Here is a 57,671-nt window from a genome sequence, read left to right as displayed (position 1 = left end):
TGATCTTGACGAGGGTGGATTTGCCGGCGCCATTGGCGCCCATCAGCACGGTGACTTCGCCGGAATGCAGCTCGAGCGAGATGCCGCCAAGCACCTCGTTTCGGCCAAAGGATTTCCTCAGTCCCTCTACGCGGAACACGGCATTGCCGACCATGCGTTCCTCCCTGACCACGACGCTATGGTCAATATCGGCAATTGTCAACACGATTGACAATTGCCAAATCGCTTCCTAGCTTGGCCACGCCGCCATGCCTCCGTTATATCGGGAGCGCATATGCGGGAGGATGACGATGACGCAGAAATTGCCGTTCGAAGCACTGTCGGTCGAGACGCTTGCAACGCGCCTCGGCGCCAACGAGGCGCTGTGCGCCAAGATCGGCAAGGACACGGCACACTGGAAAGTCCGCGAAGTCGGCGACGGCAATCTCAACCTGGTGTTCATCGTCGAGGGCGCCAGCGGTGCCGCCGTGGTCAAGCAGGCGCTGCCCTATGTCCGCCTGGTCGGCGACAGCTGGCCGCTGCCGCTGAAGCGTTCCTTCTTCGAGTATCACGCGCTGACCCGCCAGGAGGCCCGTGCGCCGGGCTCGGTGCCGACGATCTATTATTTCGATGAAGGCCAGGCGCTGATCATCATGGAGTATCTGGCGCCGCCACACATCATTCTCAGGCGCGCCCTGATTGACGGGCGCCAGCTCCCGAACATCGCCCGGGATATCGGCCTGTTCATGGCCCGCACGCTGTTTCGCGGTTCCGACCTGTCGATGGTGACCAGGAACCGCAAGGCCGATCTGGCGCTGTTCGCCGACAATGTCGACCTCTGCGACATCACCGAAAACCTGGTGTTTTCCGATCCCTATTTCGACGCCAAAATGAACCGGCATACATCGCCGCAGCTCGACGGCCTCGTTGCCGAACTGCGTGCCGATCGCGACCTCAAGGTCGAGGCGCAGCGGCTCAAGCACATTTTTGCCGCCAATGCCGAAACGCTGCTGCATGGCGATCTGCATTCCGGCTCTATCATGGTCACCGACCAGGAGACCCGGATGATCGATCCGGAGTTCGCGTTCTATGGCCCGATGGCGTTCGATGTCGGCATGCTGCTCGCCAATTTCTGGATGTCGTTCTTCTCGCAACGCGGCCATGAGCAGACGGGCAAGCGCGATACCATGCGCGCCTATCTGCTCGGGGTGACAAACGAGACATGGTCGGTGTTCCGTGCCGAGTTCTCGCATCTGTGGCGCAGCGAGCGCACCGGCATGCTCTACCAGAAGAGCCTGTTCGAGGATCAGGGCGACATACTCGCCGCCGAACAGGCGCTCGATCATGTGCTGCACCAGATATGGACCGACCTGCTCGGCTTTGCCGGCATCGAGGTGCACAGGCGCATCCTCGGCCTCGCCCACAATGCCGATTTCGAGACCATCGCCGACGAGGATTTGCGCGCCTCCTGCGAGGCCAAGGCGCTTAAATTCGGCCGTCACATCGCCGTCAACCGGCGCCAGATACACAGCATCGACGAGGTCAACACTCTGGCCACGCTGATCGAACGGGAGAGCAGCATTTGAACGTCGGCGACCGCCACTATCGCACCATCTGGCTGAGCGACGACGGGCGTTCGGTTGACATCATCGACCAGCGCTGGCTGCCGCATGATTTCCGTGTCGAGACGATCGGCACGGTCACCGGCATCGCCACCGCCATCCGCGACATGTGGGTGCGTGGCGCGCCGCTGATCGGCGTCACCGCCGCCTATGGCGTCGCCATGCAGATGGCTGACGATCCGTCCGACGAAGCGCTCGATGCCGTGTGGGAGACGCTGCACGAGACGCGACCGACGGCGATCAATCTGCGCTGGGCGCTGGACGAAATGCGGCGCTTCCTCAAGCCGCTCGCACCGCAGGAACGTGCCGCGGCCGCCTATCGGCGCGCCGGTGAGATCGCCGACGAGGATGTCGGGCTGAACCGCGCCATCGGCGAGAATGGTCTCGCCATCATCAAGGCGATCGCCGCGCGCAAGCAGCCGGGCGAGACGGTCAATATCCTCACCCACTGCAATGCCGGTTGGCTCGCCACCGTCGACTATGGCACCGCGACCGCGCCGATCTATCTGGCGACCGAGGCCGGCATTCCGGTCCATGTCTATGTCGACGAAACGCGGCCGCGCAACCAGGGCGCCCAGCTGACCGCCTGGGAGATGGCCGGGCACGGCGTGCCGCACACACTGATCGTCGACAATGCCGGCGGCCATCTGATGCAGCGCGGCGCGATCGACATGGTCATCGTCGGCACCGACCGGACCACAGCCGATGGCGATGTCTGCAACAAGATCGGCACCTATCTCAAGGCGCTCGCCGCCGCCGACAATGACGTGCCGTTCTATGTCGCGCTGCCCTCGCCGACCATTGACTGGACGGTGCATGACGGGCTGGCCGAAATCCCGATCGAGCAGCGCTCGGCCGACGAGGTCTCGCTGGTCTGGGGCAAGACCGCCGGCGGCGAGATCGCCCAGGTGCGCATCTCGCCCGAAGCGACGCCGGCGGCGAACCCGGCCTTCGACGTGACTCCGGCTCGGCTGGTGACCGGACTGATCACCGAGCGCGGCATCGCCAAGGCCTCACGTGAGGGCCTGAAGGCGATGTTCCCCGAACGCGGATAGCGTCTGCACGCCGAGCTCGCGAGCGCCAAGTTCGTGAGTTTCAGGCAGCGCTGCTCTTTGCGGTCTCCAGCACGTTGACGAAATGCAGTGAGCTCTGCAGGGCGCGACGAATGGTTGCGATATCGACAGGTGTGTTTCGCCGTTGGGGATCGCGGCGCTGCGGGCGCTCCAGTCGCAAGGGCAGTTCAATGCTAACCGGCAGCGTCGGCGGAAGGACTGCCCAATACGCTCCGTAATCGACCGAGCCGTCGCCAACGGCACAGAATGCCCACCCTGCATCGGTGCTGATGACGTCTTTCAGATGAGCATGACCAACCGCATCGAGGGCCGCCGCGATATCCTGCGCCGGCTGCGTCGTCTCATCGCTATAGGTGAAGACGTTTCCGGCGTCGTGGTTCAGGCAGACATGCCGCGATCCGATTTCACGGATGAGGCTTGCCCCCAATCGAGCGTTGCCAAGCAAATCGCCTTTGCCCTGCCCAGGGTTCTCGAGCGCGAGCACGATGCCGGCCTGTTCCAGCCTCGGCAGGACGGCATCGATCGTTCTGCGGATGTCAGCCCGATTTGTCATCGGGCCGGCATTGGTCATCAGGAACTTTGCGCCAAGCCCGGCTGCAAAGGTCACTCGTCGAGACAATGCATCCAGCGCATCCGGGCCTGACAGGTCGAGATGACCCGATACGGCATTGATCCCAAGCCCGGCATTGTCCGCTGTCTGACGCAGCTTCGAAGCCTTACCGTCGGCAAACATGCTTTCATCGAAATCGACATAGCCGCGAATGAAGGCCGGCTCGACATGGCCGCCGCCAGCCGCCGCGATCTCCTCGATGGCCAGTTCCATGGAATAGCCGTCGAAGAGCGCGGTCGATACCGAGATGATCCGTGGCGACGACAATGGCGCTCAGGCTCCCTTGCCGTAGACGATCAGTTCGGAGGCTTCCTTCACCTTGGCCGGCGACAGCGCCTCGCGCCAATCGTCGCGGACGACGACACCCTTGGCGAACCGCATGAGACGCAACGCCGCATCGGATGGCACTTTCGGGGAGAAGCCGAACCACATGGCGATCTCGACATTGAGGTGGCCAATCAGAAAGTCGAGGGCGGCCTTTCTGGGAATGCCGTATTTGCGTTCGCATTCCTCCACAGCCTCGACCATGGTGTCGACGAAGGGCATGGCAATCATCTCGGACAGGCCCGGCTCGAGGATCGCCAGCTGTTCGACCGTGACACGGTGGCTGTCGATGATCGGCGACCACATCGCCTTGCACACCTCTTCGCCAAGCGCGTAGTGCTCTTCCGGGCCCTGCATCAGGGCGCAGACGATCGACTGCCGGGCGATGCCGCCATGATAGTCGCGGCGCGCCGCCCACTCCGTCTCGTCGCCGAACAAAGGCGGATGGCAGGGATGGCCGACAAAATAGGTCAGATCCGGGCGATCCCTGGGCAGGTCGCCGGCATAAGGCGCGGCGGCATCGAGAATGAGAAGCATCGCGCCGCTGGCGAGCATCGGCGAGATCTGCCGTGCGACCTGGCCGATGATGTTGTCCGGCAAGGCCATGACCACGACCTTGGCGCCGGGCACGCCCTCTTCCATGGAAACGGCGCTGATGCCGGCCTCCGACAGTCGCTTGCGGCCGGCGTCGCCGATTTCCACGGCACGGACATCGTAACCCGCTTCGATCAGCTTGCGCGCAACGCGGAAGCCCATCTTGCCGCCAGCTCCCAGCAACGCCACGGATGTTGTCATTCGTTCTCTCCCAATTGCCTTGATTGCGCGCCTGTGGCGCCGATTTTGGCCGAAAGCTTGCGGCGCGGCCTCGATCTCCGGATGTCTGGCGGTCATTCACAGGGACGGCCGCCGCAGCGTCGAAGCCATCTGCAGGCCCACCGAGATTCCGCCGATCAATGCAGCGTCCAGGCTGGACGGACATTCACGAAGACGAGCCTTAGCACCAAAATGATATCATGTCATCACATGAGTTTTAGCACTCAAAAAATTTTGGCTGATCTGGATACTCAGCCGGCCTCGCCGCCGATCAGTTTCGAATAGAGCTCATTGGCGCGGCCAATATGCTCGGCCATAGCAAGGCTCGCGCCTTCCGGATCCCCGCTGGCGATCGCCTTGTAGATGCGTTCGTGCTCCTCGACTGTCAGGCGTTCAGCACCTTTCACCGCCACAAGGTCGCGCTTGAAGCGGGACAGCCATTCGAGCATTCCCTTCGCCACCGCCGCTATCATCGAATTGCCGCTCATTTCCGCGATGACCGCGTGGAATTCCATGTCGGCGGCGACAAATCGCGCCTGGTCACCCCGGGCATCCCGCAGCTGACGTAGGGTCTCGGCAAGTCGCTCCAGGCTCTTGGCGGTAGCGCGCCGTGTGGCTATTCGTACCAGGCCGGTTTCCAGCAACAGCCTGACTTCCTTGAGTTCTTCGAGGCCACGGGAGTTTGTCGCCAGCATCATGACCATCGCCGCGGAGACCTGATCGACGATCACCTCGGGCGTCGGGTTGATGACGCGCGCACGTTCTCCATGGGAAATCTTGATAAGTCCCATCTGCTGCAGCGTCAGCATGGCTTCACGGATCGACGGCCGCCCCACGCCGATCATCGTCATCAGTTCCTTTTCCGATGGCAATTGCGAGCCGGGGGGAAATTCGGATGTCGAGATCGCGGCCATCAGCCGGTCCAGCACTTCCACATACAGTTTCTTCTTCTGGACCGGTTCCATCCATCCCTCCGCCATTCGCTCCTGGGCATATCGACCTCAAGTCGCAGCGACAGGCAAGGCCCCATGGCTGATTGACATTACATATATGATGACATAATTTCTGCTGGCGATCGATGCCGATAGGCGACGCGACCGGCAAACGGGTTTGCCGGCGCGACCCGGCCCGACTGGCCAAGGCAAGAAAGACGAAACGATCGGCCGCGTTTCGCTCTCGTCAATGCATCAAGTGAGTTCCGGTACCGGCTTGCCTATTTGGTATGCTGGTATAACATGTAGATGGTATGGTGTCTTTCGCGGGACACCGCAACGGGATGGCATGCAAACCGACCATGCTGGTCGGTATTTTTGGGAGGAAGTATCATGAAGTTTGCAATCGTGGCGGCGCTTGCCAGCGCCGCGCTGGGGAGTGTCTTTGTGCTGCCGGCAGCGGCGTCATCGGATGCACCGGTGATCGCGCTGACCAACGCCTATTATGGCAACACCTGGCGGCACCAGATGGTGGAGGCTTTCGAAGCCTCGGCCAAGGAAGCAAAGGCGGCTGGGCAGATCTCCGACTACATCGTCATGAACGGCGATGGCTCGGTGGCGCAGCAGAACAGCCAGATCGCCGAACTGATCCTGAAGAAGGTCGACGTGCTCGCTGTCGACGCCGCCTCGGAAACCGCGGTCAACGGCATCATCGAAAAAGCCTGCAAGGCCGGTATCATCGTCGTTTCCTTCGATTCCGTCGCTTCGGCGCCTTGCAACTACCAGCTCAATTTCGACTTCAAGGGTTACAAGGCAACCCAGGCCGAAGCCGTGTTCAAGATGATCGGCGGCAAGGGCAATGTCATCCAGGTGCGCGGCGTCAAGGGCTCGGCCCCGGACAACGACATGTTCAACGCGCAGCAGTCGGTGCTGGCGAAATATCCCGACATCAAGGTTGTCGCCACCGTCTATGGCCAGGCGACCGCCTCGGTCGCGCAGGCGGCCATCGCCAACGTCCTGCCCTCGCTGCCGCATGTCGATGCGGTGCTCGGCCAGGGCGGCAGCGATGATGTCGGCATCGCCCAGGCCTTTGTCCAGTATGGTGGCGACTATGCCGGCAAGATGCCGATCATCGAAGGCGGCGGCGGTACCGATTTCGTCAAATGGTGGGCCGAAGAGAACGCCAAGAACGGCTACCAGACGGTTTCAATGAACACGACGCCTGGCATTGGCGGCGCTGCTTTCTGGCTCGGTCTGTCCTTGCTCAAGGGCGCCAAGGCGCCGAAGATGATGATCATGCCTGTGGCAACCGTCGATGCCAGCAATCTCAAGGAGTACGCCAAGCTGCCGGGCGGCCAGATCATCAGCCCCAGCTATTCGCTCGATTGGGTCAAGCAGAACCTGCTGAGCAAGTAACGCGACCAGCACAATGGATCGGACGCCGGATGGCGCCCGATCCTTGGCCGTGAAGAAACGGAGGACGAATGTCCCAACTTGCCGTTGCCGATCAGAAGGGTGCAGCCGTCATGGCACCCGTCGCTCGGCAAGAAATTGTCTCGCTTTCACAGATCACCAAGAGTTTCGGGCCGACGCTGGCGAATGCCGAGATCGACCTCGCGGTTTCGGCCGGCGAGATCATCGGCCTCGTCGGCGGCAACGGCGCCGGCAAGTCGACGCTGATGCGCATTCTCTGCGGCACGATGTGGCCGACACTGGGCTCGATCTCCTTCGCCGGCCAGGCACTTGATTTCACCGACTACAACACGGCGGAAGCGCAACGGCGCGGCATCCGCATGGTGCATCAGGAACTGTCGCTGTGCGCCAACCTGTCGGTGGCCGAGAACTTCTTTCTGGAGACGCCGCAAGACGCGGCCAGCCGGCCGGGCTGGCGGAGACTTTACAGGGGCCGTGCCCGCTCAGCGCTGGACGCGGTCTTCCCCGGCAACGGCATCGATGTGGATGCCGATGTCGGCCAGCTCTCCATCGCCGAACGGCAGATGGTCGAGATTGCGCGCGCCGCCGCGACACCCGGCGTCAGGCTCATCGTTCTCGACGAGCCGACCTCCTCGCTCGATCTCGATCGTTCCAGGCAGTTGCGGGCCTTTATCCGCGAGCGGGCCAAGGCAGGCCTCGCCTTCATCTTCATCAGCCACAAGCTGCAGGAGATCATCGACATCGCCGCCCAGGTGGTCGTGCTGCGCAACGGGCGGACCGCCTGGCGCGGCGACGTGGCGGACACGTCGATCGGCAAGCTGGTGCAACTGATGGGCGGCGACGCCAATCCGGTCCACCAGCATGGCGCTACCGCCGTCGGTACCGGGGCAGCGCTGGTGCGTCTGTCCGGAGCCCTGACATCCGAACTCGGCCGTGACATCGAGATCGCGCGTGGTGAAATCGTCGGACTGGCGGGGCTTGAGGGTAGCGGCCAGAAGGACCTGCTGCATGCCATCTTCAAGCCCGGAAAGGATGCCGCCGTCACCCGGACCGGCGAAGCCGGCTTCATTGCCGGCGACCGCCAGAAGGAAGGCGTGTTCCCGCTGTGGAGCGTGCTGGGCAACATCTCCATCGGCAGCCTCGCACGCCGCCCGGCGCTGGGCCTGGTCTCGGACCGGGTCAACCGTGAAACCGCGGCCGATGCCGCCGGCCGGCTGCGGCTCGACGAAAACCGCTTCGGCTCCAACATTCTCGAGCTGAGCGGCGGCAATCAGCAGAAGGCGCTGGTTGCCCGCGCGCTGGTTGCCGATACGCCGATCATCCTGCTCGATGATCCGACGCGCGGCGTCGACATCGCCACCAAGCAGGATTTCTACCGGCTCTGCAACGACATCGCGCGCAGCGGACGGACCCTTGTCTGGCACACGACCGAGGACGCCGAACTGCTAGCCTGCGATCGCGTGCTGGTCTTCGCCGGCGGGCGGATCGTCAAGGAGCTGACCGGCGCGGCGATCACCGAAGCGGCGATCGTCGGGGCATCCTTCGTCCAGCAGGCGGACAAGGACGCCGACGCCGCGCACGGCAAGGCCAGCGCGGCCGGGCTTGCCCGCAGACTGGTGAACGCGGCTCCCTTCATCGGCCTCGCCGCCGTGCTGGCGGTGATGATCTCGGCCAACCCGGCAGTCGCCTCGTTCTTCGGGCTCGACCTGCTTTTGATGCCAGCGCTGTCGCTGGTGCTGGTGACGGCGGCGCAGATGTTTATCGTCGGCGGCAGCGAAATCGATCTCGGCGTCGGCGCTTTCGCCGGCTTGGTCAGCGTGCTCAGCGCCACGCTGCTCTACGATCAGCCATGGCTCGGCGCGCTGGCCCTGGCAGCGGCGGTCGTTGCCTATGCCGGTCTTGGCGGGTTGATCCAGGCGCGCAAGATCCCGGCCATCGTCGTCACGCTCGGCGCCTCCTTCATCTGGATGGGATTGGGCTATGCGCTGCAGCCGACGCCGGGCGGCGCCAGTCCTGAATGGCTGACGGCGCTGTTCGGCTGGTCGCTCGACTTTCTGCCGACATCGATCATCCTCATCGCCGCGGTCGCCCTGGTGGTGTTGGTGATCGACCGGCTGCCGCTTGGCGTGGTGCTGCGCGGCTTCGGCAACAATCCGACGGCAATGATCCGTTCGGGCTGGTCGCCGACCCGCTACGCGCTGGTGCGCTATTTCATCGCCGGGCTGTTCGCGGCGGCCGCCGGCCTGTCGCTGACGGCGATCAACACGGCGAGCGACATCAATTCCGGCAATTCGTTCACGCTGCTCAGCGTCGCCGCCGTGGTGATGGGCGGCTGCTCGCTGCTCGGCGGCATCGTCTCCCCGGTCGGCGCCATCGCCGGCGCGGTGACGCTGTCGCTGATCGGCGCGCTGCTCGGCACGCTCAATGTAAGCAGCGACTACAACGCCGCGACGCAAGGGCTGATCCTGATCGCGCTGCTGACGCTGCGTGGCCTGACTGCTGACCGCGGGAGCGAACAATGAACGCGCTGTCCGCCTTCACTTTCTGGGCGCAGAGGAACCGCTGGATCTGGGCGGCGATCGGGGTGCTGCTGCTCTGGCTCGTACTCTCCGTGGTCACCAACCGGTTCAGCCTCTCCAGCCTGTCGGGCATCATCCTCTCGGCCTCGTTCCTGACCGTCGTCGGCATCGGCCAGATGTTCGTCGTCACCACCGGGCGCGGCAATATCGACCTCTCCGTCGCTTCGGTGATCACGCTCAGCGCCTTCGTCGCGTTGCTCACCATCAAGGGCCAGGATGCCAACCTCGCCATTGGTGTCGCCGCTGCCGTTGTGCTCGGCCTCGCGGTCGGCCTGCTCAATTCGCTGCTCGTCGTCGGCCTCGGCATTCCGGCGATCATCGCGACGCTCGCCACCGGCTATGTGCTGGCAACTGCGACGTTGCTATCGAACAAGGCAATTTCCGGCTTTGCCGTCAGCCCGGCGCTGAAAGGCCTGGCGACCGGCCGCATCTCGGGTGTTCCGATCATGGCCATCATCGCCATTCTCGGCGTGGCGATCGCCTCCTTCGTGCTGCGCTACACCGTGTTCGGCCAGCTGCTGTCGGCGGTCGGCCAGAACCGGACCGCTGCCCGGCTCGCCGCCATCAACAACGGCCGGGTGATCGCGGCGGCCTTCATCATCTCGTCGGTGCTGGCCTCGCTCGACGGCCTGCTGCTCGGCGCTTACATCGGCGGCGCCTTCCTCGAAATGGGTCAGCCCTATCTGCTGCAGTCGATCGCCGCGGTGGTGCTCGGCGGCACATTGATCTTCGGCGGCTCGGCGACGGCGCTGGGCACGCTGTTCGCCAGCATCCTGCTCATCCTGATCGTCACCACCATGCAGATCATCGGACTGCCTCCCGGCGCCCAGGACATCGTCCAGGGCATCGTCGTCATCTTCGTCCTGGCGCTGGCGGGCAGACAGGCATTGGCGCGGCGCGCCACTGTCGATCCCACGGACGCCGCGACAGCGAAGACGGAGCCAGGCGCTGCCGCGCCCCTGCCGAAGTGACGAACACAAAACCAATGAATCCTCTTGCCAAATTCTGGTAGAGTGATCATACCAGTATATAAGATGACGATCGCGAGACGATCGCCTATGGATCAAGGAGCAAGGTCAGATGACAACGATTGCGCTGTTCGGTGCGGGCGGCAAAATGGGCTATCGCCTGTCGACCAATTTTCGCGGATCGGACTACACGATCCGCCATGTCGAGATCAGCGAAGCGGGCAAGGAGCGGCTGAAGACCGGTCTGGGCTTCGATGCGGTCGGCGTCGATGAGGCGCTCAAGGGCGCCGAGGTGGTAATCCTGGCGGTGCCGGACACGCATATCGGCAAGGTCGCCGCCAGCATCGAAAGCAAGCTTGCCGCAGGCACGATGGTGATCGTACTCGATGCCGCGGCCCCTTTCGCCGGGCACCTGCCTGATCGTGCCGACCTGACCTATTTCGTCACCCATCCCTGCCATCCGCCGATCTTCAACGACGAGACCGACATGGCCGCCAAGAAGGACTTCTTCGGCGGCGTCAAGGCCAAGCAGCATTTCGTCAGCGCGCTGATGCAAGGGCCGGAGGCGGACTACGCCAAGGGCGAGAAGATCGCCCAGATCATCTGGGCGCCGGTGATGCGCTCGCACCGCGTCACGGTCGAACATATGGCTCTGCTCGAGCCCGGCCTTTCGGAGACGGTGTGCGCTTCGCTGCTCGTCGTCATGAAGGAAGCCCTCGACGAGGTCGTGGCGCGCGGCGTCGACCGGCAGGCCGCACTCGATTTCCTGCTCGGCCACATGAACGTGCTCGGCGCCGTCATCTTCGGCGAGACCAAGGGCGTGTTCTCCGATGCCTGCAACAAGGCCATCGAATTCGGCAAGCCGGTGCTGATGCGCGACGACTGGAAGCGCGTCTTCGAGCCGGAAGAAATCGCAGCCAGCATCCAGCGCATTACCTGAGGGGCTCCGTCTTCCCCTTCTCCCCTTGCGGGAGAAGGTGGATCGGCGCGCAGCGCCGAGACGGTTGAGGGGTGTTCCAGCGGAGTGAGGCGTTGGTTTTCCCTTGAGCACCCCTCATTCGTCGCCTTCGGCGACACCTTCTCCACAAGGGAGAAGGAAGAAACACCGGACGCTGAGATACTGATCATCTTAATTAGTGGTTGACTCATTATACCAGTTGGCTAAGCTACTCCTGCACCGGATTGAAGCCGGGACGAGCGGAGGATGGCGGGGAACGGGAGCGAAAATCGGTTCGGTTGGAAAGTCGGGAAGCGGCTTTCCCTGACCGAGCGCGCGCTGCCCGCACTGCCTGATGAATTCAAATGCAGACAATGGCCTCGGTTGGTCGGGGCGATGTCTTTTCAACGGGAGGACTTCATGAAACTCACTCGCAGAATGACGCTTGCGGCTTTCGCCAGCGTGCTGGCACTTGGCACGGCGGCGCCGGCCTTCGCGGCCGACCTGATCGCCATCATCACCCCCTCGCACGACAATCCGTTCTTCAAGGCGGAAGCCGTCGGCGCCGAGGCGAAGGCCAAGGAACTCGGCTACGAGGCACTGGTGCTGGTGCATGATGACGACGCCAACAAGCAGTCCGAACTGATCGACACCGCGATCGGCCGCGGCGCCAAGGCGATCATCCTCGACAATGCCGGCGCCGACGCCACCGTCGCCGCCGTGCAAAAGGCCAAGGACGCCGGCATCCCCTCCTTCCTGATCGACCGCGAGATCAACGCCACCGGCGTCGCCGTGGCGCAGATCGTCTCCAACAACTACCAGGGCGCCCAGCTCGGCGCGCAGGAATTCGTCAAGCTGATGGGCGAGAAGGGCAATTTCGTCGAGCTGGTCGGCAAGGAATCCGACACCAATGCCGGCATCCGCTCCAAGGGCTATCATGATGTCATCAACGACTATCCAGACCTGAAGATGGTGGCGCAGCAGTCGGCCAACTGGAGCCAGACCGAGGCCTATTCCAAGATGGAATCGATCCTGCAGGCCAATCCCGACATCAAGGGCGTGATCTCCGGCAACGACACGATGGCGATGGGCGCCTATGCGGCGCTCGCCGCGGCGAACCGCAAGGATGTCATCGTCGTCGGCTTCGACGGCTCCAACGATGTGCGTGACTCCATCACCTCGGGCGGCATCAAAGCGACGGTGCTGCAGCCGGCCTATGCCCAGGCGCAGATGGCGGTCGAACAGGCCAACGACTTCATCAAGAACAAGAAGTCGCCCGAGAAGGAAAAGCAGCTGATGGACTGCGTGCTCGTCAATGGCGACAACGCGGCCAAGCTGGAAACCTTCGCGCTGAAGAACTGAACCGGCGCAATGCAATCCGCGAGGGGCGAACCTAGGGTTCGTCCCTCGTCTCCATTTCCCTGGGATGCTTGACCGCGATGCCGAAGAAGTTGACCTGGCTGACCCTTGTCGCGCTCGCCGGCCTTAGCCTCGGCGCCTGCAAGATTCTGCCGACGCCCTCCGCGCAAGACGGCGCCAATGCGTCCGGCTTCAATCCGGACAAGATGGTCGAGGATATCTGGGTGGCGAAAGTCATTCCGTATTTGAAAGAGAAGGCCGGGCCGTTCGCCGAGGTCCATGCGCTGGCGAAGACCGATCAGGCGGCAGCCGGCGCCAAATACGGCAACCCCAAGAAGCAGGCGAATTCGCCGTGGACCTTCGCGGTCCGCGTCGAAGGCAAGATCATCGCCGCCAACACGCAGTCGCGCGCGGCAACGATCGATATAGACGTCGACGGCGACGGCAAGGCGGATGCGCGGGTGCAGATCGGGCCGGCGATACGCGGAACCGCGCTCCGCGACAGCCTCGACTTCGTCCAGTTCAACGACTTCACCAACCAGATCGACTTCGCCCAGTTCGGCAAGGCGTTCAATGCCTATGCCGACAAGACCGTGCTGTCCAAGCTGCCGCGCGAGGCGCTGGAGGGCCGCACCGCCAAGGTGCTCGGTGCCTACACGATCGAAGGCGGCCAGGACCTGCCGCTGGTGACCCCGGCGGAGGCCGAGATCGGGCCGAAGCCATGAGCACGGCGACCGGTCACGACATCATCCTGAAGCTGGAAGACGTCTCGAAAGTCTATGCCGGCACCGTCGCGGTCAAGCAGGCCAATTTCGAGGTGCGCAAGGGCGCGGTCAATGTGCTGGTCGGCGAAAACGGCGCCGGCAAATCGACGCTGATGAAGATCATCGCCGGCGTCGAGCAGCCGACGGCCGGCCGCATCCTGCTCGACGGCAACGAGGTTTCCTTTTCCTCGTCCGGCGACGCGGTGAATCGCGGCATCGGCATGGTGTTCCAGGAGTTGAACCTGTTCGGCAACATGACGGTTGCCGAGAACATTTTTGCCACGCGCGAGATCACCAACCGGTTTCGCAAGATCGACCGCAAGGAACAGGAACGGCGGGCCGGTGAATTCCTCGATCGGCTCGAAGCCGGTATCCGACCGGACATGCTGGTCGAGGATCTGCGCATCGGCCAGCAGCAACTGGTCGAGATCGCCAAGGCCGTCTCGCTCGACGCGCGAATCCTGATCATGGACGAGCCGACCTCGGCGCTAAGTGCCGCTGAAGTCGAGATCCTGTTCAAGGTGATCGCCGACCTCAAGGCGCGTGGCGTCGCGATCGTCTACATCTCGCACCGGCTCGAGGAATTGATCCGCATCGGCGACTACATCACCGTGCTGCGCGATGGCCGCATCACCGGCCAGGAGGAGGTGAAAAACGTCGACACGCAATGGATCGTGCGGCAGATGATCGGCTCGGACGCCAAGGATTTCGCCAAGGCCGACGGCCATGTGCCGGGCGAAGAGATCTTCCGCGCCGAGGACATCTGCCTGCCACGCGCCACCGGCGGATTGGCGGTCGACCACGTCTCGCTGTCGCTGCGCGCCGGCGAGATTTTGGGCATCTACGGCCTGATGGGCGCCGGGCGCAGCGAGCTGTTCGACTGCATCATGGGCCGCCACGGCCATGCCAGTGGCAAGATCTTGATCGAGGGAAACCACATCAGGGAACGCGACACGACGCGGCGCATCCGGCGCGGTCTGGCGCTGATCCCGGAAGACCGCCAGCGCGAGGGCCTGGTGTCGATCCTCTCGGTCGCCAGCAACCTGACATTGGCCAGCCTTTCGCGCTTCGTGCGCCTGTTCCACATAAGAGGCAGTGCCGAGCGGCAGGCCGTGGTGCAGATGGTGCGGGAGCTGTCGATCAAGGTCGCCGACCCGGCGCAGGAAGTCTCGTCGCTTTCCGGCGGCAACCAGCAGAAGGTGGTGATCGGCAAGGCGCTGCTCACCGGACCGAAGGTGCTTTTGATGGACGAGCCGAGTCGCGGCATCGATGTCGGCGCCAAGGCCGACGTCTTCCGCACCATGCGCAAGCTGTCGCGCGATGGGCTGGGCATCCTCTTCGCCACGTCCGACCTCGACGAGGTGATGGCCCTATCCGACCGGATCGCGGTGATGAGCAATGGCAAACTGACTGGGATGTTCGACCGCGCCGAGGCGACCGAAGCCGCGATCGTCGCCGCGTCGGCGCTCGGCCACGGACCTGCCCATCTTGCCCCCGCATATGGAAAGCAAAGCTGATGACTGACATTCCGGCCAGGGCGGCTCACGCATCGGCCTCCAGCGGCTCCGCGTTGCTGACGCTGATGAAGCTCAGGACCTTCATCGCACTGATCGCCGTGCTGGTGTTCTTCTCCATCGCCGCGCCGAATTTCCTGTCGGCCGCCAATCTGATCCTGATGGCCAAGCATGTGGCGCTCAACGCCTTCCTCGCCATGGGCATGACCTTCGTCATCATCACCGGCGGCATCGACCTTTCGGTCGGCTCGATCGTCGGCCTGTGCGGCATGGTGGCCGGCTATCTCGTGCTCAACGGCATCGATCTGCAGATCGGCTACACCATCTACTTCAACGTGGTCGAGATCGCCTTGATCACGCTTCTGGTCGGTATTTTGATCGGCGCCGTCAACGGATTGCTCATCACCAGGCTCAACGTCGCGCCCTTCATCGCCACGCTCGGCGTGCTCTATGTGGCGCGCGGCATGGCGCTGCTGTCGTCGGACGGCCGCACCTTCCCCAATCTGGTCGGCAAGCCGGAACTCGGCACCACCGGCTTCGGCTTCCTCGGCGCCGGCCGGCTCGCCGGCTTGCCGGTCTCGATCTGGATCCTGATCGTGGTGGCGCTGGGGGCTGCCTATCTCGCCCGGTACACACCGCTTGGCCGCCACATCTTCGCTGTCGGGGGCAATGAGCGCGCGGCACGGATTTCCGGCGTGCGCGTCAACATGGTCAAAATGTTCGTCTACATGTTCTCCGGCTTCTGCGCGGCGATCGTCGGCCTGATCATCTCGTCGGAGCTGATGGCCTCGCATCCGGCGACGGGCGAAAGCTTCGAACTGAACGCCATTGCAGCGGCGGTGCTTGGCGGCACCTCGATGTCGGGCGGCCGCGGCACGATCGGCGGCACCATCGTCGGCGCCTTCGTCATCGGCATCCTGTCGGACGGGCTGGTGATGATGGGCGTCAGCTCCTTCTGGCAGATGGTGATCAAGGGCCTCGTCATCATCGTCGCCGTCGTCGTCGACCAGGCGCAGCGCCGGCTGCAGCAGCGTGTTACCCTGATGCAGATGGCGAAGGCTGGTTGATCATGGCGAGTTTGAGCGGAGCGCTGATCGGCTGCGGCTTCTTCGCCGTCAACCAGATGCATGCCTGGCGCGACATCGAGGGCGCCTCCATCGTCGCCATCTGCGACCGCGATCCCGAACGGTTGCGGATCGTCGGCGACCAGTTCGGCATTTCCAAGCGCTACACCGACGCAGCGGCCCTGTTCGCGGCCGAGACGCTCGACTTCGTCGACATCGCCACCACCGTCGGCAGCCACCGGCCACTGGTCGAGATGGCGGCCGCCCACCGCATCCCGGTGATCTGCCAGAAGCCGTTCGCACCGACGCTCGCCGATGCCAAGGCGATGGTCGCGGCCTGCGCCACGGCCAGCGTGCCGCTGATGGTGCATGAGAATTTCCGCTGGCAGTCGCCGATCCAGGCGGTGCGCGCCGTGCTCGACAGCGGCGAGATCGGCACGCCGTTCTTTGGGCGTATCTCCTTCCGCTCGGCCTATGACGTGTTTTCCGGCCAGCCCTACCTGGCGACGGGAAAACGCTTCATCATCGAGGATCTCGGCATCCATATCCTCGACATCGCCCGTTTTCTCCTCGGCGACGTCTCGAGCCTCACCGCCCGCACCGCACGCGTCAACCCGGCCATCGCCGGCGAGGATGTCGCCACCATGCTGATGGATCACAAGAGCGGCGCCACTTCAGTGGTCGATTGCAGCTATGCGACCAGGCTTGCCGTCGAGCCGTTTCCCGAAACGCTGATGGAGATCGACGGCAGCGACGGCACCGTGCGGCTGGCGCAGGGATACCAGCTCACCGTCACCGGCAAGAGCGGCACGACGGTCACCGACATCTCACCGCCGCTGCTGCCCTGGGCTTCGCGGCCATGGCACAACATCCAGGAGAGCGTGCAGGCGATCCAGCGGCACTGGGTCGACTGCCTTGCATCAGGCAAGGAGCCGGCAACCTCGGGCGCCGACAACCTCAAGACATTCGCGCTGGTCGAGGCAGCCTATGCCGGTGCCGCAAGCCGGCAACCGGTGCAGATCGACGACCTGCTGAAATGACCGCGGATCGCTTCCTCCTCTGCGGCACACGTGCGGTGGAAGCCGAACCGATCCGGCTCAGCGCCGGGCCACTCAGCGCCGATTTCGTCAACGGCAATCTGCGTACCATCCGCCATGGCGGCACGGAGGTGCTGCGCGCCATCGCCTATATCGTGCGCGACCGCGACTGGGGCACGTACGAGCCAACGCTGGCGGATTTGACCATCGACCAAAGTACCGATGCTTTCTCCGCCAGCTATACAGCAAGCTGCACCGGGCCGGGCGGAAGCCGGCTCGTCTTCCGCGCCACCATCAAGGGTTCGGCGGACGGACAGCTGGCGTTCGACGTCAGCGCGCTGCCCGATAGCGATTTCGAGACCAACCGTTGCGGCTTCTGCATCCTACATCCGATCACCGGCCTTGCCGGCAGCCCGGTGACGGTGGAGCACACCGACGGCAGCGTGGTGGACACGAAACTGCCAGACCTGATCGACCCCTGGCAGCCTTTCAAGGATTTGCGTGCCATCACGCATGAGGTGCGTCCGGGCGTCAGCGCCGAATGCCGGATGGAAGGTGACGTTTTCGAGATGGAGGACCAGCGCAACTGGTCCGACGCCTCCTACAAGACCTATGTGCGGCCGCTGGCGCTGCCATGGCCCTATGTGCTGCGGGCCGGCGAAACCAACCGCCAGACGATCAGCCTGCGCATTGCCAGCGACGGCAAGACGCCGGCTGCAGCCGAGGCGTCCGGCGCGGTCCGCGTGACGCTTGGCAAGCCCGGTCCGGCGCTGCCGGATGTCGGCGTGATCATCTATCCCGGCGAAGTCGAGACGGCGCTGGCGAACCTCGCCACCTTGTCGGCGCTCGGTCCGCAACAACTGCTGTTGCACTACGATCCTACACGCGGTCACGGGCTCGACGCCTTGCGCTCTTTCGCCCTGCTCGCCGACGCCTATCCCGCTCGGACAACGCTCGAATGTGTGGTCGCCTGCAGCGGCGATCTCGATGCCGAACTCGCAGAGGTCGCCGACATGGTGCGCCGGGCAGGGTTGCGGCTCGATGCCGTCGCCGTGTCGCCCTCGGTCGACCGGCAATCGACACCGCCGGGCAGTGCCTGGCCGCCCTGCCCGCCGCTCGAAGATGTCTATGCCGCGGCGCGGCGCGCCTTTCCCGATATCCGTCTCGGCGGCGGCATGTTCAGCTATTTCACCGAGCTCAACCGCAAGCGCGTCCCGGCTGGGCTGCTCGACTTTGTTACCCACTGCACCTGTCCGATCGTGCATGCCGCCGACGATCTCAGCGTCATGCAGTCGCTGGAGGCGTTGCCGTTCATCACCCGCTCGGCGCGGGCGATCTTCGGCGACAAGCCCTACCGGATCGGACCGTCGACCATTGCAATGCGGCAGAACCCTTATGGCGGCGCGACCAAGGACAATCCGCGGGGACAGCGCATCGCCATGGCGAACCGCGATCCGCGCCACAACGGCCTGTTCGCCGCCGCATTGACCATCGGCTATGCCGCGCGCGTCGCGCCAGCCGGGCTGGAGATGCTGACGCTGTCCGGCTTCACCGGACCGTTCGGCCTGCTGGCGGCATCCGGGGAACCTACCCTTGAGGGATCACCACGACCGATCTTCAGGGCCATCAAGGGGCTCTGCGAACTGGCTGGTCTGGCGCATGTGTCCGCCGCGACAAGCGACGAGACGCGGATTGCGGCGCTGGCCGGGCGCTCCGCCTCGGGCGAGACCATCGTATGGCTGGCAAACCTGACAGCGGACGATGTCGCGGTCGACGCTTCCGCGCTTGGCCAGGGCAATCTGCTAATGTCGCCCTACGCCATTATCCGGATCGGTTAAGAGCCTACTTCTCGGAATTCATCACGTAAAGCGCGCGCGAGCGTTCGAGGTGCTTGATCATCGACTTCTCGGCGCCTTCAGCGTCCCGCTGCTCGATGCGGTCGACGATCTCCTCGTGCTCGGTCAGCGTGTACTTTTCCTTGCCCGTCCAGATCAGCATCTCGGTGTGATATTCCTTCAGCCAGCCGAGCATAGCCTCGCTGACGGCGACATAGATCGGATTGCCGGATATCATCGCGATATGGGTGTGGAATTTCATGTCCGCCGAAATGAAGGCTTCGGAATCGCCGCGCGCGGCACGCTGCTCGGCGACCGTTGCCTTGAGCCGCTGCACATCCTCGACGGTCGCCTTTTCGGCGGCTTCCCTGACCATGCCGCGCTCGAAGAAAATGCGCGCGGTCTTGAGGTGCTCGAGCGTGTCCTTCGACGACGACAGGATGATCTTGGCCGCGCCGTCGACCTGTCTGATGATCGACTTGGCGGTGAGCTGCAGCACCTTGGCCCGCTCGCCATGCGAAATGGCGACAAGGCCCATATTGCTCAGCGCCTGCATCGCCTCGCGAATGGCCGGACGGCCAACCTCGAAGCGCTCCATCAATTCGCGCTCCGACGGCATGTCGTCGCCCGGCTGCAGCTCGCCGCTGGTGATCAGCCGCTGCAGCCTTGCAAAGACTTCATCGGAAAGTTTGCGCCGGACGATCGGCTCCGAACGGTTCATCGTGACGAATCACTCCCTGGCCCGGTTCCTGTTTAGCATTGCCGGCGCGATTCCCGGAATGCTTGCGCCTTGCCCGCCGCGTTGCGTGAGGCCGGGTTATTTGCTTGCAATACTTAGGTACTCATTATACCAGATTTCAGACGCGACGAAACTTTTTTCGGACCCTTTTGGACCGGCAAGCTCCCCATGATCACCTTCACCTATCGCATCGAAACACCTCATAGCATCGAGGCGCTGGCGGCCAAGATCGCCAGCGACCAGTCGACCGGCACTTTCGTTGCCCTGCCCGGCGAGACCGAAGAGCTGAAGGCGCGCGTGGCGGCGCGGGTGCTGGCGATCCGGCATCTGCCGGATGCCGAACAGCCGTCCATTCCCGAGGCCGGCAGCGGACCTTTCAAGCGCGCCGATGTCGACATCGCATTCCCGTTCGATGCGATCGGCACCGATCTTTCGGGGCTGATGACCATCGCCATCGGGGGCACCTATTCGATCAAGGGCCTGTCAGGCATCCGCGTCGTCGACATGAAGCTGCCGCAAGAATTCAAGGGCGCGCATCCCGGCCCGCAATTCGGCGTCGCCGGCAGCCGCCGACTGACCGGCGTCGAGGGCCGGCCCATCATCGGCACCATCGTCAAGCCGGCGCTAGGCTTGCGGCCACCCGAGACGGCCGCGATGGTGGGCGAGCTGATCGCGGCCGGCGTCGATTTCATCAAGGACGATGAGAAGCTGATGAGCCCGGCCTACTCGCCACTGGCGGACCGGGTGAAGGCGATCATGCCGCTGATCCTCGACCACGAGCAGAAGACCGGCAAGAAGGTGATGTATGCCTTCGGCATCTCGCATGCCGATCCCGACGAGATGATGCGCAACCACGATCTGGTGCTTGAGGCCGGCGGCAATTGCGCCGTGGTCAACATCAACTCCATCGGCTTCGGCGGCATGGCTTACTTGAGAAAGCGCTCGGGCCTGGTGCTGCACGCCCACCGCAATGGCTGGGACATCCTCACCCGCCATCCCGGTCTCGGCATGGATTTCAAGGTCTGGCAGCAGTTCTGGCGGCTGCTTGGCGTCGACCAGTTCCAGATCAACGGCATCGCCTCGAAATACTGGGAGCCGGACGAGTCTTTCATCCGCTCCTTCGAGGCGGTGACGACGCCGCTGTTTTCGCCTGACGATTGCGCCCTGCCGGTCGCCGGTTCCGGTCAGTGGGGCGGACAGGCACCCGAGACCTATGAGCGCACCGGGCGGACGGTCGATCTGCTCTATCTCTGCGGCGGCGGCATCGTCAGCCATCCCGACGGCCCGGGTGCCGGCGTGCGCGCCGTCCAGCAGGCCTGGCAGGCTGCCGTCGCGGGCATTCCGCTGGCGGACTATGCAAGCAGCCACGCCGAACTTGCGCGCTCGATCGAAAAATTCGGCGACGGCAAGGCGGCGTGAGCGGGGCGATGCAGAACCTGCTGCTGAGCTATTATGGCGACGACCTTACCGGTTCAACCGACGTCATGGAGGCGCTCGAGCTTGGCGGCGTGCCAACCGTTTTGTTCATGCGCCGGCCCGACCAGCAACTGCTAGCGCGGTTTGCTCAATGCCGCGCCGTGGGACTGGCCGGCACGAGCCGTAGCGAAACGCCGCAATGGATGGACGACAATCTGGCCCCGGCCTTCGAATGGCTGAGAAGCCTCGAAGCGGCGGTTTGCCACTACAAGATCTGCTCGACCTTCGATTCCAGCCCGGCGATCGGCAGCATCGGCCGCGCCATCGAGATCGGCCGGCGCGTCTTCGATCAGAAGAGCGTGCCGGTGGTTGTCGGGGCGCCCCAGCTCAAGCGCTACACGGCGTTCGGCAACCTCTTCGCGGCGTTCCGCGGCACCTATTTCCGCATCGACCGCCACCCCGTCATGAGCCGGCATCCGGTGACGCCCATGAACGAGGCAGACCTGCTCGTCCACCTCTCGCGACAGACCGATCTCGGCTCCGGCCTTGTAGACCTGGCGGCGCTGCAGGCGGATGATCGTTCGCAGACGGTCGACCAGGCTCTGCGGGACAAGGCGATCGTCCTGTTCGACGTCGAAAGCCGCCAGACGCAGGCACGCGTCGGTGAACAGATCTGGCGGGTGTGCGAACAAGGCCATGGTTTCGTCGTTGGATCCTCCGGCGTCGAATATGCGCTGCTTGCCGAATGGGCCGGCAAAGGCATCGCCGCGGGGCACGCGTCCTTCGCGCCGCCCGGCCCGGTGGACCGGCTCGCCGTGGTCTCGGGCAGTGTGTCGCCAACCACCGAGAAGCAGATCCGCTTCGCGCTCGCCCATGGTTTCGACGGCATCCAGATGGACGCCATGCAGATGGTCTCGGACGGCGCCGGCAAGGCGATCGAGCGCGCCATCGCTGGCGGCCTGGCGAGTCTCGCGGCAGGGCGCAGCGTCATCCTCTACACCGCCCTTGGTCCCCAGGCCGACCGCAGCGCCGAGATCGATCATATCGAAGGCGCGCGAAACAGGCTCGGCCGGGCGTTGGGGGACATTCTGCGCCGGCTGGTCGTCGACCAGAAACTCAAGCGCGCGGTGATCGCCGGCGGCGACACCTCCAGCCACGCGCTGGGACAGCTGTCCATCGATGCGCTGACCGTGCGCATGCCGTTGCCGCAATCCCCGGGTTCGCCGCTTTGCCTCGCCCATGGCGGCGGCGACATCGACGGTCTCGAAATCGCGCTGAAGGGCGGCCAGGTCGGCACCGACGCCTATTTCGAGACGATCCGCCTGGGCGGTTAATACAGCGGCTTGCTCATATGGTTGGGCGTTGGCCACGTCTCGGTGATGCCTGGCTGCACCGGACGCTCGAGATAGGTCGACAGCACGACATAACTGCGCGTCGAGGTGACGCCGGGTGTTTCGTAGAGGCGAGCGAGCAGGCCTTCCAGCGCTCTCGTATCTTCCGTGCGGACCTTCAGCAGCATGCAGGTGTCGCCGGCGACGGTGTGGATCTCCTCGACTTCCGGATATTGCGAAACCGCCATCAACTCCGGGGTCTTGCCCCAACCCCTGGTGTCGATATGGACGAAAGCCAGCAACGGCTTCTTCACCGCCTTGGGATCGATGATAACGGCGGTGCCACGAATGGCGCCGCTGCGCCGAAGGCGTTTGACGCGCTCATGCGCGGCCGGCGGCGACAAGCCCACACGATCGCCGAGTTCAGCGTAGCTGATCGTGGCGTCGTCGACGAGAACGCCTAATATTCTTCGGTCTATGGCGTCGAGGTCGCGGGCAGCAGGCTTGTTCTGCAGAATGCCATCTGTTTCTTCATCCATGGCCAATTTCCCGGTTGTCGCTGAATACAATACGGCCATTATGTCGATATGTCGAACACTGATCAAGTTGCCCCTGGAGTAGCGAGCGCCCGGGCGCCGATCCCGGCGCTTGCCTATCTGCTGACCGGCTGCATCGCCGTCATCGGTTCGAATTCGCTTGTGCTGGGGCCGATAGCACCGGCCGTCGCCTCCTCGTTCGGAACAAGCGTACCGGTGGTGATGATCGCGGCAGCCGCCTTCGGCCTCGGCACCTCGGCAAGTGCCCTGTTTCTGGCACGCTACATCGACCGGCTCGGCGCCCGCCGGATGCTGCAGGGTGCACTGCTGTTGCTGGCACTGGCGCTAGTGGCCAGTGCTGTGGCACCGACGGTGATCATGCTGGTCGCGGCACAATTGCTCGCCGGCATCGCCGCCGGTGTCGCCATGCCGGCAATCTATGCAAGCGCGGCGGCGATCGCGCCGCCTGGCCGCGAAAGCGGCACCATCGGCGTCGTGCTCACCGGATGGACGCTCAGCATGGTGGCCGGCGTTTCGCTGTCGGCCGTGCTTGCCGATCTCGTGCATTGGCGCGCCGTCTTCGCCGCCGTCGCGGTGCTGGCACTGCTTGCACTGGCCAGCCTCACAATGACGTCACTGAGCGACATCAGGAAGAGCGGCCCGGCACCAACGCCGCTGGCGGCGCTCAGCATTCCCGGCATTGTGCCGCTTCTCGTTGCCTGCGCGGCCTTCATGACCGCCTTCTACGGGGTCTATGGCTATCTCGGCGATCATTTGCACAGCGGACTGGGCAAGCCGGTGAGCGCCAATGGCTGGGCGGCACTTGCCTATGGCATCGGTTTCGGCACGGCGGCTCTCCTCGACGGCGTGATCGATCGGCTTGGTGCGCGGCGTGTCATGCCGTTCGCCTATCTTCTTGTCGCCGCCGTCTATGTCGCCATCGCCGCGACAAGCAACAGTTTCGGCCCGACGCTCGCCATGGTGGCGGTGTGGGGACTTGCCAATCATTTCGGGCTGAACGTCCTGGTGATGCGCCTCTCGGCGCTCGATCCCTCACGGCGCGGCACGATCATGGGCCTGAATAGCGCGGTGACCTATCTGGCGGTCTTCATCGGCACCACCGGCTTCGGGCCGCTCTATTCCAGCTTCGGCTTTGCGGTCTGCGCGATGGTTGCGGCGCTGCTGATGCTGGTTGCTGCTTCGGCAGCGGCGTGGCGCACGCGATAAACGCTTCTTTCGCGCAATTGCTCCAGTCGACAGAACGTGATTGGCCACTGGCCTGGCGCGGTTGACAGCAGCACCCCTGCACTTCCATAGAAAGCTCGTTAATGTTCTCAGGGCGGGGTGAAAGTCCCCACCGGCGGTAAGGATCTCGATCCAAGCCCGCGAGCGCTTTCCGGCAAAATTGGAAAGGTCAGCAGATCCGGTGTGATTCCGGAGCCGACGGTATAGTCCGGATGAAAGAGAACGAAACGGAAAACGGACCGCCCTGGCGGGCCGGATTTCGTATCGTGCGTCCTGATTCTGGTTCGAAACGGAAGGATGGACCCATGAATCAGCATTCCCACAAAGACTATGAGACTGTTCGCATCGCCGTCATTCGCGCGCGCTGGCATGCGGATATCGTCGACCAATGCGTGCACGCCTTCGAGGCGGAACTGGCTGACATCGGCGGCGGTCGCTTCGCCATCGATGTCTTCGACGTGCCCGGCGCCTACGAAATCCCGCTGCACGCCAAGACGCTGGCCCAGACCGGCCGCTATGGCGCGATCCTCGGCACGGCGTTCGTCGTCAATGGCGGCATCTACCGGCATGAGTTCGTCGCCAGCGCCGTCATCGACGGCATGATGAACGTGCAGCTGTCGACCGGCGTGCCGGTGCTTTCGGCGGTGCTGACGCCGCATAATTATCACGACAGCGCCGAGCACCACCGCTTCTTCTTCGAGCACTTCACCGTCAAGGGCAAGGAAGCTGCCAAGGCATGCGTGGAAATTCTCACTGCCCGGGAAAAGATCGCGGCATGAAATTATCCCGGCCGGGTGGAAATCGCGATAACACCCGGTAGTATTTGCGAAAAGTCGGGAGGATGCCGGTGCAGACCAAGAAGATCATCAATGACGGCAACCACGCCGTCGACGAGATGCTCGAAGGGATTCTCGCCGCGCATCCTCGCCATCTCAAAAGCGCGGACGGCAGCCCGCGCTCGATCATCGCCCGTGACGGGCCGCGACCCGGCAAGGTCGGGCTGGTGATCGGCGGCGGCTCGGGCCATGAGCCGACCTTTCTTGGCTTTGTCGGCAAGGGGCTGGCGGACGCGGCGGCGATCGGCAACGTCTTTGCCTCGCCACCGCCCGATCCGATCCTGGAATGCGCCAAGGCGGTGAGCGGCGGCGCGGGCGTCCTGTTCATGTATGGCAACTATGCCGGCGACGTGATGAATTTCGACATGGCGGCCGAGTTGGCAGCGATGGACGACATCGAGGTGCGCACGGTGCTGACCACCGACGACGTCGCCTCGGCACCGCGCGACCAGCGGCAGAAACGCCGCGGCGTCGCCGGCAATTTCTTCATCTTCAAGGCCGCCGGTGCCGCTTGCGACCTCATGCTCTCCCTGGACGAGGTGGAGCGCATCGCGCGCAAGGCCAACGACCGCACCTTCACCATGGGCGTTGCGCTGGCGCCCTGCTCGCTGCCGCAGACAAGGCGGCCGAATTTCGAGATCGGCGCGGACGAGATGGAGATCGGCATGGGCATCCATGGCGAACCCGGCATCGCGCGCGGCAAGCTCGGCACCGCCGACGCCATCACCGACGAGATGCTGGACAAGATTTTCGCCGAGATGGCGCCGAAGCGCGGCGACAAGGTCGCGGTGCTGGTCAACTCGCTCGGCTCGACGCCGCTGATGGAGCTCTACATCATGAACCGCCGGGTCAAGCAGAGGCTCGACGCACTCGGCGTTTCCATCCACGCGACCTGGGTCGGCAATTACTGCACGTCGCTGGAAATGGCCGGCGCCTCGGTGACGCTTTTTCATGTCGACGAGGAATTGCAGACCATGCTCGACCACCCCTGCGACTGCGCGATGTTCCGTGCCGGCTGACGAAAGAGCATTCCCGTGACCATCGACGCCACCGACCTGAAACGAATGTTCGATACGATCGCGGTGGCGATCGAGGCCGACAGGGACCGGCTCTGCCAGCTCGACGGTGTCATCGGCGACGCCGACCATGGCATTGCGATGGAACTCGGCTTCAATGCCGTGCGCGATGCGCTGGCCGCGATCGATCTTTCAGCGATCGAGCCGACGGCGCTGCTCAACACCGCGGCGAAATCGTTCCTGAATGCCGTCGGCGCCTCGTCAGGCCCGCTCTACGCAACGGCCTTCATGCGCGCGGCTTCCACCGTCAAGGGCAAGGCAACGCTGGCGGACGCGGATTTCATCGCTTTGTTTCAGGCCATGGCGCAAGGCATCAAGGATCGCGGCAAGGCGGAACCCGGTGAAAAGACGATGGTCGATGCCTGGCAGCCGGCGGCCGAAGCCGCTGCAGCAGCCACCATAGCCGGCAAGCCCCTGGCTCAGAGCCTCGAGGCGGCCCTTGCCGCCGCCCAGTCTGGTGCTGAAGCAACCAAGGACATGATCGCTTCCAAGGGCCGCTCCTCGCGGCTCGGCGAGCGCTCGCTCGGACACATGGACCCGGGCGCGGCGTCGGCCGTCACCGTCATCGCAGCGATGACGAAGAGCCTGGGTTAGCCCTTCGCCGCGTCGAGCCTGTCGATCGCCTGGACATTGCCGGCAGACGGCCCTTTTTCATCGAACTCCGAAGCGAGCCATGTATCGACGATCGCCTTGGCCAGTTCCGGGCCGATGACGCGGGCGCCCATGGTGATGATCTGCGCATTGTTGGATTTCGCCGCGCGCTCTGCCGAATAAGTGTCGTGGGTGAGCGCGGCGCGGATGCCCGGCACCTTGTTGGCCGAGATCGAGACACCGATGCCGGTGCCGCAGAACAGGATGCCGCGCTCGTTCTCGCCGTCGATGATGGTCTGGGCGAGTTTTTGCGAGAGGTCGGCATAGTAGCCGGCCTGGCTGAAGTCGCTGACGGTGAGGCCCGGCTTGGTCGCGAGGTGTGCGGCGATGACGTCGAGCAGCGGCTTGCCGGCGCTGTCGGCTCCAATGGCTATTTTCATGGTTTTTCCCTTTCGTGTTTGGATGATTTCAGATCGCCGCCGAGGCGCGGCCGAGGATGTCGATGTAGCCATCCGCCTGCCAGGCGGAGCGGCCGATGAAGAGGCCATCGATATTGGGCTGGCCGACCAGTTCGGCGGCATTGCCGGGATTGACGCTGCCGCCATAGAGCACCGGCGGTACGGACGGCAGCAGGCCGCCAGTCACCTTTTTGATCAGTGCCTGTTGCTTGTCAGCATAGTCGGAACTGGCCGGAATGCCCTTGTCGCCGATCGCCCAGACCGGCTCGTAGGCGAACAGGATTTTTGCGCCCTTCGCCTCACCTTCCAGGAATTGCAGCGCGCCCTCGACCTGAGCGGTCAGCACGGCATCGGCCTGCCCGCTTTCGCGCTCGGCCAGCGTCTCGCCGACGCAGATGAGCGGTATCAATCCGTGCTTCACCGCTGCCGCCGTCTTCAGGCCGACGGCGCGATCGGTCTCACCGAAATGCTCGCGCCGTTCGCTGTGGCCGAGTTCGACCAGATCGAGCCCGCAGTCGGTCAGCATCACAGGTGAAATCTCGCCGGTCCAGGCGCCGGCATCGGCCCAATGCATGTTCTGGGCGCCGACCTTGATGCGCGTCGACGACAGCGCCTGCTTGACCTCGCGCACTGCCGTGAAAGGCGGGATGACGAAGGGTTGGATGCGGTCATCGAAACCGGGAATGAAACCGGCCAGGCGCTCCGCGAAATCCAGCGCCTCGGCCAGCGTCTTGTTCATCTTCCAGCTTGTACCGACCCAATACACCACGCGTGCTCCTTACTCAGTTGCCGAACTTAGTTGCCGACCAGGACCACCGAGACACCGGCGGCATCCAACGCCTCATACAACCCCGGCTCGAGCTCACGGCCAGTGAAGACCGTGTCGAATGCCTTGAGGTCGGTGAGAAAATGCAGCGCCGTGCGGCCGAACTTGCCGTGATCGACCAGCAGATATTTGCGGGTTGCCGCCGCCATCATCAGCCGCTTGGCCTGCACCACCTCCTGGTCCTGGTGGAAGGCGGAGGCGCCATGGATGGCGGATGAGGACAGGAAGGCGACGTCGGCGCGCAGCGATTTGAGCATGTCCTCGGCGAGCAGGCCGAAGAAGCCGTGGAATTTCTTGCTGTATTGGCCGCCAAGCGCGATCAGGTTGATGCCGCCGGCACCGGCGAGCTCCTGGATGACGGCCAGGTTGTTGGAGATCACCGTCAGCGGCCGCAGGTCGGCGAGATGGCGCGCAATGCCGCCCGCCGTCGAGCCGTCGTCGATGATCACCGTCTGGCCGGGTTCGATCATGGCCACGGCGGCTGCGGCCAGACGCTGCTTTTCCTCGGTCGCCTGCTTCTGCCGGTAGCGGAAATCGCTTTCGAACAGGCTGCTTGGCTGGATCGAGGCGCCGCCGCGCACCTTGCGCAGGAACCCGTTTTCCTCGAGTTCGTCAAGGTCGCGGTGCACCGTCATCTTCGAGACGCCAAAGCGTAGAGCGAGGTCGTCGACGCCGGCCTGACCGGCGTCCATCAGAAACTCCATGATGCCTTGACGCCTGATGTCGCTTTTCATTGCCGCTGACCGCCAACGCCGAAGCGTGGCTCCTTGATCTGAGTTAAGGATATAACAGCTATCGTCGCAAAAGTATCAAATATTTTGTGATAATGGGATAATTTCTTGGGATATTCCACTTGCCCTGATCGCGGCGCTGTAACAAGAATTGCGGCCGAGACCGTCTGTCACGGTTGCGGTTGCGCCGAAATCCGGCCAGAAGCATCGGTGGACTGGACGATCCGCGGACAGTCCGCAACCACCAGGTTTGAAACCAGATACGGGAGACTATTCGTTGGCTCGCATCACACTGAGACAATTGCTCGATCACGCCGCCGAATACGGCTACGGCGTGCCGGCCTTCAACATGAACAACATGGAACAGGGCCTTGCCATCATGGAGGCGGCCGAAGAGACCAAATCGCCCGTCATCCTGCAGGCAAGCCGCGGTGCGCGCGCCTATGCCAATGACGTGGTGCTGGCCAAGCTGATCGATGCGCTGGTCGAAATCCACCCCGACATCCCGGTCTGCATGCATCTCGACCATGGCAACAACGAAGCCACCTGCGTCACCGCGATCCAGTACGGCTTCACCTCGGTGATGATGGACGGTTCGCTCAAGGAAGACGGCAAGTCGCCGGCCGACTACGCCTATAATTCCGGCATCACGAAGCGCGTCGTCGACATGGCGCATTGGGGCGGCGTGTCGGTCGAAGGCGAGATCGGCGTTCTGGGATCGCTGGAGAGCGGCGGCGGCGAGCAGGAAGACGGCCACGGCGTCGAAGGCGCGATCAGCCACGACCAGCTCTTGACCGATCCTGAACAGGCGGTGGAGTTCGTCAAGGACACGCATGTCGATGCGCTGGCGGTGGCCATGGGCACCAGCCACGGCGCCTACAAATTCTCGCGCAAACCCGATGGCGCGGTGCTGGCGATGAACGTCATCGAGGAGATCCATCGCCGCCTGCCTAACATGCATCTGGTCATGCATGGCTCGTCCTCGGTTCCTGAGGATCTGCAGGAGATCATCAACAAGTATGGCGGCCAGATGAAGCCGACCTGGGGCGTGCCGGTGGAAGAGATCCAGCGCGGCATCAAGCACGGCGTGCGCAAGATCAACATCGACACCGACAACCGCATGGCGCTGACCGGCGCCATCCGCAAGGTGCTGACCGAGAACCCCAGCGAGTTCGATCCGCGCAAATACCTGACGCCGGCAATGGCGGCCATGCGCAAGCTCTGCAAGGAGCGCTTCGAGCAGTTCGGCACCGCCGGCAACGCGCCGAAGATCAAGCCGCTGCCGGTCTCGGAAATGGCCAAGCGCTACAAGTCGGGCAGCCTCGATCCGAAATTCGGCTGAGTTCGGCCGATTGAAATCTGCAATTTCATCGGGCAGGAGCCGTATCGGCTCCTGCCCGATTTCTATTAGGCCTTTGGCAAAAGACCTGACCGGCCGGCGTCGATGAACGGCGCCCAGTAGTCGACCGACTCGCGGATCATGGCGACGACCTGATGGTCGACCGGCTCGCGCTCGCGGAACGACAGTTCGAGGCAGATCTCGTTGTCGGTGCCGCCGCCGCGCCGCACCGTCTCCAGCAGCTTTTCCGGCGTGATGCGGCCATCCCTGTTGTAGGTCGCGGTGAACGGCCAATGGCCGCCCTTGTTCATCGACGACTGCTTGATGTGGATGATCGGCGATTTCCGGGGAAAGGCCTCGGCCCAGGCGTAAGGGTCGATGTCGGCGGGATTGCTTGAGGTGACGTCGCCATGGTCGATGTCGACCATCATCTCCAGCGGAATGGCCATGCCGGCGGCGTCGATCACGCCTTGCAGCTGCTGGCAGTTGTCGATGGTGTGGCCGAACTCGCGGCCGACCGACATCGGCTCCCAGAACAAATAGGTCAGGCCAGCCGCCTTGGCATGCCCGGCAACCTCGCGCCAGCAGTCCAGCGCGATGTCGAACAGCCGCGCGCGGCGCTCTGGGTCGTCAAAGTCGCGGTGGGTGAATATGGCGAATTGCGTGCCCATGCCGCTGGCGCCAAGCTCGGCCGAGATGTCGGCGAAGGTCTTGAACCAGTCGACATAGTAGCGGCGCACATCGGCGTCGGGGTGGCCGAAATGATTGAGCCGGCCATAAGGACCGGTCATGCCGGAGGTGACGCGCACGCCGGTGCGGGCGAGTGCATTGCGGAACAGGCGGACGAATTTGCCGATCGTCGCCGCCGGCCAGCCCGGATTGACGAATTCATGCGTGAGTTGCACGTCCCTTATGCCGATGTCATAGGCAATGGTATCGATCAGGTCGTCCGGATCGGCAAAACGGTTGACCAGCGGATTGGTGTTGAGGGAGAGCGTGAAAGCCAAGGCCGCTACCCCTTCTCAGCGCTGGCGCGAGTGGTAATGGCCGTCATTGCAGCGTCGCCCCCTCGCGGTTGAGTTGCTGGCGGTATTTTTCAGCGTCCCAGTTCAGCAGCTCGGCATTATCCTTCTGGCTGAGATAGTTGACGCGCGCCGCGCCATCTATGCGCTGGGCGACGTCGGCCAGGCAGCGCGCCATCGCTTCGGCGCCGGCATTGGCATCCCGACGCATCAGCACGCCCTTGCCGGGAAAGAGGATGGATGTCGGTGCGCTACCGGCGCGAGCGACGACCGCCGCCGCGTCTTCACCGGGGCCGGCGATGACCGAGCCGACACCGAGGAAGATGACATGATCGGGGTAGAGGCTGCCGGAGGCGGCGATGCGGCAACTGGCAAGATCGGTGGCGACGGCATGCGCGGCGGCCGAGGCTGGCAGCCGGTAGTCGCTGCCGGCGGCGAGCCTCAGCAGCGCGTCGAGATCGGGCGGCGAAGCCGGTCGCGGCGGCCGCGCGAGCAGCCCGGTCACCCGTTGCAGCAGCAAGGCTGCCTCGGCGACCGTGTCGGCGGCGACAACCAACCCGTGATTGCCAAGCACGAGCACGTTGGTCGCGGCCTTCAGCCGCTCGGCGATCGCTTGCGCCAGCGGCAGGCCGGGCCGGCGATACGGCACGAACGCCCAATCGAGCCCACGCAGGCGCTCCTCCAGCAAGGTTTCGGCATTGGCCTGGACGGCAATCGAAATCGTCTCGACGCAATGGACGTGGACGACGATCTTCTGCGGCAGCAGCGCGTGCACGGTCGTCTCGATGGAGGGCCGCAACTGGCGAGGGTTGAGATCCGCCAGCGTGAACTGACCGGCCGTCTCCGCCATCGGGTTGCGCTGCGCCACGGCATCCAGCAACGGCGCCAACGCGACCGGCACCATGATCTCATCGTCGCGTGCATTCTTCAGCCAGGTGCCCGAGGCTTTGATCCACAGCACGCCGGCCTGCTTGATGGAGGTGTTGCCGCCGGCGCCCTGGACCAGCAGCGGGTCGGCGCCGATGCTGGCCGACAAGGAGCGCAGCATGCAGAATTCGCTGGAGTGGTTGTCGCCCGAATGCGCCATCAGCCTGCCCTCGCCAGCCGGTTTGCGGACCAATGCTCGAAGGCCGCCCTCTCCTCGGCGGACAGATGCAGGCCATGCTTGGTGCGCCGCTCCAGTATATCGGCCGATGTCACCGCCCATTCCCGGTCGAAGAGATAGTTGGCCTCGCGCTCGAAGAAATCCTTGCCGAAGCAGCGCCCGAGGTCATCGAGCGAGCGGGCCGCGCCAACCAAAGCCCGCGTCCTGGTGCCGTAAAGCCGGCCGTAATGCTTGAGCAGCGATGCGGGCATCCACGGATACTCGCGTCCGAGATCGCCGAGAAACTGTTCGAAATCGGCATTGGCGATGTCGCCGCCCGGCAGATGCGCCTTGGCTGTCCAGGGCTTGCCCATTTTGGGAAAGAACGGCGCGATCCTGTCCAGCGCATGCTCGGCCAATTTGCGGAAGGTAGTGATCTTGCCGCCGAAGACGGAAAGCAGCGGCGCCTGCGCATCCGGCGCGTCGAGCTCGAAAATATAGTCGCGGGTCACAGCACTTGGGTTGTCGGCATTGTCGTCATAGAGCGGCCGGACGCCGGAGAACGAATAGACGACATCATTGCGCGCCAGGCCGCGCTTGAAGTAGCGGTTGACCACCTTGATCAGGTAATCGATCTCGCTCTCCTCCGCCGCCACGTCCTCGGGCCGGCCCTCATAGGGAATGTCCGTGGTGCCGATCAAAGCTAGGTCGTTCTGATAGGGGTTGATGAAGATCACGCGCTTGTCGCTGTTCTGGATGAGATAGGCCTGCCGCCCCTCCCAGAATTTCGGCACGACGATATGGCTGCCCTTGACCAGGCGCACATTGCGCCTGGAGTTCTGGCCGGCAACACGGTTGACGATGTCGTTGACCCAGGGGCCGGCGGCATTGATCAGCGCGCGGGCCCGAACCACCGTCCTGATGCCCGTCCTGCCATCCTGCATCTCGACGACCCACAGGCCGTTCTCGCGGCGGGCGGCGGTGCAGGCGGTGCGGGTGAAAACCCTGGCGCCGCGCTCGGCGGCGTCGAGCGCGTTGATGACGACGAGGCGGGCATCGTCGACCCAGCAGTCGGAATATTCGAAGCCGCGCCGGAAGGCATCCTTGATCGGCGCGCCTTCAGGCGCGGTGCGAAGGTTGAGCGTGCGGGTCGCTGGCAGCCGCTTGCGGCCGCCGAGATGGTCGTAGAGGAACAGGCCGAGCCGCACCAGCCAGGCCGGCCGATCGTCGGGGCTGTGCGGCAGCACGAAGCGCATAGGCCAGATGATGTGGGGTGCTGATTCCAACAGCACCTCGCGCTCGATCAGCGCTTCGCGCACCAGGCGGAATTCGTAATATTCGAGATAGCGCAGACCGCCATGGACGAGCTTGCCCGAGCGGGAGCTGGTGCCTTCGGCGAGATCGTCCTTCTCGCACAGGATAACCGAAAGGCCGCGGCCGGCGGCGTCGCGCGCAATGCCGGCGCCATTGACGCCGCCGCCGATGACGAAGAGGTCGACGATTTCAGGACCGCCGTTCATGTCGCCGTGGCCTCGATGCCGGTGTGAAAAGTCATGGCCACTGCCTCAGCACGGATTGACCGGAGGCAGGCCGGCGAGGTAGCGGCGCACCTCTTCGGCGGCCTGTTCGGCGGCGTAGGTGACGGTGCGCACCGAAGCGCCGGCGATATGCGGCGTCAGCGTCACATTGGGAAGCTGCAGCAGCGGCCAGTCCGATGGCACCGGCTCGACGGCGAACGTCTCCAGCATGGCGCTGGCAATCTGGCCTGAAATAAGCGCCTCGTAGAGCGCGTCATAGTCGACCAGCGGCCCGCGTGCGGTGTTGACGAAGATCACACCCGGCTTCATCCGCGCGATGGTGTCCTTGCCGATCAGGCCGCGCGTCTCTTCGGTCACCCGCGAATGCAGCGTGACGACATCGGAGCGGGACAGCAGATCGTCCAGCGCGACAAGTTCGACACCGGCGTTGCGGTCTTCGGCGCTCAGTTGGACATAGGGATCGCTGACCAGGACGTGGCAGCCGAAGGCGCGCAGCAGGCGCACCACCTTGGTGCCGATATTGCCGTAGCCGACGACGCCGACGGTCATTTCGCTGAGTTCGCGGCCGGTGCGGTCGGCGCGGTAGAGATCGCCGCGCCACTCGCCCTTGCGCAAGGCCTCGTGGCCGACCCGGATCAGCCGCGTCTCGGCCAGGATGGCGCCGATGGTGAACTCGGCGACAGCGGTGGCGTTGCGGCCGGGCACATTGACCACGGTGATGCCGTGGGCTCTCGCGGCAGCCATGTCGATGTTGATCGGGCCGCCGCGCGAGACCGCGACCAGCTTGAGATCAGGCAGGTGCCGCATCATGCCTTCCGACAGCGGAGCCAGCTGGGTGACGAGGATCTCGGCATCGCCGATGAAGTCGACGACCTCGTCGGGGTGGCCGAAATACTCCTTGACCTTGTCGAGGCCGAGCGCTGGATTGCCGAACTCCATCGGTTCGTCGGGCCAGGCCGTCTGCAATGTCCTGATGTCGAGGTCGCCAGTCGCGACCTTCTCGATTTTGGCGCGAAACACCTCCGGCAGCATGAAGTTGTCGCCAATGATCGCTATTGTCTTACGCATACTCGACTTCTCAATTTGCCTGCACTGCAGCCATCGCGCGCCAGACCGGCCGCAACGCCTGATGCGCCAACATGTAGGACGGGGTCATCTTGTCGTAGATCGCGGCGAGGCTGCGGTCGCTTGGCTCGGCCTCGCCAAGCAGCGGCGTCACCCATTCGCCGACACACGCATCCATGGACGGGTAGAGGCCGACGCAGACCGCGGCAATCATTGCCGCGCCTGCCGCGCCCGCCTCCTCGCGCGCGCTGGTGCGAATGTCGGCGCCCACCGCCGCACCCAGGATCTTGCGCAGCGCCGGGCTTCTGGCGGCGCCACCTGTCAGGCGGACTTCGCGCGGCAGCGGCCCCATGGCGGCGTAACAGTCACGCGCGGCGAAGGCCAAGCCTTCGAAGACGGCGCGGACGAGGTCGGCATAGCCGTGCCGCGAGGAAATGCCGACGAACCCTGCCCGCGCATTGGCATCGACGAACGGCCCCCGCTCACCCGCCTCCGACACATAGGGCTGATAGAGCAGCGAGGCCGGCTGCGCGGCCGCGATCCAGGCATCGACCAGCGCGATCATCTCGCCATTGCTGCGGGTAATACCTTGCGATGCGAGGATGCCGGAGGCCAGCCCAAGCACCCAGTCGATGTTGAGCGTCGCCGCCATGTTCGACTGCATCTGCGCGAACACGCCGGGCGCTGGCATCGCCATCGTGTAGCCCGTCGCCGCGTCGTTCAACTGCACATCGTCGGGGGTCTCAGCCAACCGCATATGCATGCCGGTGGAGCCGATGATCGAGCAGCCGGGCTTGCGCTCGCGGTCGAGCAGGCCGGCGCCGAGCGCGGTGCAGACGACGTCGACATAGCCGAGCACGACTGGCGTACCGGCCAGCATGCCGGTGGCATCGGCTGCGGCCTGCGACAGCGCCGTGCTGTGCCTGGTGCCGTCAACGATCGGCGGCAGCAGATGCCTGAGATCGGCGACGCCAAGCACGTCCAGCACCTCATCGCTATAGTCGCGGGTGTGGAAATCGCCGAAAGTGAAGGTGCCCTCGGACGGATCGGTGGCGCGTTCGCCGGTCAGTCTGAAATAGAGCCAGTCCTTGCAGTGGAACGCGGTCGCCGCCTTGCCAAGCATTTCGGGCATGGTGCGCTTCATGAAGACGAATTGCGAACCCTGCTGGCAGGCGGCGAGCCCGCTACCGGTTTTCTCGAAGCGGAGCCGATCCTCGGGCCGCGCGCGGATTTCTTCCACGACGGCGGCGGCGCGCGCGTCGAGCCAGAGCCAGCCCTTCGCCACCGGCTCGCCCTTGTCGTCGATCAGCCAGGTCCCGTCGCCTTGCCCGGTGACCGCGATGGCGACGGTCCGGTTGGCGAGATTGGGCACCTTGTCGGCGAGCTGGCGAAGGGTTGTGGCGGCATCGCTCCATGTCCGCGCCAAATCCTGTTCGGCGCCGCCGCCCGGCAGCGTTTCATAGTGGTTCGGCAGTGCTGCGGCGGCAATCTGCCGGCCTGTAATGTCGAAGGCGATGGATTTGATGACGGAGGTGCCGGCGTCGATGCCAATCAGGATGTCACGCATCAGGCAAGCTCCATGCCGTGCGAAATCGCCTCGCCGCTCGCCTGGTCGAAGACGTGCAGGTTCTTCGGGTCGATGCTGACATTGATCGGCGCACCCAAATCGAGACGCGTGCGGTCATGTTCGACCAGGACCAACGAGCCACCTGCGAAGTCAGCGGCGATATGGGTCTGGTCGCCGAGCCATTGGTTGGCCGAAACCCTGGCCGGAACGCCCTCCTTCGAGCGCCGGACCGCGTAGGGCCTGATGCCGATCACGACCCGCTCGCGGCTGAGCAGTTGGTCGCGGACCGGAGCGCTGAATGCATCCTTGTCGTAGTCGAGCGACAGGCCATCGGGCAGCCTGAGGTTGATACGTCCGGCGGCTGTTGCGACATAGGCCTCGAAGACGTTCATCGGCGGCTCGCCGACGAAGGTGCCGGTGAACAGGTTCGCCGGGCGCTCCTTGATCCGGTCCGGTGTGTCGAACTGCTGCAGCACGCCGCCTTCCATCACCGCGATGCGGTCGGCAAGCGCATTGGCCTCGGTCTGGTCGTGGGTGACCAGGATCGCGGTCAGGCCGCGCTCCTTGATGAAGTGCTTGATGCGGCCGCGCAGCACGGCGCGCAGTTGCGGTTCGAGCTGCCCCATAGGCTCGTCGAGGAGATGCAGGTCGGCCTCGCGGATCAGCGCCCGGCCAAGGCTGGCGCGCTGCTGCTGACCGCCGGAGATGGAGCTGGGGTAGCGCTCCAATATGTCCTCGATCTCGAGCAGCTTGGCGATGCTGGCGACCTTGGCGTCGACCTCGGCCTTCGGCAGCCTCGCCGCCTTGAGCGCGAAGGCCATGTTCTCGCGCACGGTGAGCGGCGGGTAGAGCGAGTAGCCTTCGAAGGCCATCGCCACATTGCGCTTGACCGGCGCCAGAGTGTGCACCTTGCGGCCAGCGACCGAGATGGTCCCGCGCGACACGTCCTCGAAACCGGCGATCATGCGCAATGTCGAGGTCTTGCCACAGCCGGAAGAGCCAAGCAGCGCCACGATCTCGCCCTTGGCGATTTCCATGGTCAGGTTCTTGACGGCGTGGACACCGCGGTCGATCGGACCGTAAAACTTGTCGACACCGGAAATGGTGAGTGCGCTCTGGCTCATGCCGCTTCTCCATTGCGCAAGGCGACGACGTTCTTCGAACCGATGCGGTCGCCGCTGGCGTGATCGAACAGCAAGGCGCTCTTGCCGTCGACGGCGATATGGGCCTTGCCTTCACTGCGGCCCGGCGTTCCTGCCGGGCGCGAAACCAGGATCTCACGGCCGCGCACGGTGCGCACCAGCGTGACGATCTTTTCGTTGAGCGGCGTCTCGGCCTCGACCGTCACCGGAATCGCACCCGGGATGTCCTCCTCGACGAAGCTCAACGCTTCAGGCCGCAAGCCGATCACGCAATCGCGGCCGACCGCCGTATCGTAGGCGCCGGCGAGATGGACCTGGACATTGGACAGGCCGACATAGATGCCCCTGCTATCCCGCGCCGGCTTGACGTCGAGCAGGTTGATGGTCGGGTCGCCGAACAGCCGCGCGATCTCGATATTGGCCGGCTCGCGATAGATCTGCTCGGGCGTGCCGAGTTGCCTGATGACGCCTTGCGACATGACAGCGATGCGGTCGCCGAGCGCCATGGCTTCCTTGTAGTCCTGGGTGACGTAGACGACGGTGGCGCCGCGATCGGCGAGCAGTCGCGGCAGTTCGAGCCGCATCTCGAAGCGCAGCTTGGCGTCGACATTGCGCAAGGGGTCGTCGAGCAGCAGAAGCGGTGGCGAGCCGACGAGAGCGCGGGCAAGCGCGGTGCGCTGCTTCTGGCCATTGGAGAGCGCGCGCGGCTTGTGCGAGAGCACATGGGCGATCTTCAACAGTTTTGCGACGCTCTCGACGCCGGCCTTGACCGCGCCCTGCGAGGAACGCTTGGCCTCCAGCGGCGTCGCTATGTTGTCGAAGGCGGTCATATGCGGAAACAGCGCGAAATTCTGGAACGCCATCCCGATGCCGCGGAACTCCGCATCGACATCGGTCATGTCGTCGCCGCCGATGAAGATCTTGCCCTCATCCGGATCGATGACGCCGGCAACGAGCCGCAGCAGCACCGTCTTGCCGGCGCCGGACGGACCGAACAGCACAAGGGTTTCGCCATCGGCCACTGTCAACGACAGATTGTCGAGGACAGTCTGGCTCTTGTAGCGCTTGACGATGTTTCTGAGTTCGAGGCTGGCCATGTCTATCCTTTCACCGCGCCAAGCGAGAGGCCTTCGACCAGATAGCGCTGTGCATAGAGGGCGAGCGCCAGCGTCGGCGTGATCGAAAGCACGATGGCCGCCGAAATCTGGCCGTACTGGATGCCCGAGGAAGTGATGAAGGCGAGCGCGCCGACCGTCACCGGCTGCTTGTCGGCCGAGGCCAGCACCAGCGCGAAGACGAAATTGTTCCAGGCGAAGATGAAGGCGAGCAGGCCGGCGGCGGCGATGCCGGGACCGGCGAGCGGCAGCGCGATCTTGCGGAAAGTAGCGAACCAGGAATGGCCGCCGATGCGGTATGCATATTCGATATCGGCCGGAATATCCTCGAAATAGCCGCGCACGATCCACAGGATCAGCGGCAGGCAGATCAGCTGGTAGACCCAGATCAGCCCGATATAGGTGTTGGCCAGCCCGAGCTTCTGAAAATAGAGGGTAAGCGGCAACAGTACCAGCAGTGCCGGCGCGAACTTGAACGACAGCAGCGTAAAGGCGATGTCCTCCGAGCCGCGGAACTTGTGCCGCGCGAAGGCATAGGCCGCCGGAACGCCGAGCAGCAACGCGACCGCGACCGAGGTCACCGACAGGAACACTGAATTCCACAGGTTGCGCATGAAGGCGATGTCGAGCGTGCCGGCGGCGGTGATCAGCTTGCCGGTGATCAACGCCGTGTAGTTGGCGAGCGTCGGCTCGAAGATCAGCTGCGGCGGAATGCGCAGGATGGTCTCGTTGGTCTGGAACGACATCATAAAGATCCAGACGATCGGAAACATGAAGAAGATCACTACCAGCGTCAGGGCTGCGCCGCGCAGGGTGCGTTCGAGCAAGGATGTGTGTTCCATCCCGGCCTCCTATGCCTGACCACGGGCGCGTTCGCGCAGCCGCAGCCAGTTCTTGATAAAGATGTTGGAGAGGAAATAGGTGATCGCCCACAGGATGATCATCAGCGCCGCCGAACGCCCGACATTGGTCGACTGGAAGAAGTTGAGATAGGCCTCGACCTGGAACACGGTCAGCGTGTCGCCCGGCCCGCCTTGGGTCATCGCATAGATGATGTCGAACTGCTGGATGGAATCGAGCAAGCGAAACAGCGTCGCGGTCAGGATGTAAGGCGTCAGCATCGGCAGGGTGATGCGGAAGAAGACGAAGCTGCGCGGCACGCCATCAAGCGCCGCTGCCTCAAAGGGCTGCGTCGGCAGGCTGCGCAGGCCGGCGAGCAGCAGGATCATGATGAAGGGGGTGTAGACCCAGATGTCGACGAGCACGACGGTGAACAGCGCTGTTGACGGCGACGAGGCCCAGCGGAAATCCTGCAGCCCGATCAGGCTGGCGAGATAGCTCAGCACACCGAAGCCGGGATTTGTCATCAGCTTCCACATCAATGCCGCGAGCGCCGGCGCCGTCATCAGCGGCATCAACAGCATGATCGAGATGAAATTGTTCAGCGTCGAGCGCTTCTGCAGCAGCAAGGCGATGGCGAGGCCGAGAAGCAGTTCCAGCACGACGGTGGTGCCGGCATAGAGCAGCGACACCTTGAGCGTGTTCCAGAATTTCGGGTCGGTGAAGAACGAGATATAGTTGTCGCCCCAGTTGAACTGCCGCGCCCAGGGCTGGCTCAGCCGGTAGCGCTGGAAGGAATAGACGACCGAGGTCAGGAACGGGATCAGGATGCCGATGCAGACGAGCAAGGCCGGCAGGCTGAGCACATAGGGCAGCACCCTCTTGCTGATCCTGAAGCCGGATGGCTTGGGCCTTTGCGATACCACCGCAGTCATCGAGCTGCTCCGTTGTTGCTGTCGCTTCGCCCTGCCGGCCGCCTAAGGGAGCAAGGCGACCGGTCGGGCGAAATAGCGGCCACCTTCCGGCACCGCATCGCAAACGTCAAAAGGTGTAATGAGGGCCGGTCCGCCAGGCAGGCCGGCCCTCGTTTCGACTCAACCGAGACCGGCTTCCTTGAGCTGGCCGTTGATGCTTTCGGCGAGCTTGTCGAGGCCTTCGTCGACCGGCACTTCCTTGGCCACCATCTTCTGCAGCGTCGCCGCCCATTCGGTGGTGAGGTCGAAGAACAGCGGCTGCGCCGTGAACTTGATCGAGGCGCCGGCCGCCGAGGCGTCGAACATCTCGACATAGCCCGGATAGCTCTTGTTCAGCTTCTCGCGGAACATCTCATCCTTCCAGACCGACTGGCGGACAGGATCGACGAAATCCATCTTCGTGGCGCCGAACAGGCCGTGTTCGGGACCCGAAGCCCATTGCAGGAAGTACCAGGTCGCATCCTTGTCCTTCGAGAAGTTGGACATCGCCAGCGACCAGATCCAGATGTTGGGCGTCGAGGCCTTGGCCTCAGGGTTGGCGGTGAAGGCGGCATAGGCAAGCTTGCCGGCCATCTTGTTGTCGCCGCCATTCATGAAGTAGCCGAGGCAGTCGGCGTCGAAGATCATCGCCGAGGCGCCGGCGCCAAGATCGGTGCCGACCTGATACCAGGTGTAGGTCGACCAGTCCTTGGGGCCGCTCTCCTGGATCATCTGCACCCATTTGGCGTGGAACGCCTTGGAGCCGGCCGTGTTCATCGCCGCCGCCAGCTTGCCGTCGGCGGAGACAGTCAGGTCCTTCTCATTGAAGTTTGCATAGGCCGACAGGAAGCCCGGATGGATCGTCGCCCAGGAGCGCGAACCGCGGACGCCGATGCCGTAAACGCCGCCGCCAATGTCCTTCTGCAGCTTGGCCGCCGTGGCGATCATCTCGTCCATGTTGCCGGGAACGCCGACGCCGGCCTTGTCGAACATGCCCTTGTTGTAGGTGATGTTGTTCTGCTCGAAAGCCCACGGAATGCACCACTGCTTGGCGTCTTCCGAACCCAGCGCCCCGCCCGGCTTGCCGTTCCAGGCACAGGACGATTTCACGCCCGGCAGGATGTCGTCCCAGGCGTATTTCGGGTTGGTCTTGGCCGGATCCTTGATCCATTCGTTGAGGTCGGTGATCCAGCCGGCCGGGCCGTAGGTCCAGGTCATGTAGGCGCCGGTCATGAAGGCGTCGTATTCAGGCGAGCTTGCCGAAAGTGCTGCCGTGACCTTGTCGAAATAGACGTCTTCAGGGAATACGTCGTAGACGACTTCCATGCCGGTCAGTTTCTTGAAGTTCTCGAGATCGGCGATCATCGCATCGGCATAGGGATGCTTGTTGAGCAGCAGCTTGATGGTCTTGCCCTTGTGCGCCTGCCAGTCGAAATCCGCGGCCAGCGCCCGGGTCTGCCCGAGATTGAGCAGTGTACCGGCGGTGCCGGCGGCAAGGCCCATCGCACCCAGGCCCTTGATCAGTCCACGACGGTCGACCTGTCCGCGCAGGAAGGCGTCAATGAGGTCTTTCTCTTTCTCATGCATTTCGTCTTCTCCTCCACAGGGTAGTTTCAACTAAATGGTTGCCGGCTACCCGACCGGCGTCTCTCCCACGAGCGATCGCGCCGTCCGCTCGTCTGTTATCAGGCCCTTGAGATAGCGGCCCTCCAGCACCGACTTGATGGCGCGAACCTTGATCTTGCCGCCGGCGACGGCGACGATGCGGCGGCTGGCAATGTCCTCACGCGTCAGCGCCAGCGCCCGGTTGGAAACGGTCGTCGCCACCGCCTTGCCGGCCTCGTCGAAGAAATGGCCGAGCAATTCGCCGACGCCGCCATTGCGGCGGATCTCCTCCATCTCGCCCTTTTCGATCATGCCGGTGGCAACCAGCGACGCCTCGCGTTCCGCGGTGCCGATACCGGCGAACAACAGATCTGCGGATTTGGCGAGATCGAAGACCTCGCTGATGCCCTTCTGCCCGAGCAGGACTGTCCGGTCCTCCGCCGTGTTGGCGAACATCGGCACCGGCATGACATAGGCCTCGGCGCCGGTGCGTTCGGCCAGGCGATGAATGACATCGTGCGGGTTGGCCGAGAATTTGCGCGTCAGGCCGCCAAGCAGGGAGACGAAGCGGATCTTGTCGGTCGAGGTGCGCGGCAGATATTCCACGCAAGCCGCGAGTGTGCGGCCATGACCGACACCGATCAGCGCCTCCTCGCCGCGCTCGATCTCGCGCTTCAGAAACTGCGCGCCGGCAATGCCGAGCGCCTTGAGCGGCAGATCCTCGGAATCGAAGTCCGGAACCACCTCGCAATAGTCGAGGCCGTAGCGGCGGGACAATTCGTCTTCAAGCTCGACGCATTCCGACACTTCGCCGTCGATATAGACCTTCACCAGCCCTTCCTGGTTGGCCTTGGTGATGAGGCGATGGGCCTTGAGGCTGGTCAGTCCCAGCCGCTTGGCGACCTCGGACTGGGTCAGGCCGCCGGCATAGTGAAGCCACGCGGCACGTGTTGCCATGCTGGTTTCATCGTCGCGCAGGAGACCGTTGCCGAACCCTACCATTTCCACCCTATGATATTTTTATCAGTTGCTGCAAAATTTTTCACAAGGCGAGATCAGAGTCAAGCGATCGATTGGTGCAAATCACGACATGACGGCCGAAGCAGGCTTCGGCCGTTCGTCTGGCGATGTCATTGAGTGGGATACGAGCAAGCCCTCCGGCGTGCGTTTCAGCACTGCGGGCTTTCGAACTTGCTTTTGGATTGCCGCTTTTGATGACGCCGGGTCGAGTGCGCCTTACGCGTCGGCCGCCGGACTGTCGTCCTCGGCGCGAACCAGCTTGATGTCGGCGCCTGCCGCCCATGCGCCGACATCTTCCCGTCTCAAGGCCGCCGCCATCATGTCGGGAAACAGATCCGGCGTGCAGGCGAAGACCGGAATGCCGAGCGCTGCCACCGAACCGGCCATCTTCGGGTCATAGCCCGGCCTGCCCTGGTCGGTCAGCGCCAACAGCACCACCACATTGACGCCGGAGCGAACCAATGCTGCCAGCCGCTGCAGCAATTCCTGGCCATTGCCGCCTTCATAGAGGTCGGTGATCAGCACCATATGCGACTTGGTCGGCCGTTCGATGCGATCGGCGCAATAGGCGACGGCCTGGTTGATGTCGGTGCCGCCGCCGAGCTGTACGCCGAACAGCACTTCGACCGGATCGCTGAGTTCCTCGGTCAAGTCGACGATCGCCGTATCGAAGCAGACGAGCTTAGTGCGCACCACCGGCAAGGAGGCCATCACCGCGGCGAAGATCGAGGCGTAGATCACCGAACTTGCCATCGAACCCGACTGGTCGACGCACAGCACGACCTCATCCAGATCGACCAGCCTGCGCTGCTTGCGCATGAAGCCGACAAGCTTCTCCGGAACGATGGTTTTGTGCTCGGGCTGGTAATGGCGAAGGTTGGCCGAGATGGTGCGCGGCCAGTCGATGTCGCGCTGGCGTGGGCGGTTGGTCCGCTGCGACCGGTCGAGCGCGCCACGGATCGCCTCGGCTGTCTTCTGCTCCAGCCGCTGCATCAGCTTGGCGACGATTTCGGCGATGATGGTGCGCGCAATATCCTTGGTCTTGGCCGGCATGACCGAGCGCAGCGAGATCAGGTCGGCGACGAGATTGACGTCGGCCTCGATCGCCTTGAGGAATTCCGGCTCCATCAGCATCTGCTTCAAATTGAGCCGCTCGAAGGCATCCTTCTGGACGATCTGCACGACCTGCGCGGGAAAGAACGACCTGATATCGCCCATCCACTGCGCCACCTTCGGCGCCGAGCGACCAAGCCCGCCGCGCCGCTTGCGCGGATAGGCAGCCGCATCGCCGGCGCCATCGCCGTAAAGCGCATCGAGCGCTGCCGACAGCCGCTTGTCATTGTCGGACAGCGCTGAAGACGTCTCGTCATCGGCGCCGATCGCCAGGCGCCAGCGGCGCTCCCGTCCGTCGCCGGCCGGCTCGGTTTCGCTGATATCGGCCTCGTCATCCATTGCCGTTCCCGCTCATCAGCAGAGGTCCAAGCCGTTCCAGATGCCGGCGCCAGGCCTCGTCGCCGTTGGGTGTTGGCGTCAGCCCGGCCGGCAGGCGCCTGGCGCGGCCAAGCACCGCTTCGATCAACCGCCGCCGCTCCATCGAGTCCAGATGCGAAAAGACCCGGCGCAGCAACGGCAGATGCGCGATGAAGGCGTCTTCGTCGAGCGATTTGAGCCAGGCATCGACGGCTCCACGCAGGCCCTCGTCATAGATCAGCCGTTGACCGGCTGTGCTGAAGAAGCCCTCGAAAAATCCGGCGGCCTCGGCGACCGGCGTGCCCGGCGACAGGCGCCGCGCAATCAGGCCCGCCGCGGCTTCGGCGGACAGATGGCCGGCCTCGTAATGCAGATGCGCGGCGCAGCCGGCCACCAGCGCCGTCGACCGCGATCCATCGAGCACGGCCGCCAGTCCATTGCGCCAGGCGTCCAGAACGTCCTGTTCGGGCTCGACCAGCTTGATCGCCTTGTCGGCCTTGCGCATGGCGCCGACCAGCGCCGTTGAAGCCTGGGCATCGAGGTCGCGCGCGGCGTAAGGGAGCGCGATGCCGCCTTCGACGATCAGCCGCTCCAGCAGGCCGGACAGGCGTGTGGTTTCCGTCTTGCGGGCTTCGCCATAGCGGATGATGTCGGCGAGCGGCGGCACCGATGCCAGGATTTCCAGGCACTCGCTGCTGTGCGCCGCGCGTTCCTCCAGGGTCGTCAGACCCGCGGTCGAGGCCTCCGACAAATTGGCCGTGATGGCGCCCTGAACCAGGGCCGCCAACGCATCGAGAGAGGTCGCCGCGCCGATCATCTGGATCAGCCGGCCATTGGCCGCCTTTTCGATAGTCGGCCCGTGGACCAGGTTCTCGACCAGGCGAACGGCATATTCCGGCTCCCACGCCAGCGTCCAGCGCTCGCGAAACGTGCCGCGGCTGCGGCCGCTGTCGGTCAGTCTGCCCCAATGCACGCCAAGCACGTTCAGCCGGTGCAGCAAGGTCGACCGGAACAGCCCGCTTTCGCTGCGCAGGTCGACCGACAATTCGCGCTCCAGCGCCTCGGGCTTCAGCCGCGCCACCTTCTGGTTGCGTTGCAGATCTTCGATCAGCGGCGCCAGCGGAGTGTCGGGCGGAATTTCACCGACATCGGCGCCGAGCAGCAGTTCGGCTTCGACGAGTGCCCACAATATGGCTTCGCCGTTGAACAGAGCGGCGATCGCGGCATCGCGCAATTCCTCGAAACCGGGCTTCGGCCGCTCGCGGATCACGGCCAGCGTGCGGGCCAGCCGTTCGGCTTCGATCAGCGAGGCGGTCGAGACCATGTGCCCCTTCGCCCGCAGTACCGATGCGATACGCGCGAGCCACAGGACCGAGGCGTCGCCTTGCCCACGCGTCTGCCACAGATGCTTGCACCAGCCGGGCGCGACGACACCGGCGCCATAGCCAAAGCCGAGCGCCAGGCGCGGCCCGGTCCATGGCGCCCAGGTCATCGTACTCTTGCGCCGGGCAAGCCCCTTGAGCACCGCCTGATCCTCCTTTTGCGGTCGTGCCGCCTGCAGCGCCGGCACATGGAAGGCGCCGCAGACGACAGCAACCGGCCCGTCGAATTCCTTGCGCGCGGCGGCGATCTCCAGCCGCATATGCGCTTCGCGTTTTGCCTCGAATTCGGCAAGCGGGCCTTCGCCCTCGCGCAGCGTCGTCATCGCGTCGGCTATCGCCGCGAAAATGGGGCCGGGTTGCGGGTTCTGCTCGATGATGTCGGCCCACCAGCTCTCGCCATCCTCATAGCCGGCGGCCTGCGCCAGCGTTCCGATCGGGTCGCGCAGATGCGGCGCCATCTCGGTCTCAACCTTGGCTTCCGCTCCGTCGGCATCGGCTCTTTCCGTGGCCTCAACCGGTGCGACCCGGGCCGAAGACGGCAAGTCGATGAAGCGCACTGTCGCGTTGTTGGCGACGGCCCACAGCGTCGCCTGGTACTCCGGCGAGAACTCGGCAAACGGCCAGAAGCTCGTCGAGGCCGGATCGTCTTCGGGATAGCACAGCAGCGCCACCGGCGGCTGCATTTCGGGGCGGGCGAGCAAGGGCAGCAGCGCCGAGGCATCGGCCGGCCCTTCGATCAGTACGGCGACCGGTTTCAACTCCTGCAACGCCTGCACCAGGCTGGCGGCGGAGCCAGGTCCGTGATGGCGTATGCCGAAATAGGAAACGTCGCCTGATGCCATGGCGTCAGATCGCTGCGTTCAAAGCCGCGTAGTAGCCGGCATAGTCGGGCCGCTTCTTGAGCACGGTTTCAAGATACTCCTCCAGCACCAGCTTGTCCTGCACGGGATCCTTGACGATCGCGCCGACGAGGCTGGCGGCCAGACCTTCGGCGCCGAGCTTGCCGCTGTCGAACCAGGCCGCCTGGCTGAGGCCGCCGACCATGGTGGCGATCGCTTCGGCCGTGGACAGCGAACCGGATGGCGTCTTCAACGTCACCTTGCCATCCGCCGTTGCACCGGAGCGCAACTCGCGGAAAATGGTCAGAACGCGGGCGATCTCCTCGCCGACGTTCTTCGGCACCGGCAGGTCGAGACCGCCGGCCATCTCGCCCACGCGCTTGGAGACGATCGCCACTTCCTCTGCCATGTCTTCGGGCAAAGGCAGCACGACGACATTGAAGCGGCGCTTCAACGCCGAGGACAGTTCATTGACGCCCTTGTCGCGGTTGTTGGCGGTGGCGATGATGTTGAAGCCGCGCTGGGCGTAGATCGAAGTGTTGAGTTCGGGGATCGGCATCATCTTTTCGGACAGCACGGTGATCAGCGTATCCTGCACGTCCGAGCCCATGCGCGTCAGTTCCTCGAGGCGGCAGAGCTTGCCGTCCTGCATGGCGCGGTAGAGCGGCGTCGGCACCAGCGCGTCCTGGCTCGGGCCTTTGGCCAGAAGCTGCGCGTAGTTCCAGCCATAGCGGATCTGGTTTTCGTCGGTGCCGGCCGTGCACTGCACGATCAGCGTCGAGTCACCCATGATGGCGGCGGCGAGATGCTCCGACACCCAGGATTTGGCAGTGCCGGGAACGCCGAGCAGCAACAGCGCGCGATCGGTGGCAAGGGTCGCCACCGCAGTTTCCATCAGCCGGCGGCGGCCGACATATTTGGGCGTTATCAGCGTCCCGTCGTCAGCCTTTCCGCCGAGCAGATAGGTCAGCACCGCCTTTGGCGACAGGCTCCAGCCGGCAGGCCTTTGCCGGTCGTCATTGCGCGCGAGCGCCTGTAGCTCAGTGGCGTAGGCCTGCTCGACCGGAAGACGGATGGCTGCGTTCATTTGCTGTTCTCCGCATGGATCATGTGTTGGTTCAAGGCCCGGTCAGGGATGCGTTGAGGCGCAGAAGACCGAGCGAAGGTGCTGCCGGCGCCATGCCGGCCGCGACGACATCGCCGATCAGTTTTTCCGCCGTCGCCGCGGTGGCGAGAAAGCCCAGCGTTTCCAGAAGCTGGTCGACGCCGCGCTTCACGGCGTCATCGTTTCCCGCGACAGCGGAGCGCAGCGCCGGCAGCGTCTTGCCGTTTGTCAGGTCGGCCCAGTCCAGCCAGCCTGCTTCGACGCCCTCGGCCAGGCTGAGCGCACCAAGATATTGCGTGTCCTTCAGGATCAGCCTGACCAGGACACGCTGCCGGCGACTGTCCAGACGCGGCATCAAATGGAGGACGAAAAGCGCCGGCTTGCCGCCTTCAGCGACAAGCGTATCGGCCATATGCGTGACCGCGGCGTCGCTGCCCGACGCGGCGACCATGCGGGCGACAAGCATATCGACATTGTCGTCGGCGCCGAACTGCCAGGCGCCGATGAAGTCGAATTCGGAGACACCGAAACGGGCGGCAAGATCGACCAGGTTGCAGGTCTCGAACAATTCGGCGCGGCGCCGTTCCTGCGCCGGCGATTTCAGCTTTGCCGGCGTGTAGGTGGTGCGGCGGCGGATGAAGCCGGATTTGCCTTCCGTGATGAAGGCTGCGAGTTCGGCTATCGGGTTTTCCGACCCGCTATCGCCTGGCTGGCCATGCTGCCCTAACCGCGCCAGCAGCCGGCCGGCCAATTCGCGCACCTTGCCGGAACGATCGGCGGACAGGCTCTTCAGGAAGGGCACGTCATCAGCGCCCAGGCCGAAGTGCATGAGTGCGATGAGCGTAAGCCTGATCTCCGCCGGCTCGGCCGATCCCTTAGTCTCGATCAGTTGCCGGGCCACAGCCGGCGCGGTGCGGCGCATATCGGCCAGCGCACTGCGGCGCGCGGCGGGATAGAAATCGTCCCAATTCTCAGCCGTCAGTTGCTCACGTCTCGTGTGTTTTTCGCCGTCCACGCCGGCCTGCCAATCGATCCAGGGCGCATAGACATCCGGGCTGGTCTGATCCGACGCGGCCGGCATCCAGTCCATCGGATGCAGCACGAAACCACGGCTGGCGACGAGAGCCACCACACGCGACTTGGCTCTTGCGTCGGCGGCCTGTTTCAGCGCTGCCCGCAAAAGCGGCCGCAACCGCTCAGGCAGCATGGGCAAGGCAAGCTCCGGCAGCGGCGGGCGACGCTTCAGCGTCTTGGGTGCTGCTGGCCGCAACGCGATTTCGAGGGCTTGCGCAGCGATTGCCAAAAGCCGGCGCTCACGCTCGTCGGGGTTTGCGCCGGCGGCGATGTCCTTCCACGTGGCCGGAGCCAGGTCAAAGCTGGTTCCGCCGGTAATCCAGCAATCGCGCATGGTCGCCAAACCGGTCTGCTCGATCTCGTTCACGACAGATCAAGCCTCCCGAAGCCGCTTTGCGCCGCCAGCAGATGAAGCCGGCTGCCGCTCCAGAGCGCTGCCGTTGCCGCGAGGTCCAGCCCAAGCAGCGTCGGGTTCACGGTATCCGCGATCGGCAAGGCGATGCCGTGCGGATTGTCAGTGGACTGCCACCAGGCATCGCCGCGATCGTCAAGCAGGATCGCGCCGGGCGGCAGCATGACGGGGCAGTCGGTGAGCCAGGGCGCCGTGTCCTGGTGAGCGACATGGGCGGCGAGCGGATCGGCTGCGTCAAAGCCGAAATCCGGCCATTCCCTCGACGAGACATCGCCCTTGCGCTCGACCACCAACGCCCGCAGCGGCTGGCGTGCCGGATAAAACACCAGCCTTGCATCGAAGCGATCGCCCGGCGTGAAAGCGTTGGAGCGGCGGCCGGCAGAGGCCGGGAAATAGTCGAGCAGCAGGGCGAATCGCGGATTGGCGCTGTTCAGGTCGAGCAGCCAGGTCGAATGGCTGACAAGACCGTCGCGGCGCGTCTCGATCTTCTCGCCGAGCACCTCCCAGATGCTGTCGACCTGGATCGCATCCGCATTGGCCAGAACCTGCTCACGGCTTTCCGAAGTCGATACCAGCCGCCGCAGCTCGGCATCGTCTGGTGTCGATCGCCAGGCCTTGGCCAGCAGTACGAGCTTGCCGAGCTCGCGGATCGCAGCGTCCGGCCGCTCTTCGCTGCGCAGCCCCATGAGCCGGGATGGAATCTCATCGATGCGGCCGGCAAGCGCTGTCGCCTTCATGTCGACCAGTCGCGCGGCAATCCGGCGGCAACGATCGCTGCTGTTGTCGACAAAGCCGGCAAGGCCGAGCCGCAGCTGATCCGATATCCATTGATCGAGCTCATCCAGAGCCGCTGAGACCGCGGACCGCGTATCCTCGGCGCGCTTGCGCTGGGCTGCCGCGCGACGTTCGATCGCGGCGGCGTCCTCGACGTCTGCGCTTTCGTCGTCGCGCGAGGCCTCGCCAATGCTCTTGCCTCCCGCACCGGGCGCCGGTGCAGCCGGCTGCGAGGTGGTTTTCCGGCGACGCCCGAGCCAGTCATTCACCCATTCCGGCGTCGAGGCGGCGGCGGTGAAATTGGCTGGTGTGGTGGCGGCGATCCACATCAGCGCCAATGTGTGCTTGCAGGGAAACTTTCGCGACGGACAGGTGCATTTGTAGCCGTGGTCGCCGGTGTCGACGACCACGCGATAGGGATTGGAGCCGGAGCCCTGGCATTCTCCCCAGATGAGCGCCAGCTGTTCGTTCTTTTCGAGCCGGGGCCAGTTCGATTGCTTGGTCAACTTGGAAGCGGAGCTCAGCGACGCCTGATCAGGCGCGAGCGCTTCGATGGTTTTCAAGTCAAATTCCAAGCCGCGCCTCTCGTCGCTCGAACGATACGGACTGCCAGTATAGAGGACCGTCTATGACGGATTCTTGTAGCAGCAGCGGCACAGAGATCGATACAGCTGACCGCGATCGTTGCGCCAGCCAACCTACGGCTTACTGCAGCGTGCGCAATGGCGACTGGGCGGCGCGGTCGTGCGCGATGCCGGCATCGGCGTCGCCCATGCCGAGCGCACGGTCGAGACCGGTCGCCACCACCGAGACCCTGAAGCGGCCTTCCATGCTCTTGTCGAAGATGGCGCCGACGATGATGTCGGCGTCCTCATAGACCTCTTCGCGGATGCGGGTGGCTGCCTCGTCGACCTCGAACAGCGTCATGTCGCGGCCGCCCGATATCGAGACCAGGACGCCCTTGGCGCCCTTCATCGACACTTCGTCGAGCAGCGGGTTGGCGATCGCGGCTTCCGCCGCCTTCATCGCCCGGCTTTCGCCCGAAGCCTCGCCGGTTCCCATCATGGCGCGGCCCATGCCGCGCATGACCGATTTGACGTCGGCGAAGTCGAGATTGATCAGGCCTTCCTTGACGATCAGGTCGGTGATGCAGCTGACGCCGGAATAAAGCACCCGATCAGCGATGACGAAGGCATCAGCGAAGGTGGTCTTGGCATCGGCGATGCGGAAGAGGTTCTGGTTGGGGATGACGATCACCGTGTCGGCGGCTTCGCGCAGCCGCTCGATGCCCTCCTCGGCCATCTGCATGCGGCGCCTGCCCTCGAAGGTGAACGGCTTGGTGACGACGCCCACCGTCAATATGCCGGCCTTGCGCGCCGCTTGCGCAATGATCGGCGCAGCGCCGGTGCCGGTACCGCCGCCCATGCCGGCGGTGACGAAGCACATATGAGTGCCGGCCAGATGATCCATAATCTCGTCGAGCGATTCCTCGGCCGCGGCGCGGCCGATCTCCGGCAGCGAGCCGGCGCCCAATCCTTCCGTGACGTGGGCGCCAAGCTGGATCAGCCGCGTCGCCTTCGACATGGTCAGCGCCTGCGCATCGGTGTTGGCGGCGATGAATTCGGTTCCCTGAAGCTCCTCCGTGATCATGTTGTTGATGGCGTTGCCGCCACCGCCGCCGACGCCGATAACGGTGATCTTGGGTCTCATCTCGGAGATTTCCGGCTTCTTGAACTCGGCCATGCCTGCTTCTCCTTCGCCAATTGCGCGCGCTTCACGACCCATAAGCAGACTGCCTCTAGGACATTGCAATCGAGCGGCATGACGCGAATCAGTCCGTTCGGATGGGTGCCCCAAAAAGCCAGAGAGCGGCCGGACGTGCAAGTGCGCGACAGTCAAGATTTGTGATGAAGGGTAGAGCTTGTGCGACCGGCGGTCTGCTCCCGGGCAATCGCGCGCGATCCGGTGGCTTTTCAGGACGCCTTGCGCTCGGGAACCTGGCTGGTCGCCCGCTCCAGGATCGGCATCATAAGGGCGAACAGCTCCGCCTGCGATGACAGGCTGCATTTGTTGTAAAGCTGCTTGCGAAAGACCTTCACCGTCTGCGGGCTGACCCCAAGGTTCAAACCGATCGATGGCGAGGAGTGCCCCTGCAGGATGAGGAGCGCCACTTCAGCCTGGCGTTTGCTCAACAGGACATCGTGGTGCTTGCGCATCGCCGCGATCAGGCTGTCGGTGATCGACATCGAGCGCGGGGCAACCGCGGGCGGCGCCTCGGATGCGACCCAGTGGGCGCGCAGCAGCGACATGATCGCCGGCTCATGCGCGCGCAGGCATTGCTCGGCCTTGGCCGCGAAGGCCTGGCCGGATGAACCGTCCTTGCCCATCGAGATGGTGATGGTGGCGTTCTCGTCGATCGGCAGCACGACCGATATCTCGTCGGTGATGCCGATCCGGCCGTAATACCACTTGAAGTAGCGGCTGCGGCGAAACTGGTCGGGCGCCACGTCGAGAAGACGATAAAGCCCCGGCGCGCCGCGCCGCAGATGGAAATGATATATCGGGTCAAGCAGATAGGCCGCCGGCAGATATTGTTCGGCGAGATAGCGAAACACGTCCGGGCCGTAGATCTTCTTGTAGAGCACGCTCGGCACCGCAGTGCCCGAGAAAACGATGACGATGACATTGTCGTAGCTGAGGCAGCGCCGCAGATACTCGGTGATAGCCGGATAGAACTCGCGCTTGCCGATCGCGTCGATGGCCAGCGCCAGACCTTCAAAAACGGACTTTGTCACCAATCATACCCCGATGGGGGTATATACCCCCAAGAAACGATGCCCGTAGTGTAAATCAAAAAAGAAAGGGGTACGAGAGAATTGTCCAGCTTGCCATTCAAGAGCGCACACAGGCCCGGATCGCGGCGCGGATTTTTGCCGCGATGAAACGTCCCGTCGATCATGGCGCCATGGCCGTTTTAGGCTACACTGTTCCCTGGCACACAGCGGCCGGTGCGCCCGTCGCGCTTCATGTCTCGTCGTCGCGGCCGGTGCGCACTGTGCGGATCGTACGGCTCGACACGCCCTCGGCCGAATTCATGGACTGGCATGTCGAACCGACCGGAAATGACGTGTCGCACCGCGACTTCGATCATGGGTCCTTCCTGAGGATCGCGGCGACGGAACTGGCCAAGGCCGCCGACATCAGCGGCGTTTCCTTCGAAGTCTATTTGACCCGCAATGACGGCGCGCGCGTGCTCTTCGACTGCGGAAACTTTCGTCTTGGGCTGCAGGGCGGTCGGCTGACATCAGGCCATGACGGCAAGCCGCTGGAACCGGGCGAGACCTTGCCGGCAAGCACCTGGCTCACGGTCGAGATTTTATCCGATGGCGACGGGACGGTCCTGAACATCGCCTCCGACGATCTCCTGTCGCCGTTTCGCCTGCGGCGTCAGTTCGATCGGCCCTGGTCTCTGTCCGGTGACATGGTCTTCGGCGCCAGCGCGGCAAACGATGTCAGGTCGCTCAATGCCAAGTTCTCGGCAATCGCCCTGCAAACCGCGACCGGACGCATCGCCTGGACCTTCCCCACCTTGCTGCAGGGCGGTCCAATCGCCTCGACCGGTGGAGATGGCGTTCTCCTTCTGGAGACGGTCAACCAGCCGGCATTCTGCATGACTTCGCGCCGTTGGGATGGGTCGAGCTTCGATCCGCGCCTGGTGCCGTCGCATTACGACGCGGTGCATTGCCATGACGACGACATGGGCGCGTTGCAGTGGCCCGCCTCATATCATTTGCAAATCCCCGCCGAGGCTGCAGCCGGCGTCTATGCCTTCGAGGTCGGCCATGACGAGGGATCGGAGCGCGTCGTCTTCTTCATCACCTCGACCGCACGCCAGGCGCCGCTGTTGTTCCTGGTGCCGACGGCCACCTATCTCGCCTACGCCGATGAATTCCTGCCGGCGCATCTCTATGAATGGATATGCGAAGATCGCGGCCATCGCTTCGCCATCGATAACAATCTGAAGTCGCTCTACGACTACCACAGCGACCTCAGCGGTGTGTCGATCGCATCCACCAGGAAGCCGAAGGCGACGCTGCGCGACGACTACAATTACCCGCTCTGCGGCTGCCCGCACAATCTGCCGGTCGACCTGCATTTCCTGCGCTTCTGCCACAATAACGGCATCGCCTTCGATCTCATCACTGACCGCGACCTGCATGAGCGGGGGGTTGCCGGCTTGCAGGGCTACCAGGCGGTCGTCACCGGCAGCCATCCCGAATACATGTCGGTCGAGATGGAGCATGCGCTGCGCCAGTTCGCGGCGACGGGCGGCAGCATCGCCTATCTCGGTGGCAATGGCTTTGCCGGCAAGGTGGCGTTCCAGGGCGATCTGATGGAACTGCGCCGTTCGCCGCTCGAGGCAGGCCGCACCTGGGACGGCCCCATTGCCGAACAGTCGCTGTCGATCACCAACCAGCCGGGCGGCCATCTGCGCGCCAGCGGGCGCGGCGAATTCTCGCTGACCGGCGTTGCCATCTCGCTGATGGGTTTCGACCGCTCGCGGCCTTTTACGCGCACGCCAGAAAGCCATGGAGCTTCCGCTGCATGGCTGTTCGACGGCGTCGCCAACGAAACCTTCGGCGACGAGGGCATCGTGCTGGGCGGCGCGGCAGGCTACGAGGTCGATGCCACCGATCCGCATCTTGGCACCTCCCCAGATACAACAGTCATTGCCCGCGCAACCGGCTTTCCCGACAGCTTCGTCCACGACGCGACGCGCTGGTATGAGGGCGGCGCGGAGGAACGCGCATCGCGACGCTGCGCGGAGATGACGCTGCGCCACCTGCCTTCAGGCGGTTTGATCTTTTGCGCGAGTTCGGTCGCCTGGTGCGGCGCTTTGCCGACCGGCGACGCCATGAACGACGTCGGCAGGATCACCAAGAATTTGCTGACGCATCTGGCGTCGGCAAAGAGCCGGCCGGCCCGGGATCGACAGCAACAGAGCGGGAGCCAACCCGCCGCCCCGTCGGCTTCAACGGCATAGCGACAGTTCAACATCACACTTCGGGAACAAGGACCAGGATCATGGGATTGAGAAAACATTTCGTCGGGGCGGTCGCCCTGTTGGCACTCGCCACCGCACTGCCGTTCGCCGCACCGCCGGCGAAAGCACAGGACCTGCCGGTCGAACCGGGCGTGTTCAAGCTCGCAATATCGCCCTGGCTCGGCTACGGCATGTGGTACATCGCCCAGGAAAAAGGCTTCTTCAAAGCCAATGGCCTTGAAGGCGTCGAACTGACCAATTTCGTTGAAGACAAGGACATGGGTGCGGCGGTTGCCGCCGGCCAGGTCGACGGCGACAATGAATCCATCCAGCAACTGCTGGCCAAGGTGCAGGCCGGCATTCCGATCAAGGGCGTGCTGCTGCTCGATGCCAGCACCAAGGCCGATGCCATCCTTGTCAATGGCGACATCAAGACGGTGGCCGATCTCAAGGGCAAGCAGGTTGCCTTCGAACGCGGCTCTACCAGCGACCTGCTGCTTAACTATGTGCTGCAGAAGAACGGCATGACCATCGACGACGTCAATGTCCTGCCGATGCCGGCGGCAAGCGCCGGCACCGCGATCATTTCCGGCACCGTGCCGGCTGCTGTGACCTATGAGCCCTACATTTCGGCCGCCATCGGCGCCGACAAGAACATCAAGGTGCTGGCCGAGGCCGGCGAGGCGCCCGGCCTGATCAGCGACGTGCTTTCCGTACCGGAAGAGACGCTGAAGAAGAAGCCGGGCCAGGTGCAGGCCATGCTGAAGAGCTGGGACCAGGCGCTGGAATATTATCGCGCCCACACCGAAGAAGGTCGCGCGATCATCGCCAAGGGCGTCGGCGCCGAGCCGGCGGACCTCGTCACGGCGTTCGACGGCGTGTCGTATTATTCGGTCAGTGAAAGCCAGAAGGCGCTCAACGGCGTGTTCAAGTCCGACACCTATCCCGGCATCGTCAAGGCGGCGATCGCGGCCAAGCTGATCGACAAGGACATCGCCTACGACGCGGCCATCGACTCGAGCGTGGCGCATTCCAAGTAGTCGTCCGCGAACCGGGAGGCAGGGCCATCACAGTCCTGCCTCCCCATCGCAATGGCGGGAAAACATCCAGACATGACCAGCACCGACGTTCAAGTCGCCTTGACGTTCGATTTCGATGGCTATTCGACATGGATCGGCAGCCATCAGGCGACGTCGCCGAGCATGCTTTCGCGTGGCGAGCTCGATCCGATCGGCGCGCGCCGCATTCTCAACGTGCTGGAGCACGCCGGCATCCCGGCAACCTTCTTCGTGCCCGGCCATTCGGCGCTCGCCTTCCCTCCGGTCGTGCGCGCCTTTCACGATGGCGGCCACGAGATCGGTCATCATGGCTGGGTTCATGAGAACCCGGTGCTGCTGACACGCGAGGAAGAGCGCACCGTCCTGCTGAGGGGCCTGGAGGCGCTGGACAAGGTCGCGGGCATCCGGCCATCCGGATACCGCTCGCCGGCCTGGGACAACAGCCCGTCCACTATCGAATTGCTGCTCGAACTCGGCTTCGAATATGAAAGCTCGATGATGGGCAACGACCACGAGCCCTATTGGTGCCGGATCGGTGATGCGTGGTCGACGACAGAAGAATTCCGCTTCGGCCTGCCGGTCGATCTCATCGAAATGCCCGTCGCCTGGCATCTCGATGATTTTCCGCATTTCGAGTTTCTGGCGACCGACAAGGGCTATTTGCCCGGCGGCCGCGCGCCGTCGACAGTGCTGGAGATCTGGAAGGCCGAGTTCGACTTCCTCTATCAGCGCATCGGCAGCGGCGTTATGGTGGTGACCATGCATCCGCAGATCATGGGCCGAGGCCACAGGCTGCTGATGCTCGAGGAATTCATCCGCCATGTCGCCGCGCATGAGCGCGCCGGCTTCACGACATGCCAGGACTATGTGCGGCAGTGGCGCAAGGGCCGTTCGCCATCCCTGCCCGCGGATGCCGGCGACAACAGGCTGACCAGATGAAAACGGCAATCGTCACCGGTGCCGCCGGCGGGATCGGCGCGGCGATCGCGACGCTGTTCGCGTCGACAGGCGCCACCGTGATCGCGCTCGACCGGTCGTTCACCGGCGTGAGCGAACAGGCCGCGGGCGCCGGCCAGATCCTGTCGGCCGCCTTCGATGTCGCTGATGAAGCCGATTGGGTGGGGATTTCGGACATGATTGCCCAGCGGTTCGGCCCTATCGATGCGCTGGTCAACAACGCCGCCATCTTCAATCCGGTGGCATTCCTGGAAGAAAGCGTCGCCGGTTTCCAGGCCGTCACCGACGTCAACCAGTTGGGCACGTTCCTCGGCATGCGCACTGCTGCGGCGCTGATGCCGGCGCAGGGCGGTTCGATCGTCAACGTCTGCTCGACCGGCGGTTTGAGAGGCTTCAGCGGCGCCTTCGCCTATTCGACCTCGAAATGGGCGATCCGCGGCATGACCAAGGTCGCGGCGCGCGAACTTGCCGGCCGCAACATCCGTGTCAATGCGGTGCATCCAGGCCTGGTCGACACGCCGATGCTTGACGAGAACACCGCCGAAAACCTGGCTGCGATGGCAGCCTCCGTGCCGCTCAACCGGCTGGCCAGCCCGCAGGAGGTCGCCCATCTCGTGGCGTTCCTCGTGTCGCCCGG

General features: G+C 64.1%; 50 protein-coding genes and 1 riboswitch (2 of these 51 only partly in view). Of the genes, 23 read left to right on the top strand and 27 right to left on the bottom strand.

All coding sequences use genetic code 11. From position 1 onward, the window contains the following. Positions 1–154, bottom strand: the 5' end (the start) of a protein-coding gene (locus AC1DX4_RS15185; protein ID WP_477221076.1) for a sugar ABC transporter ATP-binding protein. The gene continues 1,358 nt to the left of window position 1, outside the view; 154 of the gene's 1,512 nt are visible here — the first part of the coding sequence; its start codon is at positions 152–154; its stop codon lies beyond the left edge, outside the window. Between the two features lie 136 nt (positions 155–290). Between AC1DX4_RS15185 and mtnK the strand changes: the two genes are divergently transcribed. After that, positions 291–1,565 (top strand): S-methyl-5-thioribose kinase, encoded by a 1,275-nt coding sequence (gene mtnK / locus AC1DX4_RS15180; protein WP_477221075.1) that lies wholly within the window; start codon positions 291–293, stop codon positions 1,563–1,565. Beyond that, the gene (gene mtnA, locus AC1DX4_RS15175; protein ID WP_477221074.1) at positions 1,562–2,656 is read left to right on the top strand and encodes an S-methyl-5-thioribose-1-phosphate isomerase; all 1,095 of its coding nucleotides are present in this window, start codon (positions 1,562–1,564) and stop codon (positions 2,654–2,656) included. The genes mtnK and mtnA overlap by 4 nt, the downstream gene beginning before the upstream one ends. 40 nt (positions 2,657–2,696) lie before the next feature. On the opposite strand, the gene AC1DX4_RS15170 is transcribed toward mtnA, so the two are convergent. From AC1DX4_RS15170 to nanR, 3 genes are all read right to left on the bottom strand, one after another. After that, a complete protein-coding gene (locus AC1DX4_RS15170; protein WP_477221073.1) occupies positions 2,697–3,497 on the bottom strand; it encodes a sugar phosphate isomerase/epimerase family protein in 801 nt (266 codons plus the stop codon). Between the two features lie 60 nt (positions 3,498–3,557). After that, positions 3,558–4,403 carry a phosphogluconate dehydrogenase C-terminal domain-containing protein gene (locus tag AC1DX4_RS15165; RefSeq protein ID WP_477221072.1) on the bottom strand — a complete coding sequence of 282 codons (846 nt, stop codon included), beginning with the start codon at positions 4,401–4,403 and terminating at the stop codon, positions 3,558–3,560. A gap of 269 nt (positions 4,404–4,672) precedes the next feature. Next, positions 4,673–5,386, bottom strand: a complete 714-nt coding sequence (nanR, locus tag AC1DX4_RS15160) for a transcriptional regulator NanR (protein ID WP_027041306.1) — start codon at positions 5,384–5,386, stop codon at positions 4,673–4,675. A 360-nt stretch (positions 5,387–5,746) separates the two neighbouring features. On the opposite strand from nanR, the gene AC1DX4_RS15155 reads away from it, so the two are divergent. The 10 genes from AC1DX4_RS15155 (at position 5,747) to apnL (ending at position 18,847) form a co-directional block, all read left to right on the top strand. Next, positions 5,747–6,769 (top strand): substrate-binding domain-containing protein, encoded by a 1,023-nt coding sequence (locus AC1DX4_RS15155; protein ID WP_477221071.1) that lies wholly within the window; start codon positions 5,747–5,749, stop codon positions 6,767–6,769. 68 nt (positions 6,770–6,837) lie between these two features. Then, positions 6,838–9,309 (top strand): ATP-binding cassette domain-containing protein, encoded by a 2,472-nt coding sequence (locus AC1DX4_RS15150; RefSeq protein ID WP_477221070.1) that lies wholly within the window; start codon positions 6,838–6,840, stop codon positions 9,307–9,309. Further along, the gene (locus AC1DX4_RS15145; RefSeq protein ID WP_477221069.1) at positions 9,306–10,337 is read left to right on the top strand and encodes an ABC transporter permease; all 1,032 of its coding nucleotides are present in this window, start codon (positions 9,306–9,308) and stop codon (positions 10,335–10,337) included. The genes AC1DX4_RS15150 and AC1DX4_RS15145 overlap by 4 nt, the downstream gene beginning before the upstream one ends. A gap of 109 nt (positions 10,338–10,446) precedes the next feature. Then, positions 10,447–11,274, top strand: a complete 828-nt coding sequence (locus AC1DX4_RS15140; RefSeq protein WP_477221068.1) for a phosphogluconate dehydrogenase C-terminal domain-containing protein — start codon at positions 10,447–10,449, stop codon at positions 11,272–11,274. A gap of 417 nt (positions 11,275–11,691) precedes the next feature. Then, complete coding sequence (locus AC1DX4_RS15135) at positions 11,692–12,633, top strand: D-ribose ABC transporter substrate-binding protein (protein WP_096455029.1); 942 nt, start codon at positions 11,692–11,694, stop codon at positions 12,631–12,633. A 77-nt stretch (positions 12,634–12,710) separates the two neighbouring features. Continuing rightward, positions 12,711–13,355: a DUF2291 family protein gene (locus tag AC1DX4_RS15130; RefSeq protein ID WP_477221067.1), complete on the top strand. Its 645-nt coding sequence runs from the start codon at positions 12,711–12,713 to the stop codon at positions 13,353–13,355. Then, on the top strand, positions 13,352–14,911 hold the full coding sequence (locus AC1DX4_RS15125; RefSeq protein ID WP_477221066.1) for a sugar ABC transporter ATP-binding protein: 1,560 nt from the start codon (positions 13,352–13,354) through the stop codon (positions 14,909–14,911). The genes AC1DX4_RS15130 and AC1DX4_RS15125 overlap by 4 nt, the downstream gene beginning before the upstream one ends. Further along, positions 14,911–15,975: an ABC transporter permease gene (locus tag AC1DX4_RS15120; protein WP_477221065.1), complete on the top strand. Its 1,065-nt coding sequence runs from the start codon at positions 14,911–14,913 to the stop codon at positions 15,973–15,975. The genes AC1DX4_RS15125 and AC1DX4_RS15120 overlap by 1 nt, the downstream gene beginning before the upstream one ends. Before the next feature lie 2 nt (positions 15,976–15,977). Beyond that, positions 15,978–17,012, top strand: coding sequence for a Gfo/Idh/MocA family protein (locus AC1DX4_RS15115; protein ID WP_477221064.1), 1,035 nt, complete (start codon positions 15,978–15,980; stop codon positions 17,010–17,012). Next, positions 17,009–18,847: a D-apionate lactonase gene (gene apnL, locus AC1DX4_RS15110; RefSeq protein ID WP_477221063.1), complete on the top strand. Its 1,839-nt coding sequence runs from the start codon at positions 17,009–17,011 to the stop codon at positions 18,845–18,847. Before AC1DX4_RS15115 ends, apnL begins: the two co-directional genes overlap by 4 nt. A gap of 4 nt (positions 18,848–18,851) precedes the next feature. Here the strand turns inward: apnL and AC1DX4_RS15105 are convergent, their stop codons facing one another. Next, on the bottom strand, positions 18,852–19,565 hold the full coding sequence (locus AC1DX4_RS15105) for a transcriptional regulator NanR (protein ID WP_477221062.1): 714 nt from the start codon (positions 19,563–19,565) through the stop codon (positions 18,852–18,854). Positions 19,566–19,751: 186 nt separating this feature from the next. Here AC1DX4_RS15105 and oiaX point away from each other — a divergent pair, with 186 nt between their 5' ends. Together oiaX and AC1DX4_RS15095 are read left to right on the top strand one after the other, a co-directional pair. Further along, a complete protein-coding gene (oiaX, locus tag AC1DX4_RS15100; protein ID WP_477221061.1) occupies positions 19,752–21,002 on the top strand; it encodes a 3-oxo-isoapionate-4-phosphate decarboxylase OiaX in 1,251 nt (416 codons plus the stop codon). Between the two features lie 8 nt (positions 21,003–21,010). Beyond that, entirely contained in the window at positions 21,011–22,333 is a 1,323-nt protein-coding gene (locus AC1DX4_RS15095; protein WP_477221060.1) for a four-carbon acid sugar kinase family protein, read from the top strand. Here AC1DX4_RS15095 and AC1DX4_RS15090 read toward each other — a convergent pair. Then, positions 22,330–22,869, bottom strand: a complete 540-nt coding sequence (locus AC1DX4_RS15090) for an Lrp/AsnC family transcriptional regulator (protein WP_477221059.1) — start codon at positions 22,867–22,869, stop codon at positions 22,330–22,332. The two genes, AC1DX4_RS15095 and AC1DX4_RS15090, sit on opposite strands and share 4 nt — an antisense overlap. A 48-nt stretch (positions 22,870–22,917) precedes the next feature. Here AC1DX4_RS15090 and AC1DX4_RS15085 point away from each other — a divergent pair, with 48 nt between their 5' ends. From AC1DX4_RS15085 to dhaL, 4 genes are all read left to right on the top strand, one after another. Beyond that, a complete protein-coding gene (locus AC1DX4_RS15085) occupies positions 22,918–24,093 on the top strand; it encodes an MFS transporter (RefSeq protein ID WP_477221058.1) in 1,176 nt (391 codons plus the stop codon). A gap of 99 nt (positions 24,094–24,192) precedes the next feature. Next, positions 24,193–24,339: riboswitch (FMN riboswitch) on the top strand. A gap of 77 nt (positions 24,340–24,416) precedes the next feature. Continuing rightward, positions 24,417–24,890, top strand: a complete 474-nt coding sequence (locus tag AC1DX4_RS15080) for a 6,7-dimethyl-8-ribityllumazine synthase (RefSeq protein WP_477221057.1) — start codon at positions 24,417–24,419, stop codon at positions 24,888–24,890. A 62-nt stretch (positions 24,891–24,952) separates the two neighbouring features. Beyond that, positions 24,953–25,966: a dihydroxyacetone kinase subunit DhaK gene (locus AC1DX4_RS15075; protein WP_477221056.1), complete on the top strand. Its 1,014-nt coding sequence runs from the start codon at positions 24,953–24,955 to the stop codon at positions 25,964–25,966. A gap of 15 nt (positions 25,967–25,981) precedes the next feature. After that, entirely contained in the window at positions 25,982–26,617 is a 636-nt protein-coding gene (gene dhaL, locus AC1DX4_RS15070; RefSeq protein ID WP_477221055.1) for a dihydroxyacetone kinase subunit DhaL, read from the top strand. On the opposite strand, the gene derI is transcribed toward dhaL, so the two are convergent. Genes derI through AC1DX4_RS15055 form a run of 3 tightly spaced genes read right to left on the bottom strand, consistent with a single transcriptional unit; the run spans position 26,614 to position 28,632 of the window. Continuing rightward, positions 26,614–27,054, bottom strand: coding sequence for a D-erythrulose-4-phosphate isomerase (gene derI, locus AC1DX4_RS15065; RefSeq protein WP_477221054.1), 441 nt, complete (start codon positions 27,052–27,054; stop codon positions 26,614–26,616). The two genes, dhaL and derI, sit on opposite strands and share 4 nt — an antisense overlap. Positions 27,055–27,082: 28 nt before the next feature. Then, positions 27,083–27,841 (bottom strand): triose-phosphate isomerase, encoded by a 759-nt coding sequence (locus AC1DX4_RS15060; protein ID WP_477221053.1) that lies wholly within the window; start codon positions 27,839–27,841, stop codon positions 27,083–27,085. 26 nt (positions 27,842–27,867) lie between these two features. After that, positions 27,868–28,632 (bottom strand): DeoR/GlpR family DNA-binding transcription regulator, encoded by a 765-nt coding sequence (locus AC1DX4_RS15055; RefSeq protein WP_477221052.1) that lies wholly within the window; start codon positions 28,630–28,632, stop codon positions 27,868–27,870. Positions 28,633–28,906: 274 nt separating this feature from the next. Here AC1DX4_RS15055 and fba point away from each other — a divergent pair, with 274 nt between their 5' ends. Beyond that, entirely contained in the window at positions 28,907–29,971 is a 1,065-nt protein-coding gene (fba, locus tag AC1DX4_RS15050; RefSeq protein ID WP_010914722.1) for a class II fructose-bisphosphate aldolase, read from the top strand. A 65-nt stretch (positions 29,972–30,036) separates the two neighbouring features. On the opposite strand, the gene AC1DX4_RS15045 is transcribed toward fba, so the two are convergent. The 18 genes from AC1DX4_RS15045 to AC1DX4_RS14960 form a co-directional block, all read right to left on the bottom strand. Next, entirely contained in the window at positions 30,037–30,975 is a 939-nt protein-coding gene (locus AC1DX4_RS15045; RefSeq protein WP_477221051.1) for a sugar phosphate isomerase/epimerase family protein, read from the bottom strand. A 43-nt stretch (positions 30,976–31,018) separates the two neighbouring features. After that, a complete protein-coding gene (locus AC1DX4_RS15040; protein ID WP_477221050.1) occupies positions 31,019–32,077 on the bottom strand; it encodes a class II aldolase/adducin family protein in 1,059 nt (352 codons plus the stop codon). Beyond that, a complete protein-coding gene (locus AC1DX4_RS15035; RefSeq protein WP_477221049.1) occupies positions 32,077–33,594 on the bottom strand; it encodes a glycerol-3-phosphate dehydrogenase in 1,518 nt (505 codons plus the stop codon). Before AC1DX4_RS15035 ends, AC1DX4_RS15040 begins: the two co-directional genes overlap by 1 nt. 45 nt (positions 33,595–33,639) lie before the next feature. Continuing rightward, positions 33,640–34,680, bottom strand: a complete 1,041-nt coding sequence (locus tag AC1DX4_RS15030) for a 2-hydroxyacid dehydrogenase (protein WP_477221048.1) — start codon at positions 34,678–34,680, stop codon at positions 33,640–33,642. A 10-nt stretch (positions 34,681–34,690) separates the two neighbouring features. Further along, positions 34,691–36,244, bottom strand: coding sequence for an FGGY family carbohydrate kinase (locus tag AC1DX4_RS15025; protein WP_477221047.1), 1,554 nt, complete (start codon positions 36,242–36,244; stop codon positions 34,691–34,693). Beyond that, positions 36,244–37,368 (bottom strand): ABC transporter ATP-binding protein, encoded by a 1,125-nt coding sequence (locus AC1DX4_RS15020; RefSeq protein ID WP_477221046.1) that lies wholly within the window; start codon positions 37,366–37,368, stop codon positions 36,244–36,246. Before AC1DX4_RS15020 ends, AC1DX4_RS15025 begins: the two co-directional genes overlap by 1 nt. After that, entirely contained in the window at positions 37,365–38,483 is a 1,119-nt protein-coding gene (locus AC1DX4_RS15015) for an ABC transporter ATP-binding protein (RefSeq protein WP_477221045.1), read from the bottom strand. Before AC1DX4_RS15015 ends, AC1DX4_RS15020 begins: the two co-directional genes overlap by 4 nt. A 2-nt stretch (positions 38,484–38,485) precedes the next feature. Continuing rightward, positions 38,486–39,343, bottom strand: coding sequence for a carbohydrate ABC transporter permease (locus tag AC1DX4_RS15010; protein WP_477221044.1), 858 nt, complete (start codon positions 39,341–39,343; stop codon positions 38,486–38,488). A 9-nt stretch (positions 39,344–39,352) separates the two neighbouring features. Beyond that, positions 39,353–40,276 carry a carbohydrate ABC transporter permease gene (locus tag AC1DX4_RS15005; RefSeq protein ID WP_023777019.1) on the bottom strand — a complete coding sequence of 308 codons (924 nt, stop codon included), beginning with the start codon at positions 40,274–40,276 and terminating at the stop codon, positions 39,353–39,355. A 159-nt stretch (positions 40,277–40,435) separates the two neighbouring features. Beyond that, on the bottom strand, positions 40,436–41,881 hold the full coding sequence (locus tag AC1DX4_RS15000; RefSeq protein ID WP_477221043.1) for an ABC transporter substrate-binding protein: 1,446 nt from the start codon (positions 41,879–41,881) through the stop codon (positions 40,436–40,438). Positions 41,882–41,926: 45 nt separating this feature from the next. Next, positions 41,927–42,901: a sugar-binding transcriptional regulator gene (locus AC1DX4_RS14995; RefSeq protein ID WP_477221042.1), complete on the bottom strand. Its 975-nt coding sequence runs from the start codon at positions 42,899–42,901 to the stop codon at positions 41,927–41,929. 234 nt (positions 42,902–43,135) lie between these two features. Further along, entirely contained in the window at positions 43,136–44,371 is a 1,236-nt protein-coding gene (locus AC1DX4_RS14990; protein ID WP_477221041.1) for a VWA domain-containing protein, read from the bottom strand. Next, positions 44,364–46,613: a DUF5682 family protein gene (locus AC1DX4_RS14985; protein ID WP_477221040.1), complete on the bottom strand. Its 2,250-nt coding sequence runs from the start codon at positions 46,611–46,613 to the stop codon at positions 44,364–44,366. The genes AC1DX4_RS14990 and AC1DX4_RS14985 overlap by 8 nt, the downstream gene beginning before the upstream one ends. A 4-nt stretch (positions 46,614–46,617) precedes the next feature. After that, complete coding sequence (locus tag AC1DX4_RS14980) at positions 46,618–47,697, bottom strand: ATP-binding protein (RefSeq protein ID WP_477221039.1); 1,080 nt, start codon at positions 47,695–47,697, stop codon at positions 46,618–46,620. Positions 47,698–47,728: 31 nt separating this feature from the next. After that, entirely contained in the window at positions 47,729–49,156 is a 1,428-nt protein-coding gene (locus AC1DX4_RS14975) for a DUF5691 domain-containing protein (protein WP_477221038.1), read from the bottom strand. Beyond that, positions 49,153–50,538 carry an SWIM zinc finger family protein gene (locus tag AC1DX4_RS14970; protein ID WP_477221037.1) on the bottom strand — a complete coding sequence of 462 codons (1,386 nt, stop codon included), beginning with the start codon at positions 50,536–50,538 and terminating at the stop codon, positions 49,153–49,155. The genes AC1DX4_RS14975 and AC1DX4_RS14970 overlap by 4 nt, the downstream gene beginning before the upstream one ends. 142 nt (positions 50,539–50,680) lie before the next feature. Further along, positions 50,681–51,718: a cell division protein FtsZ gene (gene ftsZ / locus AC1DX4_RS14965; protein WP_477221036.1), complete on the bottom strand. Its 1,038-nt coding sequence runs from the start codon at positions 51,716–51,718 to the stop codon at positions 50,681–50,683. Positions 51,719–51,948: 230 nt separating this feature from the next. Further along, positions 51,949–52,770, bottom strand: a complete 822-nt coding sequence (locus tag AC1DX4_RS14960; protein ID WP_477221035.1) for a helix-turn-helix transcriptional regulator — start codon at positions 52,768–52,770, stop codon at positions 51,949–51,951. A 143-nt stretch (positions 52,771–52,913) separates the two neighbouring features. Here AC1DX4_RS14960 and AC1DX4_RS14955 point away from each other — a divergent pair, with 143 nt between their 5' ends. From AC1DX4_RS14955 to AC1DX4_RS14940, 4 genes are all read left to right on the top strand, one after another. Further along, a complete protein-coding gene (locus AC1DX4_RS14955; RefSeq protein WP_477221034.1) occupies positions 52,914–55,019 on the top strand; it encodes a N,N-dimethylformamidase beta subunit family domain-containing protein in 2,106 nt (701 codons plus the stop codon). 41 nt (positions 55,020–55,060) lie between these two features. After that, on the top strand, positions 55,061–56,059 hold the full coding sequence (locus AC1DX4_RS14950) for an ABC transporter substrate-binding protein (protein WP_477221033.1): 999 nt from the start codon (positions 55,061–55,063) through the stop codon (positions 56,057–56,059). A 72-nt stretch (positions 56,060–56,131) separates the two neighbouring features. Continuing rightward, complete coding sequence (locus AC1DX4_RS14945; RefSeq protein ID WP_477221032.1) at positions 56,132–57,016, top strand: polysaccharide deacetylase family protein; 885 nt, start codon at positions 56,132–56,134, stop codon at positions 57,014–57,016. Continuing rightward, on the top strand, positions 57,013–57,671 hold the 5' portion of the coding sequence (locus AC1DX4_RS14940; RefSeq protein WP_477221031.1) for an SDR family NAD(P)-dependent oxidoreductase. The gene runs 55 nt beyond the window's last position; only the first 659 of its 714 coding nucleotides appear in the window; it begins with the start codon at positions 57,013–57,015; the stop codon falls past the right edge of the window. Before AC1DX4_RS14945 ends, AC1DX4_RS14940 begins: the two co-directional genes overlap by 4 nt.

The sequence above is a fragment of the Mesorhizobium sp. P3_A8 genome (assembly GCF_056402995.1).
This window is presented reverse-complemented; position numbering and strand designations above follow the sequence as displayed.

Excerpts from the sequence above, each read along its gene's own strand:
- mtnK (WP_477221075.1), top strand. The coding sequence starts at position 291 with ATGACGCAGAAATTGCCGTTCGAAGCACTGTCGGTCGAGACGCTTGCA.
- AC1DX4_RS15170 (WP_477221073.1), bottom strand. The coding sequence starts at position 3,497 with ATGGAACTGGCCATCGAGGAGATCGCGGCGGCTGGCGGCGGCCATGTC.
- AC1DX4_RS15165 (WP_477221072.1), bottom strand. The coding sequence starts at position 4,403 with ATGACAACATCCGTGGCGTTGCTGGGAGCTGGCGGCAAGATGGGCTTC.
- nanR (WP_027041306.1), bottom strand. The coding sequence starts at position 5,386 with ATGGAACCGGTCCAGAAGAAGAAACTGTATGTGGAAGTGCTGGACCGG.
- AC1DX4_RS15155 (WP_477221071.1), top strand. The coding sequence starts at position 5,747 with ATGAAGTTTGCAATCGTGGCGGCGCTTGCCAGCGCCGCGCTGGGGAGT.
- AC1DX4_RS15150 (WP_477221070.1), top strand. The coding sequence starts at position 6,838 with ATGTCCCAACTTGCCGTTGCCGATCAGAAGGGTGCAGCCGTCATGGCA.
- AC1DX4_RS15145 (WP_477221069.1), top strand. The coding sequence starts at position 9,306 with ATGAACGCGCTGTCCGCCTTCACTTTCTGGGCGCAGAGGAACCGCTGG.
- AC1DX4_RS15140 (WP_477221068.1), top strand. The coding sequence starts at position 10,447 with ATGACAACGATTGCGCTGTTCGGTGCGGGCGGCAAAATGGGCTATCGC.
- AC1DX4_RS15135 (WP_096455029.1), top strand. The coding sequence starts at position 11,692 with ATGAAACTCACTCGCAGAATGACGCTTGCGGCTTTCGCCAGCGTGCTG.
- AC1DX4_RS15130 (WP_477221067.1), top strand. The coding sequence starts at position 12,711 with ATGCCGAAGAAGTTGACCTGGCTGACCCTTGTCGCGCTCGCCGGCCTT.
- AC1DX4_RS15125 (WP_477221066.1), top strand. The coding sequence starts at position 13,352 with ATGAGCACGGCGACCGGTCACGACATCATCCTGAAGCTGGAAGACGTC.
- AC1DX4_RS15120 (WP_477221065.1), top strand. The coding sequence starts at position 14,911 with ATGACTGACATTCCGGCCAGGGCGGCTCACGCATCGGCCTCCAGCGGC.
- AC1DX4_RS15115 (WP_477221064.1), top strand. The coding sequence starts at position 15,978 with ATGGCGAGTTTGAGCGGAGCGCTGATCGGCTGCGGCTTCTTCGCCGTC.
- apnL (WP_477221063.1), top strand. The coding sequence starts at position 17,009 with ATGACCGCGGATCGCTTCCTCCTCTGCGGCACACGTGCGGTGGAAGCC.
- AC1DX4_RS15105 (WP_477221062.1), bottom strand. The coding sequence starts at position 19,565 with ATGAACCGTTCGGAGCCGATCGTCCGGCGCAAACTTTCCGATGAAGTC.
- oiaX (WP_477221061.1), top strand. The coding sequence starts at position 19,752 with ATGATCACCTTCACCTATCGCATCGAAACACCTCATAGCATCGAGGCG.
- AC1DX4_RS15095 (WP_477221060.1), top strand. The coding sequence starts at position 21,011 with ATGCAGAACCTGCTGCTGAGCTATTATGGCGACGACCTTACCGGTTCA.
- AC1DX4_RS15090 (WP_477221059.1), bottom strand. The coding sequence starts at position 22,869 with ATGGATGAAGAAACAGATGGCATTCTGCAGAACAAGCCTGCTGCCCGC.
- AC1DX4_RS15085 (WP_477221058.1), top strand. The coding sequence starts at position 22,918 with ATGTCGAACACTGATCAAGTTGCCCCTGGAGTAGCGAGCGCCCGGGCG.
- AC1DX4_RS15080 (WP_477221057.1), top strand. The coding sequence starts at position 24,417 with ATGAATCAGCATTCCCACAAAGACTATGAGACTGTTCGCATCGCCGTC.
- AC1DX4_RS15075 (WP_477221056.1), top strand. The coding sequence starts at position 24,953 with ATGCCGGTGCAGACCAAGAAGATCATCAATGACGGCAACCACGCCGTC.
- derI (WP_477221054.1), bottom strand. The coding sequence starts at position 27,054 with ATGAAAATAGCCATTGGAGCCGACAGCGCCGGCAAGCCGCTGCTCGAC.
- AC1DX4_RS15055 (WP_477221052.1), bottom strand. The coding sequence starts at position 28,632 with ATGAAAAGCGACATCAGGCGTCAAGGCATCATGGAGTTTCTGATGGAC.
- AC1DX4_RS15040 (WP_477221050.1), bottom strand. The coding sequence starts at position 32,077 with ATGGCGCATTCGGGCGACAACCACTCCAGCGAATTCTGCATGCTGCGC.
- AC1DX4_RS15035 (WP_477221049.1), bottom strand. The coding sequence starts at position 33,594 with ATGAACGGCGGTCCTGAAATCGTCGACCTCTTCGTCATCGGCGGCGGC.
- AC1DX4_RS15030 (WP_477221048.1), bottom strand. The coding sequence starts at position 34,680 with ATGCGTAAGACAATAGCGATCATTGGCGACAACTTCATGCTGCCGGAG.
- AC1DX4_RS15025 (WP_477221047.1), bottom strand. The coding sequence starts at position 36,244 with ATGCGTGACATCCTGATTGGCATCGACGCCGGCACCTCCGTCATCAAA.
- AC1DX4_RS15020 (WP_477221046.1), bottom strand. The coding sequence starts at position 37,368 with ATGAGCCAGAGCGCACTCACCATTTCCGGTGTCGACAAGTTTTACGGT.
- AC1DX4_RS15015 (WP_477221045.1), bottom strand. The coding sequence starts at position 38,483 with ATGGCCAGCCTCGAACTCAGAAACATCGTCAAGCGCTACAAGAGCCAG.
- AC1DX4_RS15010 (WP_477221044.1), bottom strand. The coding sequence starts at position 39,343 with ATGGAACACACATCCTTGCTCGAACGCACCCTGCGCGGCGCAGCCCTG.
- AC1DX4_RS15005 (WP_023777019.1), bottom strand. The coding sequence starts at position 40,276 with ATGACTGCGGTGGTATCGCAAAGGCCCAAGCCATCCGGCTTCAGGATC.
- AC1DX4_RS15000 (WP_477221043.1), bottom strand. The coding sequence starts at position 41,881 with ATGCATGAGAAAGAGAAAGACCTCATTGACGCCTTCCTGCGCGGACAG.
- AC1DX4_RS14995 (WP_477221042.1), bottom strand. The coding sequence starts at position 42,901 with ATGGTAGGGTTCGGCAACGGTCTCCTGCGCGACGATGAAACCAGCATG.
- AC1DX4_RS14990 (WP_477221041.1), bottom strand. The coding sequence starts at position 44,371 with ATGGATGACGAGGCCGATATCAGCGAAACCGAGCCGGCCGGCGACGGA.
- AC1DX4_RS14985 (WP_477221040.1), bottom strand. The coding sequence starts at position 46,613 with ATGGCATCAGGCGACGTTTCCTATTTCGGCATACGCCATCACGGACCT.
- AC1DX4_RS14980 (WP_477221039.1), bottom strand. The coding sequence starts at position 47,697 with ATGAACGCAGCCATCCGTCTTCCGGTCGAGCAGGCCTACGCCACTGAG.
- ftsZ (WP_477221036.1), bottom strand. The coding sequence starts at position 51,718 with ATGGCCGAGTTCAAGAAGCCGGAAATCTCCGAGATGAGACCCAAGATC.
- AC1DX4_RS14955 (WP_477221034.1), top strand. The coding sequence starts at position 52,914 with ATGAAACGTCCCGTCGATCATGGCGCCATGGCCGTTTTAGGCTACACT.
- AC1DX4_RS14950 (WP_477221033.1), top strand. The coding sequence starts at position 55,061 with ATGGGATTGAGAAAACATTTCGTCGGGGCGGTCGCCCTGTTGGCACTC.
- AC1DX4_RS14945 (WP_477221032.1), top strand. The coding sequence starts at position 56,132 with ATGACCAGCACCGACGTTCAAGTCGCCTTGACGTTCGATTTCGATGGC.